This window comes from Cobetia sp. MC34 (assembly GCF_018340035.1).
In the GTDB taxonomy this organism is placed as follows: Bacteria; Pseudomonadota; Gammaproteobacteria; order Pseudomonadales; family Halomonadaceae; genus Cobetia; species Cobetia amphilecti.
Map to the genome: position 1 here is coordinate 1 of NZ_JADPPY010000021.1, position 57,305 is coordinate 57,305.

Here is a 57,305-nt window from a genome sequence, read left to right on the forward strand (position 1 = left end):
GATCAAGGGGTTCAACAAGCTGGAGCTGGTCGTGAACAACGTCCAGTTCAAGGACGGCGAACCCTTGGCCGATCAGTCAGACAGGGCTGCCGCCTGACCGGCCATACACAGAAATTGACAATAACTCCTGGACAGCATGCTCAACAGGCGCAGGCTGTCATGCTCAGGACCGAAACGGTCGACACAGAAGCTGATGCCGTCATTGGCCAGCGATTTCATCGCCAGCACCAATGGCTCAGGCGTCGCGGAAAAACTCTCGACACCGCTGACATCAAGGCGCAGGCAATCCCCCTTGAGCCGGTAAAGGCGCAGGACACGACGCAGGGCATCCATGTATTCGGTTTCGATCAGGCGCGACGCCGTGATGTTCAGCGACAGCGGCAACAAGGTGTCGTCGCCCTTCCTGGTCGCCAGCCAATGGCTCAGCAAGGCGCAGCTTCTGCGCAGCACCCAGATATCGAGTTCCTCATCCAGCCCCGCGTGTCTGGCGATGCGCAACATCTGATGGGGGGGATCCAGCGGTTCTTGTCCTGCCAGCGCAGCAGCACTTCCTGACCACTGAGGCCTTGGCTACCCGCAGTGACGATGGGCTGCAGGTGGATGCACAGCTCATTGTCGCGCAGCGCCTGGGCAAAGCGGTTGTTCATCTCGAGGCGCAGATTGAGGTTGTCCGTGAGATCCGCGAACTGGACGCCCTTCTCTTTTGGCGCCCATTCACTGGCACAGACAAGCTCCTCTTCCACCACCTCGACCAGTTCCGCTGCTGACATGCTGTCGCTAACAAAGGTGCCCGCTCCGATCAACAGATCAGGCCGGCTGTTGGCGGAGAGATGCAGCAACCAGGGTTGTTCCACGAAGCGATGCCAGCGCATGCCGTGCAATGCCTGGTCACGCGGCAACAGGATCATCAGGGTGTCGTGACTGACGCGCCCCTTGAGCAGGCCCTCGTCATCGAAGTTTTCATTGAGCTGGTGGGACAGTGATTGCAGCACGCCCTCGTAGAAGTCGACGCCCTGCTGCTTGCGCAGTCTTTCGGCATTCTGCAGCTTGACCAGGATGACCTGTAGCGCTCCCTGACTGGCACGTTCTTCAAGCCAAGCCGTCATTCGCTGCAGGTAGCGACGACGCAGACTGTAGCCGGTGATCGGGTCGATATTGGCTTGCAGGGTGGCACGTGCGCGTTCTGCCAGCAGCGCATCACGCTGGATGAGCTCGTTCTCGACCAGCAGTGCACAGCGCTCCAGTCTCTCCAGCTGGGCCGTATCCAGTTGACGGGGCTTGTGGTCGATCAGGCACAAAGTCCCCAGCGGCAGGCCGCTGCTGTCACGCAGCACGGCACCCGCGTAGAAGCAGACATGCGGTGGCCCCGTCACCAGGGCGTTATCAAAGAAGCGTTCATCCTGGCGCGCATCATTGATGACCAGAAAGCGCTCTTCATGCAGCGCGTGGGCGCAGAAGGCGAGATCCCTGCCCGTCTGCCGAGCATCCAGCCCACAATGGGCCTTGAACCACTGGCGGTCTTCATCCACCAGCGACACGAGGCAGATGGGCACATCAAAGATATCGGCGACCAGCCGCGTCAGATCGTCATAGCGCTTTTCATGGTCACTATCCAATACATGCAGAGAATGCAGGCTATTGAGACGCTCTTCTTCGCGCGGATGAGGTGCCGCCGGCCTGAAGCCGGGCCGGCCACCCGGCGCGAGGGTCGTCTTTGGGGTGGAATCTGCCATGGCCTACTGCCTCGTTGGAATTTCCAGGAGATATAACCGCATGTTCGTACTTGAGCATACTCGTCTCGACTGTTGACTGGCAGAGCCGGCAAGCTGCGCACCACTAACGATAATTGAGCGTGGAAACCCCTGCACGTTCTGCTGTGCGGTAACCTCACGGAGCGGTTTCTCACCACCACGACGCAGAAAGCCCCGCAGCAAGGCTACGGGGCTTTCTGGATGACGCTTGTCCCTTTGAGATCAGACGCTTCGCGCCTCACTCACGACGAGACAGGGTATCAGGCTTCGGCAGGCGCATAGGAGCCATCTTCACGATGGACTTCCTTGCCGGTCAGGCCCGGGGTGAACACACAGGCCAGGTGCATGGTCTTAGTGGCACGCAGCAGGTGATCATCGTGCTCGTTGAGGATATAGATGTCGCCCGGCTTGATCGGCCAGATCTTGCCATCAGCCAGTGTTTCGACTTCACCCTCACCTTCCATGCAATACACCACTTCATAGTGATGCTTGTAATGGATGTGGGTCTCGGTGCCTTCAAAGATGCGAGTGATGTGGAACGAACACTTGCCACCATCTTCATCAAGCAGCAGGCGCGTGCTATCCCAGTTGCCATTCTCGGCCTTGACCAGACGATCGGTGCTGCGGGCTTCTTCGAGATTGCGAACGATCATGTGTTTTCCTCACTAGGCTGCCTGACATCGACAGCTGACAGATGGCGATTACCGTAACGAAGGGGTGACCTGGATGGGCAATCGGTGGGGATGGCAAGCCAGAGGCTCACCAACGACCCGCGGGAAGACAGCGTTACTTGGACAACACTGCGGCAGCGTTTTCCTCGATGATATCGAGGGCTTCCAGCAGGTCTTCGTCGCGGATGGTCAGCGGGCACAGGCACTTGACGACCTGACCGGAGTGACCACTGGTCTCGATGATCAAGCCCTGCTCGAAGCAGCGTGAGGTGATGGCATCGGCCAGCTCACCGTCACGAACATCGATACCGCGCATCAGGCCACGGCCCTTCTCGTGCGCTTCGAAGCCGTTCTCGCGGGCCTTGGCGGCAATCTTCTGGAAGCGGTCTTCGACGATACGGCCCTTGCGCTGGATATCGCGCTCGAACTTGTCGTCGCTCCAGAAGTGGCGCAGCGCGGCGGCGCCGGTCACGAAGGCCAGGGCGTGGCCACGGAAGGTGCCGTTGTACTGGCTCGGCTTCCACTGGTCCAGCTCGGGACGCATCATCACCATCGCGAACGGCACACCGGAGGCAGACAGCGACTTCGAGTTGCAGACGATGTCCGGCACGATGTTGGCGTGTTCGAAGCTAAAGAACTTGCCGGTACGACCACAACCCGCCTGGATATCATCGACGATCAGAAGGATCTTGTGCTCCTTGCACAAGGCATCCAGACGCTGGAGCCATTCGATGGAGGCCGGGTTGATCCCGCCCTCACCCTGCACGGTCTCGACCAGCACTGCTGCCGGGCGATCCAGACCGCTGGAGGAATCCTTGAGCAGTTTGTCGAGGTAGGCAACGGTGTCGATGCCCTCACCCATGTAGCCATCATAGGGCACGAATTGCGCACCCTGCGCCGGCAGACCCGCCGCATCACGGAACTTGGCGTTACCGGTGGTGGCCAGCGCACCCATGGTCACACCATGGAAGCCGTTGGTGAACGACACGATGTTGTGGCGGCCGGAGACCTTGCGCGCCAGACGAATGGCAGCTTCGACCGCGTTGGTGCCGGTCGGCCCCGGGAAGTGGACCTTGTAGTCCAGACCACGCGGCTTGAGGATCACTTCCTCCAGCGCTTCGAGGAAATCGCGCTTGGCGGAAGTCCACATATCCAGGCCGTGGATGATGCCATCATTGCTGATGTAATCGACCAGTGCCTTCTTAAGTACCGGATGGTTATGCCCGTAGTTGAGCACACCGGCACCGGCGAGGAAATCGATGTAGCGCTTGCCGTCCTCGGTGAACAGGTGGGCATTCTGCGCCTTGGTGAAAACGGTCGGGAAAGAACGCGAATAAGTGCGTACCTCGGATTCCATCTGTTCGAGAATCTGCGTATTCATGCTGTCACCTCCCTGGTGTTGGATGGCCGCGTACTGAAATGGCCATACCAGAATGTAAAGACGATCCAACGAATGACACTGACCCTACCTCACTCACACATGGGGTCAGCAGGAGATGTCACAACCTTCCTGTCGTGAACATCTGCCGGACGGGGCGTGATTCTTCTCGACGACCGACACAAGAATCATGACGGCGTCCCGTCCGGGACTTATTGCGGTTTACTACCCGCCCTTGCTGCGCATGGGCCTTAATTGCACAAGAGCCTTGAGCGCGTCGAGCACTCAGATGTCTCTTGGCAGGAACGGGCCGATGCGTACCAGGTTTTCGGCTAGGTGCTCGCCACCCAGCTGGTCTGAAGAGAAGTACTCACGCGAGTGCAGCGGCACCTGCCAGCGCTCGGCGAGGCGAGTGAACAATGCCCAGGACGCCTCATTGTCCGGCGTGATGGTGGTCTCGAGATGACGCACGTGCGCCATTTCGGGACGCTTCATCACGGCTTCGATCAAGCGACGTGCCAGGCCAGTCCCACGCGCCTTCTCACCGACGGCGATCTGCCACAGGAAGAAGGTCTGCGGGGCGTCGTTGCGGGTGTAACCGGAAACGAAGCCGACGACCTCACCTTCCTCATCAGTTGCTATGGCGCAGCTGTCACGGAACTGCGTGGCCAGCAAAACGTACGAATACCCTGAATTGAGGTCCAGCGGCGGGCAGGCCTTGACCAGCTCGTAGATGCCCCAGCCATCATCGGTAGTCGGCTGACGGATGAACAACGGCGCACTGGGGCGGTTGATCACGGCATCGTGGGTGTGGTGGGCCAAGCCCTGAATCGTGGAAGTCATTGTCATGGTTTTCATAAAATATTTCGCAGTTGGCGAATTCGCTATAAACCATAACAAACCGTTATGGGCATCGCAAACCATAAATTATTCTCGTGAAGCGTATGGATAACGCAGAATTATCACAAAGCCCCGTATCGGTGAGCGGGCAAGCTGGGGCTTAAACCGGGCAACAATCGCCCTTGTCTACCACCCGTTGGGGGTTTTCCCCCACTAGACGCAAGACGGCGCCCCGAGGGGCGCCGTTTGATTGCCTGCTCATCCGGCATCTGGCCTTGTTTTCGTTGCCACTGCCGCTGAGTCGGGTTCTGCACTAGTGCTTGAACCCCAGGGCTTCCGTCACTGCTGTTTCTGCACCTCACGCTGCTTGCTGGCGATCGCGACAATCTGGCCCAGCTCATCATGGCGGCTGAACTGCACCGCGCAATTGCGCCCCTCATGTTTGGCGGCGTAGAGCGCCATGTCTGCATTGTGTGATAGCTGTTCACGGTCGCTGCCATGCTGAGGGGCGATGGCAATCCCGATACTGCAGCCCACTTCCAGCTTGTGCTCTTCATACAGGAATGGCTTGCCCAGACTGTCGATGATGCGCTGGGCCAGCTGGGCGAGTTCGCCGGGGCGCCCCAGATTCGCCTGGATGTCAGCATTGTGGACCATCACCACGAACTCATCGCCTCCCAGACGCGCGACGAAATCGCCCTTGCGCACCACCTGATTGAGTCGCTCCGCGATCACCTTGAGCGCCACATCCCCGGCGGCATGGCCATGGGTATCATTGATGGGCTTGAACTTGTCGATGTCCAGCATGAGACACGCCAGCTGCCCGCCTTCGTCACTGACGCTTTCGAGCCAATGCTCGACCCGCTCATAGAAATGCTGTCGATTGGGCAGTCCCGTCAGAGAATCATGCATCGCCAGTTGCGTGATGCGCTTCTTGTAGTTGTTGCTCTCGATGATGTTGTACTTGAACTTCTGCAACGCCCGCGCCATCTGGCCCACTTCATTGGTGTGCTGGGTGCTGTCGATCACCACGCTGACATCGTCATTGGCCAGGGTATTCATGGTCTGGGTCAGACGACGGATCGGTACCAGCACATAACGCCCGAACAGCCACATCGAGATGCCGATCAGCACCACGATCATCGCCAGCGCCAGGCCATTGACCACCGGGGCCACCCTGGCCAGCAGCTTGAGCGTCTTGCCAACCGCGGCAGAGGTGGCCGCGATCCGCATGCGGCTTTCATGATCCAGCACCGCCAGTGCGTCAAGCGCCGGGGCATCATTGACCTTGACCAGCTGATCGATCTCACGCGGTGAAAGGTCTGCCTGCTCGTCATGCAGCTGGTTGACCTTGTTCAAGCGGTCACCGTAGGACTGGATGACATCGGCGATATCGCGGATGGCACGTTGCTCGGCGGTGTTCATGCCCAGCGCACGATAAGCCGCCAGGGTAGCGCGCAGCGACTCGATGTCCTGCGCCGCCTGCTGACCGTAGATGGCGTCACTGCGCAGCACGTAATTCTTGAAGTGGTGGATCATCTCGCCATAGCCGAGGTCACGGCGCAGGTTGGCCACCAGGCGAGCCTTGCCCATACCGTTCTCGAGCGGATTGTCATTGTCACGCAGCTCCGCGATGGAGATACGCCGCAGGGTATCCAGCCCCGAGACGGCCTGGAAATCATCGATCTGAACCAGCTTGTCGATATCGGCAGTCGAGCGCCCCTGCTCGATCATCGTGCGTATTCTGGGCACCATCAGCTCATAGCGGCTGATGGTGGCACGCAGGCCCGCCACCGCATTTTCCTCCCCCTGGGTCAGCCCAAGGTTCTGATAACGGCTCAGAGCGCTGCGAGCGGCACCGATCTCGTTCTGCACCTCGCCGATCAGCTCGAGGTCCTGACGCAGCACGAGATTCTTGAAGTCATGCACCATGCCGCCATAGCCCAGAGCCTTGGTCAGCTGACCTTCCAGGCGCGGCTTGTCGGAGCGTGCCTGCTGATATTCCTGCCAGTCGCGCTGCAGGTCGGACACGTTGCGGGTAATGAATGCCAACACGACCAGCAACACCAGTCCCGCCAAGGCGGAAAGCGCACAGATGATGATGTTGATGGTGCGAAAGCGCAGGTTGGCCAGACTCATGAAGGCTATCTCTTGACGATGGAAGGAAACGTTCGACGAAAAACGCGTCACGCCGGCCAGCCGATGGGCGCTGCCAGCATGAGAAAGATACTGCCACGATACCAGATAAATCTAATACTTTACGCAGCAACTTCCCCGAACCTCCCTTCATACGCTGTATGCCCTGGCCTGGATGTCCCAGGCTCGCGTCAGATTGCCTCAGACCCTGACAGGCTGACGTCGCGCCCATAAAAAATCTCCCACCGAAAATCGATGGGAGATTGCGTTTCTCGCCTGTGCTTGGCTTCGACCCTTTCCTCGGGCCCGAAGCCAGACCCGACATCAGCTGTAGTAGGCGTTGGTCGTGTCGGTGTGATCGGTGACGTCACGCACACCGGTCAGCTCCGGGATACGCTCCATCAGCGTCTTCTCGACACCATCCTTCAGCGTCAGATCGACGGCGGAGCAGCCCTGGCAGCCGCCACCGAACTGCAGTACGGCGACCTGCTCTTCGGTCAGTTGCACCAGCTTGATCTCGCCACCGTGAGCCGCCAGGCCCGGGTTGATCTCGCTGTAGAGCAGATAGTTGATGCGGTCTTCCAGCGGGCTGTCGGCGTTGACCTTGGGCATCTTGGCGTTCGGCGCCTTGATGGTCAGCTGCCCCCCCATGCGATCGGCATTGAAGTCGACGGTCGCTTCTTCCAGGAACGGCACGCTGTGCGTGTCGAGATAGACCTTCAGCTTCGGCAGATCCAGGATCTCATCCGTCGGCTCTTCCTCGCCAGGACGGCAGTAGGCGAGACAGGTCTCGGCATACGGCGTGCCCGGCTGGGTGATGAAGATGCGCACGCCGATGCCTTCGACGTTCTGCTTCTCGAGCAGCTCGGCAAGATACTCCTGGGCGCTATCGGTAATCTGGATGCTCTCACTCATGGCGCAGAGACTCTCTTGATGTCAGGTGACTAATGGCTCCATGTTAAGGAAAACCTGCTGCACTCGCAATCCTGAGCAAATCACTCGGGTTTGGTGCCCTGCATGCAGCCACTCCCTTGCCGGCACTCCTGACTGACTCATGTTGCGCATGAATCATGCTCATCGTGACGACTCTGCAGTCTGATACGATATCCCAAACTGGCCAGGCGGGGATTTCGTGAACGGATCCCTCGCCAGCGCCTCTCAATAGCAATGAGTTCGCGCCTGTGGCGTGTGACTTTCTCGGCAAGGTACTGGCTCAGAAGGTACTGGCTTGGCAAAGTACTGGCCTGGTAATGAGAGTTACACGTTCGGGAGACAACGCGACAGGTCACGCACGCTGGAGTCCGTCATGGCGCAAGCCCTATCCCCTGTTCCCTATTCTCTGCCCCTGCCCGACGCGCTGAGCCAGGCGCTGCAGGAACGTATCCTGATCCTCGATGGCGGCATGGGCACCATGTTGCAGAGCTACGGGCTGGAGGAGGAAGACTTCCGTGGCGAGCGCTTCGCCGACTGGCCCAGCGACATCAAGGGCAACAACGACCTGCTGGCGCTGACCCGGCCAGACATCGTCGAGGCGATCCACCGCGCCTACTTCGAGGCCGGCGCCGACATCGTCGAGACCAACACCTTCAATGCCACTCAGCTGTCGCAGTCCGATTACGGCATGCAGAGGCTGGTCCACGAGATCAATCTCGAATCGGCACGCCTGGCGCGCAAGACGGCGGATGCCGTGGCCGCCGAGACTGGTATCCCGCGCTTCGTCGCTGGGGTGCTCGGCCCGACCAGCCGCACCTGCTCCATCTCGCCGGACGTGAATGACCCCGCCAAGCGCAATGTCACCTTCGATATTCTGCGCGATAACTACCGCGAGGCCGCATTGGCGCTCTTCGAGGGTGGCGCGGACCTGATCCTGATCGAGACCATCTTCGACACCCTGAATGCCAAGGCGGCGATCTACGCCCTCGAGGAGCTGTTCGACGAAGGCCATCCGCGCCTGCCGGTGATGATCTCCGGCACCATCACCGATGCCTCAGGACGTACGCTGTCCGGCCAGACCACCGAAGCCTTCTGGAACTCGGTGCGTCACGCGCGCCCGCTGAGCATCGGCCTCAACTGCGCGCTGGGCGCCGAGGAGCTACGCCCCTATCTGCGTGAGCTGTCCGAGAAGGCCGATACCTTTGTCTCCGCGCACCCCAACGCCGGCCTGCCCAACGAGTTCGGCGAGTACGACCAGACCCCAGACGAGATGGCCGAGATCATCGGCTCCTTCGCCGCCGCGGGCCTGCTCAACATCATCGGTGGCTGCTGTGGCTCCACCCCGCAGCACATCCAGGCGGTCAAGCGCGTGGTGGCCCAGTACCCGCCGCGCAAGGTGCCGGAGATCGCGCCGGCCTGCCGCCTGTCGGGGCTTGAGCCCTTCAACATCCAGCCGGACTCGCTGTTCGTCAATGTCGGTGAGCGTACCAACGTCACCGGCTCTGCGCGCTTTCGTCGCCTGATCAAGGAGGAGGACTACACCACCGCGCTGGAAGTCGCCCTCGAACAGGTTGAGAACGGCGCCCAGGTCATCGACGTCAACATGGATGAGGGCATGCTGGAGTCACAGGAGGCCATGGTGCGCTTCCTGAACCTGATCGCCTCGGAGCCGGACATCTCGCGCGTGCCGATCATGGTCGACTCCTCGAAGTGGGACATCATCGAGACGGGCCTGAAATGCATCCAGGGCAAGGCGGTGGTCAATTCCATCTCGCTCAAGGAAGGCGAGGAAAGCTTCCGGCAGCAGGCGCAGATCTGTCGCCGTCACGGCGCCGCCGTGGTGGTCATGGCCTTTGATGATGTCGGCCAGGCCGATACCTATCAGCGCAAGATCGAGATCTGCGAGCGCGCCTACCGGATGCTGGTCGATGACATCGGCTTCCCGGCCGAGGACATCATCTTCGACCCCAACATCTTCGCCATCGCCACCGGCATTGAAGAGCACAACAACTACGGTGTCGATTTCATCGAGGCCACGCGCTGGATTCATGACAACCTGCCCCACGCGATGATTTCGGGTGGCGTCTCCAACGTGTCCTTCTCGTTCCGTGGCAACAATCCGGTCCGCGAAGCGATCCATTCGGTATTCCTCTATCACGCCATCCAGGCGGGCCTGAGCATGGGTATCGTCAACGCCGGCCAGCTGGCGCTCTACGATGACCTGCCCCGCGAGCTGCGCGACGCCGTCGAGGACGTGGTACTCAACCGCCGCGATGACAGCACCGAGCGTCTGCTCGACATCGCCGACAAGTACAAGGGCGATGGCAGCAGCGGTGAGAAGAAGGAAGACCTCGAATGGCGCAGCTGGTCAGTCAACAAGCGCATCGAGCACGCGCTGGTCAAGGGCATCACCGTCCATATCGAGGAAGATACCGAAGAGGCGCGCCTGCAGGCAGCCCGGCCCATCGAGGTCATCGAAGGGCCGTTGATGGACGGCATGAATGTGGTCGGCGACCTGTTCGGCGCGGGCAAGATGTTCCTGCCCCAGGTGGTGAAGTCGGCGCGCGTCATGAAGCAGGCGGTCGCCCACCTGATCCCCTTCATCGAGGCCGAGAAGAGCGGCGAGACCCAGGCCAAGGGCAAGATCGTCATGGCCACCGTCAAGGGCGATGTCCACGACATCGGCAAGAACATCGTCGGCGTGGTGCTTCAGTGCAACAACTATGAGGTGATCGACCTGGGCGTGATGGTGCCGGCGGAGAAGATCCTGCAGACCGCCATCGACGAGAAGGCCGACATCATCGGGCTTTCCGGGCTGATCACGCCGTCGCTGGACGAGATGGTCAATGTCGCCAGGGAGATGCAGCGCCGTGGGTTCGAGTTGCCGCTGCTGATCGGTGGCGCGACCACATCCAAGGCACATACCGCAGTCAAGATCGAACCGCAGTATGATCAGCCGGTCATCTATGTCACCGATGCCTCGCGCGCGGTGGGCGTGGCCTCGCGCCTGCTGTCGCCGGAACTCAAGGCAGCCTATGTTGATCAGATTCGCACCGAGTACGCCGTGGTGCGCGAGCGCAATGCCAAGCGCCGCCCCAAGGCCGCGGACCTCGACTACCACGAGGCGCGCAAGCGCCGTTTCCAGCCCGATTGGGAGCATTACACCCCGCCGGCCCCCAGCTTCACCGGCCTCAAGGTCTTCGATGACTACGATCTGAATGAACTGGTCGAGCGCATCGACTGGACGCCCTTCTTCATGAGCTGGCAGCTGGCGGGCAAGTACCCGAAGATTCTGCAGGATGAGACGGTCGGGGAAGCGGCGCGTTCGCTGTTTGCCGATGCCAGGGTGATGCTGCGCAAGCTGATCGATGACAAGGTGCTGTTGGCACGTGGCGTGATCGGCTTCTGGCCGGCCAACTGTGTCGACGACGACACCCTGGAAGTCTACGCCGATGAATCACGCACCCAGGTGGTAGAGCGCCTGCATCACATCCGTCAGCAGATGACCAAGAACCGTGATGGCGTCTGTCACAGTCTTGCCGACTTCATCGCCCCGCGTGACAGCGGCAAGCCGGACTGGATCGGTGGCTTCGCCGTGACCACCGGACATGGCGCGGATGAACTGGCCAGGGAGTACGAGGCGGCGGGCGATGATTACAATGCCATCATGGTCAAGGCGCTGGCGGACCGTCTCGCCGAAGCCTTTGCCGAGCGCCTGCACGAGCGCGTGCGCAAGGAGTTCTGGGGCTACGATAGCCAGGAAGTGCTCGACAACGAGGCATTGATCGCCGAGAAGTATCGCGGCATTCGTCCGGCGCCCGGCTATCCGGCCTGTCCGGATCACACCGAGAAGGCCACGCTGTTCCGCATGCTCGAACCGGAGACGCATGCCGGCATGGTGTTGACCGAGAGCTTCGCCATGTGGCCGGCGGCCGCCGTCTCTGGCTGGTACTTCGCGCACCCGGAGTCGAAGTACTTCTCCACCGGCAAGATCACCCGCGATCAGGTGCAGTCCCTGGCGAGCCGCAAGGCAATGGAGCTTTCCGAGATGGAACGCTGGCTGTCGCCGGTGCTGAGCTACGATCCCGACGCCGATTGATCCCCTCCATCAGCCGCCCCGCCGGTTGATGGAGCCAACGTCAGCTCCACGCGCCTCACCTCTCAGGAGATGGGGCGCGCTGTCATCTGAGAGGCGATGTCTTCAGTTTGCCGAGCACGCTATCATGGCGCTCTTCCTTGTCTGCTGTCGTGAGTCGCCCGTGCTGCCGTTGTCACTGCTTTGTTTATCACTGCTCTGTTTATCACTGCTCTGTTTGTCACTGCTCTGTTTGTCACTGCCCTATCTATCACTGCTCGGTTTCTCGCTGCTCAGTTCATCGCAGCCCAGTTCTCTGGTTTCCCGCTTGTCAGCCGCATTCGAGGCTTTTGACCCCTCCTGCTCCTATCACCTTTCCGACTCCCCGCGTGGGAGCGTCTGATGCTGGGGGATCTTGCGCGCAACACACGAATTCTGAAGCTGGCGCTGCCGATCATCGGGGCGATGCTGTCGCAGAGTCTGCTCAACCTGATCGACGCGGCACTGGTCGGCAGTCTGGGCGAGACGGCGCTGGCCGGTGTGGGGATCGGTGGCTATGCCATGTTCATGGTCACGGCGCTGATCTTCGGGCTGTCCTCCGCCGTCCAGGCACAGACTTCGCGGCGCCTGGGCGAGGAAGCACCTGAGCGTTGCGGCGAAGGCCTGAATGCAGGTCTCGTGCTGGCGTTGTCGATCGGCATCCCCGTCACCCTCGCCTGCCATCACTGGGCTGGGCCGCTGCTGTCCTTGATCAATGACCAGCCCGGCGTGCATGAAACCGCCGCCTCGTATTTCCAATGGCGGGTGCTGGGGCTGGTCGCGGTCGCCATGGCGTTCTGCTTCCGAGGTTTCTGGAATGGCCTGCAGCGCACCGGCATCTATCTGCGCATCATGCTGATCACCCAGGCGGTCAATGTCGTGCTCAGCATCATCCTGATCCACGGTCTGTTCGGCGCCCCGCAGATGGGCGCGGATGGTGCCGGGGCCGGTACGACGCTGTCCCTGCTGGTCGCATTGGCGCTGTGGATCAAGGCGACGCTGGGCGAGCGCAGTCTGCACGGTGTCCTGCACGCCTGGCCGCCGATGACGCATTACCTGACGCTGCTCAAGCTGGCGGTGCCCCACTCCTTTCAGCAGCTATGGTTCGCGGCGGGCTACGCGATGCTGTTCTGGATACTCGGTCAGATCGATGCGGCCAGTGTCGCGGTCGGCCATGTGCTGGTGAATCTCTCCCTGCTGCTGATATTGCCCGGGGTCGGACTTGGACTGGCCGCCATGAGTCTGGTGGGTCAGGCCCTGGGCAGCGGCGAGCATGAAGAGGCCCATCGCTGGGGGTGGGACACCGTGCGCGTGGCACTGCCGTGTCTGCTGTTGCTGGGTTTGCCGCTGTGGGTCGCGCCCCAGAGCGTGCTCGGGCTGTTCCTGCATCGCCCGCCATTGATCGAACTGGGCCTGCTGCCGCTGCAGATGACGGCCGCCATGATCGTGCTCGACTGCACCGCCATCGTGCTGGCCCAGGCACTACTGGGCGCCGGCGCCCATCGCACCGTGATGCTTGCCACCTTGAGCCTGCAGTGGCTGATCTTTCTGCCCGCGGCCTGGTGGTGGGGCGTCCACCAGGAAGGTGGCCTTGTCGCCATCTGGGGGATACAGCTCGCCTATCGCCTGCTCAACTCGCTCGTCTTCGGGCTTATCTGGCAACGCAGAGCGTGGCAAGCCTTGCGCCTTTGAAGGTGTTCTCTGGTGCAGCTAGCCAGCAGCCTTTGCTGCCACTCGCGCCTATAGCCCATGGAAGACATCAAGTAATAATGATATATGTCGTTCAATCGTTGAAGCTTGGTAATTGGCAGTCTTGTTGAAGTCCATACCCAGCTTGCCCAGTCGCGTACCCTGATAGAAACAAAAGTCAATGCACTAGGGAGAACGCCATGTCCGCTGCCACCATCAGGACAGGACGAGCACAACTTGGCTTGCCAAGGCTGATCGTCCTGTGTGGTTGCCTTGCCCTCAGCGGGCTGGTGAATGCCTTATCCTCTGGCTCTTCCTCCTCCGACCTCACGTCTCGAGCCTCCGAAAACACTCAAGCCCCTGCCTACCCTTCAGGCCAATCGAGAGCGCGTGGTGCACAGGAGGCGATGCCAGGACGCCCGCTGACCGCCACCTTCGTAAACCCGGGACTGCGTGGCGAACGCTTCTGGGACATGGTGACCGACACCATGCAAGCAGCCGCCCTGAACCTGAATATCTCACTGGAAGTCGTCTACGCCGAGCGCAATCCCTACCTGCTCAAGAAACTCGCGATTCAGGCTTTGGAAAGCCCTGCCGCTCCGGATTACCTCCTGCTGGTCAATGAAGAGCAGGCGGCATCCGAGTTGTTGACGATTGCGGATAGCCACGACACCCATGTCGTGATGCTGTTGAACGGACTGAGCCGCGAAGAGGCGCTGACCCATGGCACCCCGGGGTCCCTCCACCCCTCCTGGATCGGCAGCATCATCCCGGACAACCACACTGCGGGCAAACGCATGGCGACCCAGCTGATCAAGGTGGCGAGAGAAGGCTCACCCACCGGCCAACTGCATGGACTCGCCTTGATCGGCGATACCCGAACCCCTGCCTCGATTGCCCGTAATACCGGCATGGTGGTCGGCTTTTCCCAGGACCAGGACGTCCAGATAGACCGCATACTCGAGGCGCGCTGGAATACTCAGGATGCCGAACATCTTACTGCGCAATATCTCAAGTGGGTCAGCCGCTCGAGCGGTCAGAATGATCTGATCTGGGCGGCGAATGATGCCATGGCCGAGGGGGCCATTCTTGCGCTCGAGTCAGCGGGCCTCACGCCCGGCGTGGATGTGCTGGTGGCAGGGCTCAACTGGTCACCGGAGGGTATCAGCATGGTCAAGGACCAACGCATGCTGTTGACGGACGGCGGGCATTTCATGGCGGGAGCCTGGGCGATGGTGATGGCAAGAGACCATGCCGATATCGAGGACTGGTCCCCCAGAACCGTCAACTTTCCGATGAGCGCCATCACGCATGACAATGTGGCGCGATACGGCCCGCTTCTGGAAAACCCTGACTGGGAAGCTGCAGATTTCGCCGCCTTCGGATTGAAGGCATCGCGGGATGACTATGGGTTTGATCCGATGAGGGTATTGACGCAGATGCTTGGTCACCAGGCCGCGGCGTCTGGGTTGCCCCCTCAGGCTCCTGCTACCCAGAAGAAGACTGCACGTTCCAGCGCGCTCATGGACACCCTCCAATAAGGAGGCGCAAGGAGAGCTCGCAGGGCGACGTCCATCGCCACCGAGGGAGAACAGCGTGATCAATGATGGTCAGAAACTCGCCAAGGCCCCCAGTACGGCGCCCGAGAGTGATGGCGAGCATGCATCACCGCTCAGATGGCGAATACTGCGGATACTTGCACCGCTGGTATTCACCATCTGTGCCATCAGTGGAGCCGTGAGTTATTACCTGTATGCCAGCGAGGCCGTCGAGCACATGCATGATGACCATCAGGAAATGATGGATATCGTGGCGCTGTCGATGCCGGACGCCATATGGAACTTCGACGATGAGAGAATCCATGCCTACCTCGAGACTCTCAGTCACCACGCTAGTGTTCATGCCGTGCGCTACTTCAATCATGAGGGTGAGCTAGTCGAGGAGATTGCCAAGAGCGGCACAGCCTTGGACCCCGTTACGCACTCGAAGCCACTTGTCTATCAGAACTCACTGGTCAAGCAGGCCGTCGGCAGGCTTGAACTGGAGAGCACCAACGCACCGTTGCTGGCCGCCCGTTACCAAGGTGGAGCAGTGCTGCTCGCGATTGCCCTGACCATCATCCTGTCGATCCTGCTGATGCTTTCCTGGCAGTTGAAGCGCTATGTGATGAACCCCTTGAGCAAGGCTGTGAGGCGCATGAGGCAGCTGGAGGGCCAGCATGCCACCTTCCAACGCATTCCCCCCGTTCACTCGCGTGAGATCAACAAGGTCATCGTGGAGCTGAACAAGCTGGGGGAGCGAATATTCAACATGATGGAAGCGCTGCGTAACAACGAAGAGCGCTATCAACACTTCTACCGTGATACCCCCGCATTGCTGCTGGTGATCGACGACAAGGGCACCGTGCAGGATGCCAGCGAGCAAATGCTGGAGGTGACCGGATGGGCACGTGAACATCTTGTCGGCATGCCCTTCGATACTCTCATCAGCAGTCATAATAGCAAGCATATCCATCGCATCAGTACGGCCTTGAAGCTGGGCAATGCCTGCAATGACCTAGTAATGACATTGGACTGCCGACATCAGGAAGACCGTCAGGTCCAGGTGGTCATTCCGGCCGCCAATGGCAGCCAATCCCGGGGCACGATGATGCTGCTGACGGACATCACCGAACTGACCAGGACCCAGCAGCGGCTGTTGGAGCATGAGCTGATTGACCCCTTGACTCAATTGCCCAACCGGCTGTCTCTCAATCAGCACGTACAACAGTTGATCGCGCGTGACGCTGTCTTTGGTTTGCTGCTGGTCAATATCGATCGATTCCATAGCATCAATCACCACCTGGGGCCGATAGACGGTGATCTGCTGTTGAAAGAGGTTGGCGCACGGCTCAAGGAGTGTGACCCCGCCTGGATCGGTCGTACTGGTGGTGATGAATTCGTCATGACTTGTGATATCAATGACTTGCGACCACTTGTCCACCGAATTCAAATCGCCTTCTCCCATCCGCTGCTCAAGGCTGGCGAACCCATCCATCTCAGTCTGAGCATGGCGGGCCTGCAGGCGCAGGCAGATGACGAGAGCCCCAGCCGCCTGATGCGTCTACTGGAACTTACCGTGGTGGACATCAAGCACAAGGGGGGCAATCAATACCGCACCTGCGTCCGCGATAGCGCGCTGGAAGACGGTGAGCCGTTGTTCCTGAAGGAGCGCATGATTCGCGAAGCCTTGACCATGGGCTGGTTCCGCCTTTATCTACAGCCCATCTTCCGGGCGGCCAGCGCGGACCTGGAAGCTCCGGAACTGCTCGGCGCGGAGGCACTGATCCGCCTTGAGCACCCTGAGCTCGGCCTGGTGCCCCCCGATCAGTTCATTGCGGCGGCAGAAAAGACCGGACAGATCGTCGAGATCGGCAACTGGGTATTGGAAGAGGCTGCCGTCATTCTGTGCGAATGGCGAAGACTCGGGATCGAGAAGCGCTATCTGTCCGTCAATGCCTCCGTCATCCAGTTCAGAGATCAAGGTATTCTGCACCAGCTCGAGTCACTGCTCGAGCGCTACCCGATTCATCCCTCGCAGCTGGTGGTCGAGGTCACCGAGAACCTGATGCTCGACAGCAAAGACAGCCTGCGTTATCAACTGCAGGCCATACGCAGACTGGGCGTCAACCTCTCGCTGGATGATTTCGGGACAGGCTTCTCATGCCTCTCCTATCTGCATGATCTGCCTTTCGGCATTCTGAAGGTCGATCGCTCCTTCGTCATGAATGTCGAGACCAGTCGCCGGGATAGGGAGCTGGCACGGGTCATCGTCGCGATGGGCCAATCACTCGGCATGCAGGTCGTTGTCGAGGGGGTCGAGGAGCGGGGGCAAGCCGAAATCTTCCAGGCCATGGGCGTCCACGCCTTCCAGGGCTATCTCTTCGGACGCCCGATGCCGCAGCAGGCCTTCGAGACGCGCTTTCACGCCAACGCGGATGCGCGTGTCAGTCTGTTGAAACCTGTCAGGAGCGCACCAGGCACAGGCAATGACCCGGGCTGATGGCGTCTGACTAATGCCCTCCGTTCTGCGCAAGCCCGGCCAGCGGCAGACCTTGCTTGTCGTCAGACCCCGGGCAACATGGCCAGACGCCTACCCTCCGGCGGCTGGTCTTTTCTTTTTCGCTGCTGGTAGGCAAACTCAACGCGCCTTCTTAATAACGTCATCGTCGAAAACTATGAGGATTTATTCTTTTAAAGAATAAAGAATAGAGGGTATGGTGGCTTCAGCATCAACAAGATTCGCATCAGTGGACGATCATCTGATGCCCGACCGCAGGACACCCCTGACATGTATCGCTATGACACCTACGACCAGACACTGGTCGACGAGCGGGTAGCTCAGTTCAAGGACCAGATGGATCGCTATCTGGCGGGCCGTCTGGGAGATGAAGAATTCCGCCCTCTGCGCCTGCAGAACGGCCTCTACATCCAGCGTCATGCCCCGATGCTGCGTATCGCCATCCCCTACGGCATGTTGAGCGCTGTCCAGCTGCGCGCCATGGCGGCCATCAGCCGTCGTTATGACCGTTCCTATGGACACTTCACGACTCGCCAGAATCTGCAGCTCAACTGGCCGAAGCTGGAAGATGTCCCGGCGATTCTCGCCGAACTGGCTCAGGTCGAGATGCATGCGATCCAGACCAGCGGCAACTGCATCCGCAATACCACCACTGACCAGTTCGCCGGTATCGCGGAAGACGAGACCGTCGATCCGCGTCCGTGGTGTGAGCTGATCCGTCAGTGGTCCACGCTTCACCCGGAATTTGCCTATCTGCCGCGCAAGTTCAAGATTGCCGTCACCGGTGCCAGCGCCGACCGTGCTGCCATCCAGGTCCACGATATCGGCATTCGACTCAACCGCGCCGACGATGGCAGCGTCAAGGCCACCATCCTGGCGGGTGGCGGTCTCGGTCGTACGCCGATGGTCGGCGACATCGTGCGCGAAGACCTCGACTGGCAGCACCTGCTGACCTATCTGGACGCCATCGTGCGTGTCTACAACCAGTGGGGCCGTCGCGACAACAAGTACAAGGCGCGCATCAAGATCCTGGTCAAGGCACTGGGAGTCGAGGAATTCCGTCGTCGCGTCGAGGAAGAATGGGCCCATCTCAAGGATGGCCCGGAAACCCTCACCGACTCCGCCGTCACCAAGGCGACCAGCTACTTCCCCGAGCCTGTACGCCGTGAAGTCAGCGCCGAGGCCATCGAGGCCTATGAGACCCTGCGCCGCGAGAACCGTGTCTTCGCGCGTTTCGTGACCAACAATGTCGTCGGCCACAAGGTGCCGGGCTACAAGGCCGTCACCCTGTCGCTCAAGCGTCGTGAACTGGCCCCGGGTGACGTCACTGCTGACCAGATGGACGCCGTGGCTGACCTCGCGGAGCAATATGGCTTCGGTGAACTGCGTGTGACACACGAGCAGAACCTGGTGCTGTCAGACGTGCCTGTCGATGAGCTCGAGACACTCTGGAAGGCGCTGGAAGAACTCGGCATGGCCAACCCGACCGTCGGCACGCTGGCGGACATGATCTGCTGCCCGGGTGGCGATTTCTGCGCGCTGGCCAATGCCAAGTCGATTCCCATCGCTCAGGCACTGCAGGACCGCTTCGAAGACCTCGACTTCCTGTACGACCTCGGCCCGCTGGACCTGAACATCTCGGGCTGCATGAACGCCTGTGGCCATCACCACGTCGGTAACATCGGCATCCTGGGTGTCGACAAGAAAGGCCAGGAGTTCTACCAGGTCTCGCTGGGCGGACGCAGCGACGACAACGCCACGCTCGGCAAGATTCTCGGCCCGTCCTTCAATGCCGAAGACATGCCGAACGTCATCGACAAGGTGCTGCAGGTCTACGTCGAGCAGCGTCTGGAAGATGAAGTCTTCGTCGATACCTACCACCGCATCGGCATGAAGCCGTTCAAGGAGCGGGTCTATGCCTGAGGTGACTGCACAAATGACATCAGCACGTGAATTGACCGATCAGCGCCAAGGCGGCGTCATCCGTCAGAATCAGCTGGTGAGCGAAGATGCCTGGCAGGTCGTGCGTCGGGATGAAGACAGCAATCTACCGAGCTATCGGCAACCCGCCCTGCTGCCGCTGGCAGAATGGCAGTCGCTGGTCGCCGCCGGTGAAGGCTCTGATCATCTGGCGCCCTGGCTTGCCAGTGACACCGAGCTCACGCCCGAGCTGGGCGAGGCACTGGCGGACGCACCACTGCTGGGGGTCGACTTCCCGAACTTCAATGATGGCCGCGGTTACACCATCGCCCGCCTGATGCGTGAGCGCTTCGGCTATCAGGGTGAGATTCGCGCCATCGGTGACGTGCTGGTGGATCAACTCCACTACATGAGCCGTTGTGGCATCAGTGCTTTCGCCCTGCGTGATGATCAGTACGTGGAAGATGCCTTGCATGCACTGAGCTCGTTCAGCGTCAGCTACCAGACCAGTGTCGACCAGAAGACGCCGCTGTTCGCGCGTCGTTGATCGCCCGCTCTTGATCACTCACTGTTACTGCCTGCGGATAGACACGGGATAGAAGGCAATCGCAGCTGAGTAAACCAAGCAAAAGCCCCCGTCCAGGATGGTCTCCCGGGCGGGGGCTTTTTTCGTGCCGGATGGTTAGTCTCTGCAGTGTCTTGCCTGACGTTTCGTCTCAGTCGCCTGAGCGGCTCTTCAGCCGGCGACGACCGTGGACAGCAGTGCCATCCCTCCCACCAGCAGTGCAGCCATCACCAGTCCCACCACCAGAAAGTCCAGCGCATGGCCGTGCTCGAAATCACGCTTGCGATTGGCCTCCTTCTGGACACCAAAGAATGCTGCCAGTACGGATTTGACTTCATTGATCATGATCGCCTCCTGGTCGGTGACCTCACGCAATTCATCATCAGGGCACAGGGTTGCCTGAGGACAAGGGTGTCCGGGATAGAGTTGACTGGAGACAGCACAGGATGCTCGCGCGCATTCCAGCAGAGGGAGCTATGCTCAACTCAGGCTCAGGTTGCGAAGCCTGTGCCACTAGACACCAGCCACTATCACTATTGGTCACTATAACGCCAAACACCAGCCGCCCCGCCGATATTTCCCCAAGGTCTGCACTCATCAGCTATCAGATACCATGAGACAGGAGTCCGGAATGCCAGTCGCCAATCAACCGATGCAGCCTTTCGCTGCCATGTTCAGCACCCCACTGCCCTGGATGAATCGACCCGATGACCTCGTGCATCCCCTCGCCCCCTTGATGCGTTGTCAGCAGGTGTGGTGGAGCCTGAGCCTCGAGGCATATGAGCAGGAGATCGAGTTTATTCGCATGTGGCAGACCAAGAGCATGGAAATGGGCCAGTGCCTGCTATCCACCGGGTTCGTTGACCCTCACGAGTCGAAGGAGTGCCTGACGGAGATCGTCAGTGATGTACAGGAACATACCGTCAAGCGCCTGCAACGCCTGCAAGGCCTGACAGACGAATTGAAGGAAGCCATCTGGGAAGAGATCTAGGGCGCAGCTCTGGGCCTGGGGCTGGTGGGAGCGTTGCCCAAAGGCGCTTGTCGACAACAGGCTAGCGGTGTCGTCGCCAGGTCAGCAAGCCGCCAAGCCAATAAGAAGACGTCAGAAGATCTATCGGGCTAGATGATCCATCGGATCCATGTGAGCCAAGCGAGAAACGCACAACGCCCAGCCTTCAGGGAGAAGTGCTGGGCGTTGTGCGTTTCTCGCTTGAAGGCCTTATAAAGCCATCGCGACGCGCGAGCCACCGCATGACTCAGGTGATAGCTCATGGCTTGCTCAGAGCGTAGTGCAGGATAAGTCAGGCAAGATGAGAGCTTACTCTGAATCCGCGTTCCCCTTGAATGCCTCAAGCTCTCGCAGCCATGTCTGGGCGGTCTCGCGATCGAGATCGAATTCCGCGATCAGGCTTTCGAGTCGCGCCACGAACTCCTCATCACGCTTCTGGGCGCGCGCCTCGTCAGCGTCATGGTTCGACTCGGCGGCGGGGACAGGCTGAGAAGAGCGATCCAACGCATTCAGCTCTTCTGCCAACGCCTTTTCGAGCTCATCAAAGAGAGCACGCTGCTTGCGAGCACTGGCAATGATCTTTTCATCATGTCGGTTCATGCACGATTTTCCACTTTTGATCTTGTCGACAACAAGAAGACAACGCTATGAGTTCACTGCAGGACGATGAGCGACAATTTGACTTGCAGCTTATGCACGACACCTTCAACACTCGATCGGCGCGCCTCAAATCAAGATGTTAGCGAGCCTCTTCTGGACAGCCATCGATAAATGACAGATATCTTCTTGAAAGCCATACAGAAAACTAGCTTCATCATGCCCCTTTCAACGTCTGCTAGCAAGACATCGCGCGACAGGAAAAACGCGCAAGAGCCCTGAACTGGGGCTTCGCGGAGTGTTGAGTGCCCTCACTTGGCATTGGGGCGGTAACATCGTAGCGTTGGCTAGATGACATAGAGGACTGAAACGATATCCTCTGGGTCTTGCGCTGCCGCTATGCTCGAAACAGTGCCATCATCACCCTCCCCGGCGCCACCGCATCACTCATGGATGACGTGACTCGATGATCAAGGATAGTGATCTCTCTCGACATGGGCCAGATACCGGCCCGCCCGATCTTCGCTCCCCGGTCAGACAGCGTCCGTTCGGCAAGCCCTTGCGCCTATGGCTGGGGTTGACCGCACTCTCCTGTCTCTCACTTGGCGCCCTGCTGGTATTTCAGGAATCGCAGAGTCGCGAGCAGGACATTCTGCAGGCCCAGGCGACACAGATGCTGGTCGCCAAGGAGCGGCGCCAACAGGCCAGGTTAATGGTGGAGCAGACGCTCGGCATGATCGCCTCGCGACATCGCGACATCGCGATTACGAGCATCGTCTGCAACGTCTTCTCATCACCACCATGCGTTCCCCATCGCTGGGCATCAGCCATCTGAGTGGACGCGATCGCTCCTTCATCAGCACCGAACTGTTGCGCCAGTTCCCGTACCTGCGCATCAACCCGGACTGGATCGACATCGTGCAGCTCCCTACCACGCTCCACCCTGACTGGTGGAATCAGGAGCTGAATCAGCGCCTCAATGCGGGCATGCGCAAGGCACAATTCCTGCGCGGCACGGATGCCGGGCTGGTGTTTGCTGTGCCTCTGGGGCAGGAGGAAGGCAGCCCCGGCGCCGTGCGCCTTGATCGTCGACAGCAGCCTGCCCCCTGGGCGCTGGTGCATATCGACCCGAAGATGGTGGCCTTTCTGGTCGCCAATGAGCTGAGACAGTCTCTGCACGCGAGTATCGAGCGCGAGGAAAGCCGCTATGTCTGGATCAACGAGATACTGGACCCGGCCGGCGGTGAGGGCTATGCACGCCGCTTAATCCATCCTCTGCTGCCCGACACCGAAGGCAAGCTGCTGTCGACCGAGTACCAGGACAGCAGTGGCCGCTTCCCGTATCGCACCGAGCTCGAGGGTGTCTTGAACGGCAGTGGTATCTACTTCGATTACCGCTTCCCCAAGCGCCCGGGCGCCGAGCAGGTCGACAAGACCGCCTACGCCGCCCTGTACCCCCCTTCCAGTGGATCATCGCCAGCGGCGTCTATCTCGATGACATCAGTGAAGCCGCCTTCAAGGCGCACGCAGACCTGATGAAGAAGAAGCACGCGCTGGAGCGTTGGCACTTCCTGATCACGCTGCTGGTGACCTTGATGCTCTGCCTGGCCTTTGGTTACGCATTCCTGCGCCAGTATCGTGAGCGACAGCTGCAGATGCGCCAGCGCATGAATCAGCTGGAGCATGAGCTTGAGCAGCGCGGCGAAGACAGGCTCGGGTCGGTGATGCGCATGATCCGCGAGGAACGCTGTCCCGAGCTCTCGGGTGAAGACTGGCTGGCCGCCAATCTTGTCAGCGCCATCGCGACACGACTCAAGATGGACCGCCAGGAAATCGCCACGCTGGAACGCGTCGCCATGCTGCACGATATCGGCAAGCTGGCGCTACCCGACTCACTGCTGCGGCCGCGCGATGAACTTCATTTCGATCAGTATCACTTGCTGCGTCGCCATGTCGAGATCGGTGCACGCATGATGGAAGACGCCCTGATGGCGCCCGCCGAAGCTGACCTGTTGCGTGCCAGCCAGCAATTCATGCTGGGGGCCTGCAGCAGGTTGGCGCCGCATGCAAACGGCAACGCTGACGCGCCCTCCCACCTCTCGCAAACCTCTGCAACACCTCCTGCTGCGTCTCCGTCCGGGTCTCCTTCTGCGCCTTCTAATGCAGACATCCCACAAGTGGAGCAGGGCTCTACCGATATTGCTGCAACGTCGCTTGGCGAGACGTCCCTCGCTGCCAGCACTCTGTCGCTGGTCGTGCAGGTCATCGAGCTGATGCGTCATACCGGTGTCAGTAAGGCCCAGGCGCTGTGCGATATCGAGCACCGTCATGGCCATCTACCGCCAGAGTTGCTGCAGGCGGCGCGTGAAGTGCTGACGGAGCAACCGATACCGCCGGCGCCCACCCTGCATCGACTCTGCCCGCAGCAGGTAGAACGTGACCCGAACCGGTGGCGCGACAGCCACAGTGGCTGCTTCACCCGTGCGCTGCTGGATGCCGCTCTCGAAGCACTGGCCCGTGAGTGTCAGGACGCCATGGGACAGCACATCACGCTGTGCCATCTTCGTCTGAGCCGGAAGGGAGGCGCGCGACGCGACACTGCCGACAAACAACTTGCGCCACTCGATGCCCAGCTTGGCCCGCACCTGAATGCCTGCTTCTATCCGTTGCGTGTCTTCCGCGTCAATGAGGGCAACTTCATCGTGATGAGCCATCAATGTCGGGATATCTCGCCTGCGCAGGAAGTGACTCGCCACCCCGAAGGCGATGAACCACTGTTCGAGGCGCCAGCCAATGGCACTGCCTCGCCGCCCACCGCCGATTCCCTAGCATCGCTGCTGTCATCACTGGAGGACACCGCGACGCTGGAGATCACGCTGCTCGATCTCTCCTGTGCCCAGACTCTCAAGGAATGGCAATTGACCCTCAATGGCCACCTGGCTCGCTACCCGCCATCGGCTTGACCTGGTCATGGCGCTTTGCATGTGACCCGCCTTCCCAAGGCCACATGGCGTGACAGGGGCCAGACATCGCGTCTGGCCCCTGTCGTTCTGGCCGCACTCCTTGTTACTCCCCCCTTTGTTACCCGCCTTCTTGTTAGCTGCGCCCTTGTTAGCTGTGTCGGGCGGGCTTCTCGCGCGACCAAAGTTGAAGTGTTTGCGCCTTGTTGAAATGTCCGACATTTATTAATGTGTGTTCAGACATTTATTCTGATGCTCGGAACCTCATGCGTCAGCGCCGCACTCGCAGGCGACGCGATGCAGTGACTCACCTGACCATCTCCTCACGACAGGCACCTCAATGACCGACTCTCTGGCGACAGCCGCGCTCGCCACTGACAGCGCCTCGGCGGACGACGCGACCCCGCGCAGCATGGAGGCCATCGCCACCTGCATGGCGCGGGAAATCCTCGCGGGCAGCTTCGGCCCCGGTGACAGCTTTCCGCGTGAACTGGACCTCTGCCAGCGCTTCGACGCCAGCCGCAACCGTGTTCGCAACGCCCTGGCTCAGCTGGTGAGCGCCGGGCTGCTGGAGCGCACCGCCGGGCGCGGCACCATCGTGCGCGAGATGAGCGAATGGCAGCTGCTGGACCCGCTGATGAGCCATTGGGTCAGCGGCCTCGACGGTATCAATCCGGATCTGATGCGCGAGATCTACGCCTTCCGCCTCTCCGTCGAGCCCTATGTCAGTGCGCTGGCCGCGATGAAAGCCAATGCCCAGGACCTCGCGCGCCTGGAGCGCGCCTTCGAAGGCATGGTCAATACCGCCAATGACAGCTCGCACGAGGCGCATGCCGAACACGATGTCGCCTTCCACGAGGCCATCTACCACGCCACCCACAATCTGGTATGGACACAGCTTGGCAGCCTGCTGCGCCCTTCCATCAGCCAACTGATCCACAGTACCCAGCAGTCCGCGCAGCAGCATGATCACAGCCATCATCGCGCCAGCCTCGATCGTCATCGCGCGGTGATGGAGGCCATTCGCCTGCGCCAGCCCGAGATGGCACGCACCTGTGCCGAGCGGGTACTGGAGACCGCAGCGCGCGACCTCGGCTTCTCACCGGACCACCCGCAGCTGGGGCACCGCCGCTTCTGATGCTGATCGGGCGTCAGCTGATGACGGCCGATCCCACCACTCGCTTCGCCTGGCGCTGACCCTCGTTCAAACGCCCATTCTCAACAAGGATGCATCCGTGAAAATCACCCGACTCAAGACCTGGCAAGTTCCGCCGCGCTGGCTTTTTCTCAAGATCGAGACCGATGAAGGCTGCTATGGCTGGGGCGAACCGGTCATCGAAGGCCGCGCCGCGACGGTCGAGGCCGCCGTGCACGAGCTGTCCGATTATCTGGTCGGTCAGGACCCGCGCAATATCGAGCACCTGTGGAACGTGATGTACCGCGCGGGCTTCTACCGTGGCGGCCCGATCCTGATGTCAGCCATCGCCGGCATCGATCAGGCGCTGTGGGACCTGAAGGGCCGTGATCTGGGAGTGCCCGTGCACCAGCTGCTCGGCGGCCCGATGCGCGACAAGATGCGCATGTACGCCTGGACCGGCGGCGACCGCCCGTCAGATGTCGGCGCAGGCGCCAAGGCGCTGGTCGACCAGGGCTTCACCGCCTTCAAGATGAATGGCACGCCGGAGATGCAGATCGTCGATTCGCACAAGAAGATCGATGACGCCGTGGCACGTGTCGCCGAGGCCCGTGATGCGGTCGGCCCGGATGTCGGCATCGGCATCGACTTCCATGGTCGCGTGCATCGCCCGATGGCCAAGGCGTTGCTGCGTGAGCTGGAGCAGTTCCACCCGATGTTCATCGAGGAGCCGGTCGCACCTGAACACCTGCCGTCGCTCAAGCATATCGCCGAAGGCATCGCGACGCCCATCGCCACCGGCGAGCGCCTGCACACCCGCTTCCAGTTCCGCGATCTGCTAGCGGACGGCATGGTCGACATCATCCAGCCGGATCTTTCCCACTGTGGCGGCATCAGCGAAGGCCTGAAGATCGCCACCCTGGCCTCGGCCTACGATGTGGCGCTGGCCCCGCACTGCCCGCTCGGCCCGCTGACGCTGGCGGCCTCACTGCAACTGGATGCGGTGTGTCACAACGCCTTCATCCAGGAACAGAGCATGGGAATCCACTACAACAAGGACAACGACGTACTGGATTACCTGGTCGACAAGGATGCGCTGGCGATCAAGGACGGCTTCTGCGCCATTCCGCAGGGCCCGGGGCTGGGCGTCGAGATCGACGAGGCCTTCGTCGAAGAGCGTGCCAAGGTCGGCCATCGTTGGCGCAACCCGCTGTGGACCCACGAAGACGGCTCCGTCGCCGAGTGGTAATGCCGAGCCAGCCGCAACGCACACACTGACAACACAGATGCCATGCCAGGACAGGCCTTCCGCCGAAGGCCTGTCACGCTCTAGGAAGGATTCGACATGACTCGTACCGCATCATCCGAACGCCCCGCCTTCGCCGACTTTCGCTACCCGGACCTCGAAGGCGCCAGCGTCTTCATCACCGGCGGTGGCTCCGGTATCGGCGCCGCGCTGACCGAAGGCTTCCTCGCCCAGGGCGCCAAGGTCGCCTTCGTCGGCCTGTCCGATGCCAGCGAATTCTGTGACGCCATGGAAGCTCGCTACGCCAATCGTCCGCTGTTCATCCCCTGCAACATCCAGGATATCGAGGCGCTGCAGGCCGCCGTCGCTCAGGCGCGTGAGGCCCACGGCCTGATCAACGTGCTGATCAACAACGCCGCGCGTGACACCCGTCATAGGCTGGATGAGTGGACGGTGGAACAGTGGGATGAATCCATCGCTACCAACCTGCGCCCGCAATTCTTCACCGCCCAGGCCGTCGCCCCCGACATGCGCGCGCTGGGTGGCGGCGCCATCATCAATCTGTCCTCCAACAGCTACATGCTGGGGCTGGGCGGCTACCCGACCTACGTCACCGCCAAGGCCGGCATCATGGGCATGACCAAGGCACTGGCGCGCGAGCTGGGCCCGGACGCCATTCGCGTCAATTGTCTGATTCCGGGCTGGGTGATGACGGAGCGTCAGCGCGAGCTGTGGGTCAACGACAAGGACTTGAACGAGTGCATTGACCAGCAGTGCCTGAAAGAGGCCATTCCGGTCGAGGACATGATCAATCCGTGTCTGTTCCTGGCCTCCAGCGCCTCGCGCATGATGACTGGCCAGCCGATGGTGGTAGACGGAGGCCGAGTGTGAGCGGCGTCAGCGTCACGCCGGCCTGGATCGCCGTCGACTGGGGTTCCAGCAATCTGCGCGCCTGGGCCGTCAATGGCGACGACGCAGTCATCGCCCAAGCCAGCAGTGCCCGCGGCATGCTGGGACTGGCGGCGGATGAGTTCGAGGATGTGCTGCGCGTGCTGATCAATGACTGGCTGCCCGACGATGCGACCTCTCCCATGCCGGTGCTGATCTGTGGCATGGCCGGCGCGCGTCAGGGCTGGCAGGAGGCGGCTTACCTGCCATTGCCTACGGAGAAGGCGCCTTCCCGTGATGTACTGGGGGCACTCTCCGAGCAGCTGACCCATGTTGCGACCCGCGACAGCCGCCTTGCCGTTGCCATCGTGCCGGGCCTCTGTCAGCAGCAGCCGAGCTACGATGTCATGCGTGGCGAGGAGACCCAGCTGGCGGGCCTGGTCGCCGCCCAACCCGACTACAGCGGTGCGGTGTGTCTGCCCGGCACCCACGCCAAGTGGGCGCATCTCGTCGGTGGCGCCATCACCGGCTTCAGTACCTTCATGAGCGGCGAGCTCTACAAGCTGCTCAGTCAGGATTCGGTGCTCAAGCACTCAGTCGCCGCGGGAGATCTCAGCGACCCCGCCCAGCGCGATGCCTATCTGGAGGGCATCGATACGGCGCTTGCCGCCCCGGAGCGCACCACCGCGCAACTGTTCGGCATTCGTGCCCGTGATCTGCTCGATACGGCTCTGCCTCAGGGTGACGCTCGCAAGGCGGTACTCGGCGCACGCCTGTCAGGCCTGGTGCTGGGGCTTGAGCTGGCGGGAGCCACTGCGGAGCTGCCTGATCACGCCACCATCACCCTGATCGGTGACGCCGTGCTGTGCCAGCGCTATCAGGTCGCGCTGGAGCATCTGGGCTATCAGGTCACCACCGCGGCCAACGCCGACATGATTCTGGCAGGCCTCGGACGCATCCAGCGTGCACGATCATCCGCGCAGGCATCGTCATCAGACCGTGCGTCGTCATCGGATCGCGCCTCTGTGAGCCATTGATTCAGCGTTGCTGACATTGCTAGCCGGTGAGCCACGTCATTACTCACTTCACACAGCCCTTATTCAAAGAGCTCCTCTTCAAACAGCCCCATTTCTGGAGATCGCCATGAGCCTGCCTCTAGTCGCCATACTGCGCGGTGTGACACCGCAAGACATCATCGTCATCGCCGACGAGATCATCGCCGCCGGCATCACCCGCATCGAAGTCCCGCTCAACTCCCCTCAACCGCTGGAGAGCATCGCCGCGCTGGTCGAGCACTGCGAGCGCGCGCATGGCGGCAAGATCCTGATCGGCGCCGGCACCGTGCTGACCCCGCAGCAGGTGCGCGACGTGCACGCCGCCGGCGGTCGTCTGATCGTCTCACCCAATGCCGATGTCGATGTCATCCGCGAAAGCCGCCGCCTGGAGATGGTCTCGCTACCCGGAATCGTCACGCCGACGGAAGCCTTCGCGGCTCTCGCTGCCGGCGCCTCGGGCCTCAAGCTGTTCCCGGCGACTCAGGTCGGCATCGTCAACATGAAAGCCATGCTGGCAGTGCTGCCCAAGGACACCGAGCTTTATGCCGTCGGCGGCATCGGCAGTGACAACTTCGCCGAATGGCGCGCGGCGGGTGTCCACGGCGCTGGCCTCGGCACGGCCATCTACACACCGAGCCTGAGCGCCGCCGAAGTGGGCGAGCGCGCCCGCACGCTGGTCGCGGCATGGCAGGCGGCCGACTGACAGCCACACACGGATGGCGACAAGCCACGTCGCTGTAAGAGCGACGAGAGCGCGCCAATAGCCCATGGGTATAAGCGACCATGGCTAAAAAAGACCATGGTTATCGCAAAGGAGCAGCAGATGACGTCATCACCATGCATTGGCACTGCCAGGCGCCTCGTCGCCAGTGGCTGCGAGCTGGGCGAAGGACCGGGCTGGACGCCCGCGACCAAGGCCCTGCCTGCGCGGGTGCGCTGGCTAAACATCCTCGCCGGCGAGCTGCATCACGCCGCCGCTGACGGCAGTGATCACGTCATCACTCAGCTCGCGCGCCGCACCTCCTACGCAGCCGTTACCCAAGACGGCGATTACCTGCTGGTCGCAGAGGGGATGCTCTCGCGCTTCACCCCCGAGACCGGCGCCGTGGAGGACGTCATGCCCTTCGAGGCGGACATGACGCCGGCCACGCGCAGCAATGACGCGCGGGTCGATCGTCACGGCAGTCTGTGGCTGTCGAGCATGGGCTGCAACGCCGAGTCCGGCGCTGGCAGCCTCTATCGACTGCATCGCGGTGAGCTGACCCGCGTGCTCGAGGGGCTGAGCATTCCCAATGCGCTGTGCTTCTCGCCGGATGGCCGCTTCGCCTATTTCACCGACACCGTCACCGGTCAGGTGATGCGCTGGCAGCTGGACGCCGATGGCTGGCCACTCACCTCAGCAGGTGAATACAACGCCCCTGAGGTCTGGGCCGATCTGCGCGATGCCGGTGGTGGCCCGGATGGCGCCGTGATCGATGCCGACGGCCACATGTGGATCGCGCTCTGGGGAGCCGGCCGCGTGGCCAGGCTGGACCACGACGGCAAGGAAATCGCCCATGTGACGCTGCCGGTCAGCCAGCCTTCGTGCCCGCTGTTGGGTGGCGAGGGGCTGAGCACGCTGTATATCACTACGGCGCATGAAGGCTTGGCTTCGCCGGATCATGCGGCGGGGGATGGCGACCTCTTCGCGCTGGACCTGTCAGCACACGGCTTCACGGGACTGGCAGAGCCACCGCTGGTGCTGGGCTGACAACTGCCATTCCGTCTCTGATCTTTCTTTATTTCTGGACCTCTCATGATGACCGCAGACGCCCCATCTTCCCGACCTTCGGCTGCGCCTGACGCGACCTGGTCAAGCGATCAACAGTGGTTGAGCTTGAGTGCCGATAGCATCCAGCTGCAGCTGGATCTCGCCGATGACCTGCTCAAACTGGCCCATTTCGGGCGCATTGCGCCCATCAATCCGGCTCAGCACCGCCTGATATGATGACCGCAGACGCCCCATCTCCCCGACCTTCGGCTGCGCCTGACGCGACCTGGTCAAGCGATCAACAGTGGTTGAGCTTGAGTGCCGATGGCATCCAGCTGCAGCTGGATCTCGCCGATGACCTGCTCAAACTGGCCCATTTCGGGCGCATTGCGCCCATCAATCCGGCTCAGCACCGCCTGATGAGCGCTGCCGCCACGCCCCAGGCGAGCCTGGATCAGCTGCCGCCCAATACCCTGTTCAATGATGCCGGGCTCGGCTTTGCCGGCTATCCGGCGCTGATCGGTGATCGCGAAGGCCGCGACTGGCTGACGGCGATGCGTCTGTGCGAGGTGGCCTGCTTGACGGATGCCACCGGCGCCCACGCTCGCCTGACGCTTCGTGACAGCCTGAGCGAGCTGGAAGTGCTGCTGGCGCTGACCGTCACTCGCGAGGGCGTATTGCGTCAGCAGACGACTCTGACCAATCAGTCATCAGCGCCCTACCGGCTCGAATGGCTGGCGGCTGCCTGCCTGCCGCTGCCGGTCCGCTTCGAGGAATGCCTGAGTTTCGGTGGCCGCTGGGTGCAGGAGTTCACCGAGACGCGTCATCGTCTCAGCGAAGGCACCTTCACGCTCGAGAACCGTCGCGGGCGCAGCTCGCATCAACGCGTGCCGACGCTGATCACCGGCACGCCAGGCTTCAGCGAGCAGCGTGGCGAAGTCATCACCGCGCATCTGGCGTGGAGCGGCAACCATCGCGCCCTGATCGAGCGGCAGTTCGATGGCAGCACCCAACTGCAGATGGGCGCCCTGCTGCTGCCAGGCGAGCAGATGCTGGCCGCCGGCGACAGCGTGACCACCCCGGAAGTGGTGATGGCCTGGTCGGATACGGGCATCAATGGTGCCAACCAGCGCATGCATCGCACCCTGCGCGCGCGCCTTGACTGGCCGGTGGCTGACAAGCCGCGCCCGGTACACGTCAATACCTGGGAAGCGCTCTACTTCGATCACGATGCGACGCGGCTCGATGAGTTGGTCGTTGCCGCCGGTGAGGTGGGTGCCGAACGTTTCGTGCTCGATGATGGCTGGTTCGTCGGCCGGGATGGCGAGCGCGCCGCCCTGGGCGACTGGTATCTGGATGCCGGCAAGTACCCGCAGGGGCTGGGGCCGCTGATCGAGTCAGTACAGGCGCACGGCATGGAATTCGGCCTGTGGGTCGAGCCCGAGATGGTCAATCCCGACAGTGAACTCTTCCGCACCCATCCGGACTGGATCCTCGGGCTGGAGGGGCGTGAGCAGCCGCTGGGACGTTATCAATGCGTACTGGATCTGACCCGCCGCGAGGTCTGTGACTACCTGTTTGCGCGCCTCGATGCGCTGCTCAGCGAATACCCGATCAAGTATCTGAAATGGGACATGAATCGCGACCTGACCCACGCGGGCGGTCAATCGGAGGAAGGACGCGGCAAGCCTGCCGCCCATGCCCAGGTCAGCGCGCTCTACTCGCTGCTGGCCCGCCTGCGAAAGGCGCATCCCGGCGTCGAGATCGAGAGCTGCGCCTCGGGTGGCGCGCGCACCGATCACGGCATACTCCGGCACACCCATCGCGTCTGGACGTCCGACTGCAATGACCCCCACGAGCGCACGCATATCCAGCGCGGGGCCAGTCGCGTACTGCCGCCGGAGCTTCTGGGCGCGCATATCGGGCCGCAACACGCTCACACTACCTCGCGACGCACGCCGCTCGCCTTCCGCGCCTCCACGGCACTGTTCGGTCATCTGGGGCTGGAGCTGGATGTCAGCCAGCTCGATCAGGCGGAGCGCAGTGAGCTGCGCGGCTGGATAGCGCGCTACAAGTCGCTGCGTGGCCTGCTGCACAACGGTGTCAGCTGGCGTCTGGATTGCCTGGATGACAATCAGCATGCCCATGGCGTGGTCAGTCAGGATGGCCAGCAGGCCCTTTTCAGCATCAGCCAGCTGGCCATGCCACGTCACGCCGTGCCCGCCGCCCAGCCGCTGACCGGCCTGCAAGCCGACACGGCCTACCGGCTCGAGCTGCTGGAACTGCCGGAGCACCCGGAGCGACGCATGAAGCAGCTGCCCGCCTGGATCAGCCGACAACAGGCCGGCGAGCCGGTCGTCGTCTCCGGTGAGTACCTGATGCGTGAAGGCCTTGCCCTGCCGGTGCTGGACCCTGACCAGGCGCTCCTGATTCACCTTCAGGCGGTTGCGGCATGACCCGTGCCGCGCAGGCCGTGATGGCCTGCGCCGCGCTCGCTCCCCATTTTCAGCTTCAAGGATGAACCCATGCAGCTCGGTGTCTGTTACTACCCGGAACACTGGCCACGTGATCGCTGGCCACAGGATGCTCGCGACATGATGGAAGCCGGCATTTGTGTCGTGCGTATCGGTGAATTCGCCTGGAGTCGCCTGGAACCCAGCTCTGGTGACCTGCGCTTCGAATGGCTGGATGAGGCCGTCGAGGTTCTGGCCGCGGCCGGTCTCAAGATCGTGATGGGCACGCCCACGGCGACACCGCCCAAGTGGCTGGTGGATGCCCACCCGGAAATTCTGGCCGTCGATGAGAATGGCGACACGCGTGGCTATGGCTCGCGTCGTCATTACTGCTTCTCTTCACCGACGTTTCGTACCTTGAGCGAGCGCATCGTGCGCCTGATGGGCGAGCGCTACACGCATCATCCCGCGATCATCGCCTGGCAGACCGACAACGAGTACGGCTGTCATGACACCATCCTCAGCTACTCCGCGGCCGCCCGCGCCCGCTTTCCCGAATGGCTCGAGGCGCGCTATGGCACGGTCGAGGCGCTCAATGAGGCCTGGGGCACGGTGTTCTGGAGCATGGAAGTCAGCGAGTTCTCCCAGGTCGAGGCGCCCGTCGGCACCGTGACCGAGCCGCATCCGGCCATCGTGCTCGACTATCGACGCTTCTGCTCCGATATGGTGGTCGAATACAACCGTCTGCAGGTCGACACCCTGCGTGCCGCGGGCGTCAGCGGCGATATCGTGCACAACTTCATGGGCCTGTTCACCGAATTCGATCACTTCGATGTCGCTCGTGATCTGGATATCGCCAGCTGGGACAGCTACCCGCTGGGCTTTCTGGAGCGCGGTGCCCACGACGATGCCACCAAGGCCCATTATCGCCAGCAAGGCCATCCGGACTTTGCCGGCTTCCATCACGACCTCTGCCGCGCCATGTGCAAGGGCCGCTGGTGGGTGATGGAGCAGCAGCCGGGCCCGGTCAACTGGGCGATCAGCAACGCCGCGCCCTTGCCCGGCATGGTGCGACTGTGGAGCCACGAAGCCTTCGCGCATGGCGCCGAACTCGTCTCCTACTTCCGCTGGCGTCAGGCGCCCTTCGCCCAGGAGCAGATGCACGCTGGCCTGCTGCGCCCGGACGGCTCCCCCGCCTCGGCCTGGCCGGAGCTTTTGCAGGTGCGCGATGAGCTGGCGACACTCGCGGAACATGACACGACGACTGCCCAGCAGGCGCCCGTCGCCCTGATGTTCGATTACGCCTCCATCTGGGCCTGTCAGATCCAGCCCCACGCCGAGAACTTCAACCCGCTCGAGCTGTACCTGAGCTGGTACAGCGCGCTGCGGCGTCTCGGGCTTGATGTCGATATCGTCTCTCCGCGCGATGCGCTCAGTGGCTATCCGCTGATCGTGCTGCCCTGCCAAGTGATCGCCGGTGAGGCACTGGCGGCGCGTCTGAGCGCGGCGCGCGATTCAGGCACTCGCGTGGTGATCGGCGCACGCTCCGGCTCGCGTACGCCGGAGTTTCAGATACCCGCGCAGCTGGCGCCCGGTGCACTCAGCGAGCTGACGGGCGTCACGGTCGATCGAGTCGATGGCCTGCGGCCAGGCGCCGAGCCGGCCATCACCCTGAGCAACGGCGCACGTGGTCACGCCCTGCGCTGGCGCGATCTGCTCGATCATCAGCGCACCTGCGCACAGGTGGTAACGCGCTTCGAGGATGGCGAGCCGGCCATCCTGCATCATCGTGGCGTCAGCTATCTGACCGCCTGGCTGAGTGAAGACAGTCTGGTGGCGATGCTGCAGGCGGAGTGTCAGGCCTGCGGCATCGCCACCCATGCTCTGCCCGAGGGTGTGCGCCTGCGGCGGCGCGGGCCGCTCTGCTTCGTCTTCAACTATGCGCCCGAGCCGCGCTGGCTGCCGGAAGACCTCGTCAATGACAGCGGGCTGCTGGCCGGTAGCCGGGTGCTGGCCCCCGCTGACGCCTGTATCTGGTTCAGTGACGAAAAGCGCCCCTGAGTGAGGCGGCTCCTGCCCACTCATTCAACGCGAAAATCGACTTTGCTTGAAAGCAGGACATCTCTCGGATTTCGCGACCGACAGACTGTTCGATCACTTGTCGCGGCGCCTTCGGGTGCCGCTTTTTTGTACAGCTATTCTGGGCATCCATGTCACCTGGGCAAGCTTCATGAGTGACTACAACACGTGCTGACACAACTCCCCCGCTTACCGGATGACTCAGGGTCGCACGTTGCTAAGATAAAGAGAAAGAAGATAACGGTATATTGTTTCATTGTAAAACGACCCCTCTTTTCGCTGCGCAAGGCCAGAGGGAGTTTGCCCTTGAGTGCTCGCTGACCGCACAGCGCTGCCACTTAAGGCGCATTGTTCTCATGTCAGACAATCTCTAGTGTGCTGGATGTCTCTGTATATAAGCCAATAAATAGCAAAAACAACAAGCCACGCACCTGTAAACAGGACAACCGTCGTCAATGGCAGACGACCCACGACTACGATAACGCCAACCACGAGATACCCCCATGAGTATTCTTGCCATTCTGATATCGCTCGGGCTGCTGATGTTCCTTGCCTACCGCGGTATCACCGTTCTCTTGCTTGCCCCTCTGACGGCCGCCCTCGCCGTCGTCCTGTCAGGAGATGCAGCCGCCCTGCTGCCCAGCTACACCGTGACCTTCATGAGTCAGCTGGGCGGCTATCTGGCCAAGTTCTTCCCACTGTTCATCCTCGGCGCCCTGTTCGGCCAGCTGATGGCCGATTCCGGGGCCGCGCATGCCATCTCCGAAGGCTTGGTCAAACGCCTGGGCACGCGCCATGTGATCCTGACCGTGGTGCTGGCCTGCGCACTGCTTACCTATGGGGGCGTCTCGCTGTTCGTGGTCGCCTTCGCCGTCTACCCGATTGGCGCCCAGCTCTTCCAGCGCACCGGCACGCCCAAGCGACTACTGCCCGCGGCCATCGCCCTCGGCTCATTTACCTTCACCATGACGGCACTCCCGGGCACGCCGGCCATCCAGAACGCCATCCCGATCCCCTACTTCCAGACCAACAGCTTTGCAGCGCCGGGCCTGGGCATCATCGCGGGCCTGATCATGCTGGGGCTGGGTACCTGGTGGCTGAAGGGACGAGCCAGCAAGGCTCAGGCACAGGGGGAAGGCTACGGGGTCCACAAGGACGAAGCGCTTGAGGAATCCCCCGCGCCCGCCGCACGGATGGGCATGATCACGGCGCTTATTCCGCTGGTGATGGTCATCGGACTGAATGCTCTGCTGACCTATCTCGTCTTCCCGCGCATCGATTTCTCCTACCTGAGCGAGGCCTTCCCGGAGCTTGACCCTGCGGGTGCCACCGGCATGTGGTCGATCCTGATCGCACTGGCCTTCGCCTCCACCTGGCTGGTCATCTCACGCTGGAAGCAGTGGGCCGACCTGAAGACCACCGTCAACAATGGCTGCTTCGGCGCCATGCTGCCGGTCTTCAATACCGCCTCAGAGGTGGGGTATGGCGCGGTGATCGCCAGCCTGGCCGGTTTCGCGATGGTTAAGGAGGCGGTGCTCGGCCTATATCCGGCCAACCCGCTGATCTCGGAAGCGGTGGCGGTCAACGTGCTGGCCGGCATCACCGGCTCGTCATCCGGCGGCATGAGTATCGCGCTATCGACTCTGGGCGAGACCTACCGCGAGATGGCCATCAATGCCGGCATCGACCTGGAACTGATGCACCGCGTGGCGTCGCTGGCGGCGGGCAGCATGGACACCTTGCCGCATTCCGGCGCGGTCATCACCCTGCTGGCGATCTGCAAGCTGACTCACCGCCAGTCCTACGGCCAGATGTTCATGATGACGGTCGCCTTCCCGATGCTGGCCCTGATTGCCGTCGTGACCCTGGGCAGCCTGGTCGGCAGCTTCTGAGCCCTAAAGCCCCACAACAGTGGGAAGTTTTCGAACATGAGTGGAGCAAAATGACGCCAGGCCAATGACGCCAGGCCAATGACAAGAAGGCCAATGACAAGAAGGCCACCCATTCGGGTGGCCTTCTTGTTGAGAAATCACGCTGGCCAGCAACATGCTGACATCTCAATAGACGTGATGAGCCCGCTTCGGGTCCAGCGTCTCGTGGCGTGCCCGCGTCTTGATCCACAGCGTCAGGTCATCGCGGTCGGTGCCGGGATTCTCGGCGACCCACTCGACGATACGCGAGGCAATGAATTCGGCATGAAACTCATCGTCGAACTGCAGCAGCATGAGGCCCTCGCCCGCCTGGGAGATGCGTAACAATACCTCGCTTGCCGGCAATACATAGAGATTCAACTCATGCAGATATTGCGTCGTGAAGGTCACGCGCCGAAAACGCTCGGGAACAGTGCGCCCACTGTTGCTGATATCGTTCATGAACGCCATGGCTCTCTCCTACAGTAAGGCGCTAATACATTTCGCTCATTTTTTAGCTGACCTCCTTATCATAGCCCAGAAGATATGCTTTCGAGCGGTTTATAAGAATATTTTGTTGGAACCTAAAAAATGACGCTCACTGACGCAATATCAGCTGCGTTGTTGGCGCAGTGCATCACTTTGCAAGGTTAGCTGAACGCGTGTCAGCCAGCCCGCCAGCAGCGCCTGTTTATGTCGACTCATGGTGTGATGTTGCTCGATCAGTTCGCATAATCGGTTGCCGGCCGCACGCATCCTGGTGGGGCTCTCTCCTCGGGCACAGCGCTGATAGTCATCCGCCAGCGCATGGATCAATTCGCGCAAGGCGTGCTGTACCGGGCGTGGTACATCGTTGCCCAATTCCCGCCGCACGAAGCCTATGCCGCGTCCGATATCCATCCCTGTCAGCCCCAGCGTCAGTAGCGGCATGCCGAGCACTTGCTGCTGTGCATCATCGGGCTGACCGCTTGCATTCTCGCCACTGCGGCGCGCTTCCTGTTCACGACTGCGAGTCTGTTCATGCCGGGCCAGGCGCAGCAGCCTGTCTCCCATGCGCCCGCCGAACCAGCTGTCCAGGCGCTCGGTGGAGCGTTCCGCCAGCTCACGAATATCACTCGCCGTAGCGCGAATCAGCTGGCGCTTGTCCCAGCCTGCCCCCGGCACGGGAATCAGGCGGAAACCGATGATGGTCACGATCAGACCGATCCCGGCCGCCAGACTCCGATTGAGGGTGTAGGCGACATCGAAGGTCATGCCGTTGTCCGGCATCACCAGCAGAATGTTGAACACCACGAAGGGCAAGGCGATCCCCGCCAGCGCAGGCACGACAGAGCCCATCAAGCCGAGGAACAGGGGAATACTGAAGATGATCACGAAGGGCACGAAGTGCTGGGCGTGACTGAGCATGACATTGCCGAACAGCAATACGCTCGGCACCGCCAGCAGCAAGCCCTTGAGCACCATCGGAATGATCGGTGCCGGATCACCGCGACTGACGAAGATGCCCGAGAACAGCGTGCCCAGCAGCATGGCCACCGCGCCGTTGTCCCACGCCGTCGCAAGCCAGAAGATCGCCGTGGCACTGAAGATGGCCATCGCACGCAGCGCATCGATGGCGGCGCGTCCGTGATCGCGGTGCCAACTCATGCTCGGCTGACGCAGCTGGTGACGCCCGGGATGATTGATGACCTCGCGTGCCTGCAGGATGACCAGCGCATGCCCCAGCACCTCACGCAGACTGAACAGCAATCTGGCTTCCAGCGCGGTGATGCTGCGCTGACCGCGAGACAGGCGCAAACATTCCCCACGCAGCTCCTTGAGCGTCTTGCGCGCCTGGGCCGTGCCTTGATTGTCGGCCATGCTTTGAAAGGCCGCGCCCAGGCGTTGCATCAGGTCCTGCGTCGGCTGACTGAAGCGTTCGGCTTCCTGACCCTGGGTCTGATTCAGCTCACTGGGGTGTGCGCTCGCCTCACCGTCATCGCGCTGTGAAGACACAAAGAACTCAGGATGACGCAGCTGGTGCAGGGCCTTGAGGGTGGCGTAGAGACGCATGCTTCGCCGCGTCAGCAGGTGTACGCCGCGAATGCGCCCCTTGCCCTGGGGGCCTTCATAACGCGCCGAGTGGGCATCAATCTCGAGATTGTTGAGCGCATCCAGCCCGGTCATCATCTGCTCGAGCATCGCCATGCGTTCGCGTTGCTGACCTTTTAACTGGGCTTGTGAATGGCCTTGTGACTGACCGGCAGTATCTCGGTTCACGGCCCTATCCGCCTCGAGCGGCATCGAGAAGGCCAGCGCCATATAACGGAAGGTGGCATTCACCGCCGTGTCCGAAAGCTGGCCGAGATGATCACGTACACGAATCGGCCAGACCAGCGCACTCACGACGACAGCACACAGCGCGCCGAGACTCAGCTCGCTGAGACGTGCCAGTGCCACCGAGAAGAAGTCATCCGGCGCCGAGGACGTCAGCACCACGATGATCATGCAGGCCACCGCCGCCATCACACAGCCATAGGACAGATTGTTGTGCGTCAGCGAGGCACCATAGATGCATAGCCCGATCCACAGCGTGACCGAGCCCAGCGCCAGTTCGGGCACCTGGGCAAAGCAGCCCATGATCACCACGGCCACACAGGTACCGACGAAGGTACCCGTGACCTGACAGATGCCCTTCTCGACCACCATGCCCGACATCGGACGTGTCTGCAGAAACGCCGCCGAGATCAGCGCCCAATAGGGTCGATCGAGGTCGAAGAAGAAGGCGGCGTAGAGGGCCAGCGCCATTGCCAGCACACCCTTGGTGGCGAACTTCAGGGCGAACGGCGAAGGCCTGAGGAAGGCGGCCAGAGCGGGAGACATGGATCAGTGCTTCCCGTCTGCGTCTTGGACGGCCTGATCTGTCTCGTCAGGTTCCGCCTTGGCATGACTGGTCTCATCCTTGCCATCCTCAGCAGTGATCAGCCGGACACTCGCCGTCATGCCGGCGGCAAGATTGACACCTGAGGCACGTACCGCCTCAATATCATCGAATTCCACCCGTACCGGAATGCGCTGCGCCAGACGCACCCAACTGAAGGTGGCGCTGACCTGAGGCAGCTGCTGGGCATTGGTCGCGGTATTGTCATCGGCGATGCCCTGACCGATCCCCACGACCCGCCCCTTGAAGTCTTCATTGCCGCTCATCAGCGTGATCTGGACCGGATCGCCCGGACGCACATGCTGCAGCTTGGTCTCCTGGAAGTAGGCGCTCAGGTAGAAGGAGTCTTCCTTGATCAGCGCCATCACCGCCGTGCCTGCCGTGACGTAATTGCCCTGACTGAGGTGCATGTTGAGAATGCTACCGTCGGCGGGTGCCACAAGACGCGTACGATCGAGATCCAGCTGCGCGGATTGCACCGCGGCTTCGGCCTGTTGCACGTCGGCGCGGGCGACTTCGGCTTCAAGACGCGCACTGTCGCGCTCTTCCTCACTAATGGCACGATTGGTCAAGCGACCACGACGATTGGCTTCATGCTCCTTGAGGCTCAGGGTCGCCCTGGCACTGGCGAGACTGGCCTTGGCCTTGGCGAGCGCGGCCTCATAACGCGCACGGTCGACCTGAAGGATGACGTCCCCTTCCTTGACGCGCGTGGTATCCGCCACGTTCAGCTCACGCACCCAGCCGGAGACATCCGGGCTCAACGTGATCACCTCGGCGCGCACCCGGGCGTCGCGCGTCCAGGGACTGTACATGTAGGTATTCCACAGCCACACCGCACACCAGGCTGCAGCCGCCACCAGACAGAGAGTGATGATCCATTTGACGGCTTTGTGTCGCAGGTTGCGCATGCGGTTTCCTTGGAGAATAGAGGGGCTGGGGAAAATGGGTGCCACGAAACGGGGCGCGGAAAGATCGGGATCACGAATGGCGTAACGCTGAAGGAATGACGCACGTCACGTCACGAGGGCGACCACCGCCGCCAGACAGATGACAAACAGCGAAATATCGAACCAGGCCTCGAACCAGAGCTCGTGATTGGCCAATAGACGATGCAGCAGCGTGCGAATTATACCCGCCGCCAGCAAGGCGACCAGCGCATAGACCAGCATCGGGCTGATCAGGAATTCCCCGACCACCATTTCATGCAGCGCATTGAAGCCAGGCGCAACATCATTGCCTGCAGCGATTTCCTTCATCGAGATGTCCTAATCCTGTGTTATGCGAGATCTGGCTTGCGTCATGCGAGAGCTTGGTCCCACCTGACAGAATCCCGACTGACATGCGTACAATCAGCGTTCAACGATGGTGGCAGCCTCGTGCGCATTCAAGGTCCGCGAGTGGACTGTTCCACCCTGCGGATCTTGAGGGCAGCGTCGTCGCTGAGAATATATGCAGGCTAACATTTTTTGTCGTCGCGCACCGTTGCGTCAGAAGAATCACCCCATTCCTCGCACAGCGGGCGACCAGAATCCGCTCTCCATTTGGCTGAGCGCTAATTGGAACAACCAGCCTGGACGCCAAGTATTCAGGTAGTAGCAGAGTACAAGGTGCCCCGAAACGCAAGACGGCTTACCCAGAAGGCAAGCCGTCTTGTTTTTTCCACTTCCTGCTTTCTGAGGATTACTACACCGCGTAGCCGAGCACGCGTGGCAGCCACAGGGCGAGCTCAGGGAACAACATCACCACCGCCAGCGCTGCCAGCATCGCCACCACGAAGACCATCGCCCAACCCACCGTCTTCTCCAGCCGTACCCCGGCCACGCTGCTAGTCACCATCAGATTGACCGCCACTGGCGGGGTGAACTGCCCGATCGCGATATTCATCGCCAGCAGGATACCGAACCACACCGGATGCCAGCCGAAGTGCTGCATCACCGGAATCAGCACCGGCATCAGGATCAGGTAGATGGAGACCGCATCCAGCAGCATCCCGGCGATCAGCACTGCCACCATCACCAGAATCAGCAGCGTCGTTCCGCTATCCGACAGCGTGATCAGCCATTCGGCCAGATGCCGGAAGGTACCCAGCATGGTGCCCGCCCAGGCGAATATGCCCGCCAGCGCGATGATCAGCATCACCACACCGGAGATGACGGCCGCCTCTCTGAGCAGTTCCCACACCTGGGAGAGCTTGAGTTCGAGGGTGATGAAGAGGCCGACACACAGCCCATAAGCGGCGGCCACTACCGCCGCTTCCGTGGGCGTGAAGAGGCCTGAGCGCAGTCCGCCGAGGATGATCACCGGCGCGAGCAGCGCCGGGATCGCTGCGCGGAACGCCGGACCCAGCGCGATACGCTCGACCTGAGTCGGGTCTTCCCAGCGATAGCGTCGCGAGAGGAACCAGGCCGGCAGCAGCAAGGCCACGCCCACCAGCAAGCCCGGAATCAGGCCCGCGGCAAACAGCGCACGTAGATCCACCCCGGGCACCACGATGGAATAGAGGATCAGCGCGATGGACGGCGGGATCAGGATCGCCGTGGAGGCCGAGGCCGCAATCAGCGTCGCCGAGAACGCCCTGGGGTAGCCCGCCCGAGTCATGCTGGGGATCATCACCATCGCCACCGCGGCCGCATCCGCCGGGCCGGAGCCACTCATGCCGCCCATGATCAGACATACCAGCACCGCCACCAGTGCGAGCCCCCCGTGACGCGGGCCGATCAGCGCCTGGGCAAAGCGCACCAGCCGCGCCGCCACACCGGCACGCTCGAACACCAACCCCGTCAGGATGAACAGCGGAATGGCGATCAGCGGATACTTGGCGATGCTGTTGTAGGTATTGGTCCCGAGGGTGGCCAGCATGCTGACCGGCAGCCCCGCGACGATACCCACCGCACCCGAGAGCCCCAGCGCGAAGGCCACCGGCACGCCGAGTATCAACAAGGCGGCAAAACTGGCGAGCAACCAGAGATCAGGACTCATGATCTGACTCCTTGTGCTCTGACGACGCATTCTGACCGGGCCCCTGCGAAAGACACTCGACACACTGCTGCAACTGACGCCAGGCCATCGCCAGCGCCAATATCGGCAGCCAGATCACGTACCACCAGTTGGGCAGACCCAGCCCCGGTGACAGCGAGTCCCACTGATACTCCTCCAGCGCGAAGGTCCCCCCGAACCACACCACCAGCCCCAGCACGACCAGCACCGCCAGGGTCTGCACGATCACGACCAGTCGCCAGAGCGGCAACGGCAGCACGTCTTCCAGCAATGCGATACGAATATGCGCCTGACGGCGAATCGCCACCGAGGCGCCCGCCAGAGTCAACAACACCAGCAGGAAGACCGAGAATTCCTCGGTAAAGGCAAAGGAGGCATCGGTGGCATAACGCACCACCACATTGGCCAGACTGATGATACCGATCAGTCCCAGCGCCAACGCCGCCAGCCAGGACTCCGGCCGCACGCGTGGCGGTGGCCTGTCCGTGGGGGCAGGCGCTCCATTGGCGCCGTCTTGCAGAGCTCGTTGCGACGTTTGAGGTGATGCTTGTTGAGAGGATTGTTGCGACTTTTGCGACATGACACGCGATCCACACGAACGCCGAGGCTGTCAGGCCCCGGCGTGGTTCTTCACTCAATAACGCGCATAGACCGCATTATTCCCGATGTCATCTGCTCTGTGAGCAGCGGCGATCATGGCCAGGCTCAGCGCGAGGCCTCGACCTCGGCACGTGCCGTCTCGACCAGCGCCTCACCGATCTTCGGTGTCCAGCTTTCGTAGACCGACTGGGTAGCATCCCGGAAGGCCTGCATCGCATCCTCATCCAGCTTGACGACATTCACGCCGCGCGCCTCGATGTCCGCCAGCCGCTGGGCATTACCTTCACGACTCATGGCGATCTCCCAGGCACCCGCTTCCCTGGCGGTCTCGGTCAGCAGCGTGCGCTCCTGTTCACTGAGCGACTTCCACACGCGCTGGTTGGCGGCGAAGATCAGCGGGTCCGCCATGTAGTGCCAGAGCGTCAAGTGACTCTGACCGACCTGATCGATGCGCGCGACATCGAACACCGACAGCGGGTTCTCCTGGCCATCCACCGCGCCGGTGGTCAGTGCCGGCTTGGCATCCGCCCAGCTCATCTGGGTCGGGTTGGCACCCAGCGCCGTGAAGGTGTCCTGGAACAGCGGCGAGCCCACCACACGAATCTTCAGGCCCTTCAAGTCGTCCGGCGAGGTGATCGATTTCGACGAATTGGACACCTCACGGAAGCCGTTCTCGCCCCACGCCAGCGGCTTGATGCCCTTGGACTCGATGGCGGCGAAGACCTGCTTGCCCGACTCGCCCTGGGTCAGGGCATCGATGGCGGCGTGGTCCGGCATCAGGAACGGCAGCGAGAACAGGTTGAGCTCCGGCACCTGGGGCGACCAGTTGATGGTCGAGCCCACCGCGAGATCGATCAGCCCCTGACGCATGGCCGAGAACTCCTTGGTCTGGTCCCCCGCCACCAGCTGAGCATTCGGATAAACGCGCAGGGTGAGGTCGCCACCGGAGCGCTCCTCTACCAGTTCCGCCCACTTCTCGGCCGCCTGGCCCCACGGGAAGGCATCCGACAGCACGGTGGAGACGGACAGCTCGCGCGCCTCGGCATCACTCGCCATCAGCGGTGACAGCAAAGCCAGGCCAAGCACGCCAGCCATCAAGGCGGAGCGACTCGTGGCAGTGACACGCGGGCGCGCGGTCTGGCTTTGAGAAAGGGCTGGAGAATGATCCGAAGTGCAGTGACGCAGATGACGAGGGGCGGGGCCAGCGTTGGCGTGTACAGCGGTCAGGGTCATGAATAACCTCTTGATTATGATGTTGTTGAGTGTGTCCAGAGGCAGATTCGCATCTACTTTGGTCGCTGACCATTCGACCATGCGACAGATCGGTGCTTTTTCGACGCTCACATGCTGACTCGCTGCATTACCGATTACTGTATATCTATCCACCCCACGGATTTTCCGAGACCTCTTGCGTACAAAACGCTCGACCATGTGGTGTCATCAGCGTGTGTCGCCAAGGAGTCTATCCAGCGATGCAAGAGGGCCAACCCTCGCGCAGACCCCGCCAGCAGGGAGTTTGACGATATTCCCCTTTGCATGATGCCGTGCCTTTTACATCGCCAGCGTGTCACGACTCGTGTCGGGTCATGATTTCATGAGGGACTGTATATTCATCCACCCTATTACATCCTTGAGACAAATTTCACGATATGTCGCCTTTCATCCACGCAATGGCGCGCCACGGGTCGCAGACTCCGGATTCGGTCGGTAGACTGAGCGCCGTTCCCGCAAGGATCAACCACGACTGACCAACATCACGCACGCAAGTGTCGTACCTGACATCTCGTCGGCACCGCTCCCACGGTCCCGACCCCGACCGATGAGGCCCCTTCCATGCCGCACCCCCAGCAGGAAGCCGTACCCACTCCCACCTTCGAGACCGAGCCTCTCGACACCACGCGCAAACGACTGCAGCCGACCAGCAGTCTCGGCGCAGCGGTCGTTCTGTGGTCGCTGCTGCTGGGAATGGGAATGCTGATGCTGGCCAACGGGCTGCAGGGCAGTCTGTTGGGGATTCGCGCCTCCTCGGAAGGCTTCAGCAACACCATGACGGGCATCATCATGTCTGCGTACTTCGCCGGCTTCCTGCTCGGCTCGACGCTTGCACCACGCAAGCTGCGCCGGGTCGGCCATGTGCGCACCTTCGCGGCGCTGGCCTCCATCACCTCTGTGTGCATCCTGATCCATGCGCTCTATGTGGTGCCCGAGGTGTGGATCGCGATGCGCTTCATCACCGGATTCGCCTTCGCCGGCCTCTACGTGGTGGCGGAGAGCTGGCTCAACAGCCAGGCGACCAACCAGATGCGTGGCCGTCTGCTGGCCATCTACATGGTGATCACCTATCTGGGCATGGGCGGCGGCCAGTTGCTGCTCAACGTCGCCAACCCGGATACCTATCTGCTGTTCATCCTGGTGTCGGTGATCATGTCGCTGGCGCTGGTGCCGATGCTGCTGTCCGCCTCACCGCAACCGGAAGGCGCCCAGCCGGAGGCCATGGGGCTGGTACGTCTGCTGCGCCTGGCACCGCTGGGCACCCTGGGCGGCTTTGCCACCGGTATCGCCAACGGCACCGTCTTCGGCATGGGCGCAGTGTACGCCGACCGCGCCGGCTTGCCGGTGCAGGAGGTCTCCTGGTTCATGGGCGCCTTCATTCTGGGGGCCGCCCTGCTGCAATGGCCGCTGGGCAAGCTTTCCGACAAGCTGTCGGCCAAGAAGGTGATTTTGGGCTGCAGTCTCGGGGCGATCGCGCTGTCCATCGGTGGCGTGCCGTTCAGTGGCGGTAGCATGATGACCATGGCGCTGCTGGGTGCAGGCCTCGGCGGGCTGATTCTGACTCAGTACTCGCTGTTCCTGGCTGCAGCCAACAATCTGCTGACGACGGCCCAGATCATCTCCGCCAGCGGCACGCTGGTGCTGATGCATGGTGCCGGCGCCATTCTTGGCCCGCTCACCGCGGGGCTACTGATGGAGCGCTTCGGAGCCGTCGGCTTCCTCTATACCTTGACTGCCATTCACGTGCTGATCGTGATCCTCGCCGCCAGTGTCACCAGCAAGCCGCGTCAGGAGCTTGAGGCCGAGGAAGGCGATCACCCCGGCCACTATGTGGTGGCGCCCTCCACCACCAGTCCGCTGAGCGCCGCCTGGGTCGAGGAAGCCATCACCGAGCCGGAAACCGGTCAGCTGGAATTCGACTTCGATGCCGAACCTGAGCCGGAGTTGAGCGAGGAAGAGCTCGCTACCCAGCAACAGGAAGCGGCCCCCGAAGCAGAAGGAGGCGTCGTGCAGCAGGTCGACAATGAGGAAGGCGTGATGAACGACCGCGTCACCGGTATGGAAGACGACTGGCATCTGGATGGCCACATCGATGAGCAGGCCCAGCACCTCAGCGAAGAGGAGCGCCGCGTCAGGTCGGAGCCGGAGCGCGAGAGCTACTGATCACGTCTGACGGCATGCCGAAATTGACGAGATAAAAAAGAGATAACCAAGAACACCGCCTCTCAGGGCGGTGTTCTTGGTTGGAGCGGGCGAAATAGCGGCGGGCGGAACAAGGAGAGGATAACGTTCGGGGGAACCAAGAAGGCTCAAAACGATAGAGACTCAGCGACGACGATTTCCAAGCCACTTACCCAGTGTTTGTCTCATTCTCAGCGGCTAGACCCTAATAAATAATTACCATTGCACACCCCGCACTAGACCTCAGACTACAGAAAGGTAGTCACCCTACAGCACCTACGACGTATCGCTTACCGCACCGCAAACGTTTGCGGTTCATAATTGGCGCCATTGTGAACCAGCGGATTCAGATACTGGATCGACTCATTCCTGCTTTACCCAAGGACTGCGACGTGAAACGACACGGCATCTTGAACGGACCTCTCAGTGGCCACCTCGCCCGTCTCGGCCATACCCACACCGTGGTGATCGCCGACGCAGGCCTGCCGATTCCCGAGGGCGTGCCCTGTGTCGACCTCGCGGTAGTTCCCGGCCTGCCCGCCATGCTGCCAGTACTGGACGCCCTGCTGGCCGAGCTGTGCATCGAGGCCACGACCCTGGCCGAGGAACTGCCGGTCAAGAGCCCCTCCTTCCATGACGCCATCGTCGAACGTCTGGATACACTGGATCGTCTGTCACTCACGCCGATCACTCGCCAGCAACTCGGTCATGAAGCCTTCAAGGCGGCGCTACCCGAGGCGAGCGTCATCGTGCGCACGGGCGAGTGCACACCATACGCCAACGTGATCCTGCACTGTGGGGTGCCTTTCTGATGCAGAGCCATGCACAACCGAGAGTGCTGATGGCACTCAAGGGCATCGACAAGGGCTTCTCAGGGGTCAGCGTGCTCAAAGGTGTCGATCTGACCCTGCGCGCGGGGCGCGTACATGCGCTGGCCGGTGAGAATGGCGCGGGCAAATCGACGCTGATGAAGATTCTCTCCGGCGTCTATCGCTATGACGCCGGCACGCTGTGGCTGCGTGACGAGGAAGTGGTCTTCACCACTCCACGTCAGGCGATGGACAGCCGCATCGCCATCATCCACCAGGAACTCAATCTGGTGCCGGGCCTGTCCGCCGGCGAGAACATCTTCCTCGGCCGTGAGCCACGTACCGCGCTGGGCACCGTCGACTGGAAGCGTCTTCACCGCGATGCCCGCCAGCTGCTCGACCGCCTGCGCCAATCGCTGGATTCCCGCACCGCCGTCAGCGAACTGAGCATCGGTCAGCAGCAGATGGTCGAGATCGCGCGTGCGCTGTCGCTGGACGCCGAGATCATCATCATGGACGAGCCCACCGATGCGCTGACCGACATCGAGACCGAGATTCTCGCCGAGGTCGTGGCGGAGCTGCGCGCCGAAGGCCGCTCGCTGGTCCTGATCACCCACCGCCTGAACGAGATCTTCAGCATGTGCGATGAAGTCGCCGTGCTGCGCGATGGCCAGATGATCCACCAAGGGCCGACGGCGGAGCTGGATGAGGACGGCCTGATTCGCCTGATGGTCGGTCGCGAGCTGGCAGAACGCTACCCTTACACGCCCGCCAGCCCTGATGGCGAGGTGATGCTCGAGGTGAAGGACCTCGAGGCGCCGGGCGTCAAGGGCATCAGCTTCTCTGCCCGCCGCGGAGAAGTGCTCGGCTTTGGCGGCCTGATGGGCGCCGGGCGCACCGAACTGGCCCGCGCCCTGTGCGGCGATACCCGTATCAGCGCCGGCAGCGTGCAGCTGCATGGTCAGCCGATGCGTTTCGCCTCGCCGGCCGAGGCATTGGCCTCGGGCCTGGTGTACGTGCCGGAAGACCGCAAGCAGGCGGGCCTGATTCTGGCCCATTCGGTGGCCAGCAACATGTCATTGAGCGCCCTGCCGAGTTTCTGTGGCGCGTTCGGGCGCATTCGTCATGGCGAGGAAGCCGCCGCCGTCGAAAGCTTCGTCAAAAGCATGCAGATCAAGGTCAGCAATACCGATCAGCCGGTCGATACGCTGTCCGGCGGCAACCAGCAGAAGGTGTCGCTGGCCAAGGCACTGATGCCGGCGCCGGAGCTGGTGATTCTCGATGAACCGACCCGTGGCGTGGATGTCGGCGCCAAGCGCGAGATCTACCTGCTGATCAATGAGCTAAAGCGCCAGGGCAAGTGCGTGCTGCTGATCTCCTCCGAAATGCCTGAACTGCTCGGCCTGGCCGATCGCATTCTGGTGGTCGCCGATGGGCGCATCTCCGGCGAGTTCAGCCGTGAGAACGCGACTCAGGAAGCGATCATGACCGCGGCCTCGGGCCTCGAGAGCCCGCTCAGCGGCGACAGCACTTCGAAAACCAGCACTTCATCGACAAACGCTGCATCACGCTCTACCGCACGCCCGTCTTCTCCCCCCGATTCCCGCCACGAGATGCCGAACTGATGTCTACTCCTTCTTCCTCTGCCGCCAGCGGCCGCCGCCTCGACGTCATGCGCCTGCTGGTCGACAACAAGGCGCTAATCGCGCTGGCTCTGCTGATCGCCGTAAGCGCCGGCCTGTCCGACAACTTCCTGTCGTCCGACAACCTGCTCAACGTGCTCCGCCAGACCAGCATCAATGCCATCATCGCCATGGGCGTGACCTTCGTCATCCTCACCGCGGGCATCGATCTGTCCGTTGGCGCGGTACTGGCGCTGACCGGCGCCTTTGCGGCCTCGATGACCGCCGCCGGCCTTTCCCCCTGGCTGAGCGTGCCGGGCACCATCATCGCCGGTGCCGGCCTGGGCGCCATTTCCGGTCTGTTCGTCGCCTTCGGTCGCATCCAGGCCTTCATCGTCACGCTGGTGGCAATGACGGTGTTGCGCGGTGCTACGCTCGTCTACACCGATGGCCGTCCGGTCTCCATCGGCGTCAGCGAAGCCGCCGACAGCTTCTGGAATCTGGGCGGCGGTTACTGGCTCGGCGTGCCGATCCCGATCTACATGATGTTCTTCGTCTACGTGCTGTGCTGGGGCGTGCTGCATCACACCCGCTTCGGGCGTCACGTCTATGCGGTCGGCGGTGGTGAGAAGGTCGCGCGTCTGTCCGGCATCAACGTCAATCGCATCAAGATCAGCGTCTATGCCATCGCGGGTGCCTTCGCGGCACTAGCCGGTGCCATCCTCGCCGCGCGCCTGGGCTCGGCACAACCGAATGCCGGCACCGGTTACGAGCTGGACGCCATCGCGGCAGTCGTCATCGGCGGCACTAGCCTGATGGGTGGCCGTGGGCGCATCTTCGGCACCTTGATCGGTGCGCTGGTGATCGGCGTACTCAACAATGCGCTGAACATCATGGGCGTCTCCAGCTACTACCAGATGATCGCCAAGGGCGCCGTCATACTGCTCGCGGTACTGATCGACAGCCGCGCGCAGAAATAGCCTGCGAGTACCAGGCAGCAAACAACAGTAAGCCCGTAAAACACAGCACGATTTCATTCCCGGCAGTATCGAAGACCCTCGCCCCCGTGCGCCAACCATGGGGGCCCTACAGCGGGTCGCCGACAACAACGAAAGGACCATCGCCATGAAGAAGAACGGAAAACTGCTCACCTCCACGCTGACCACCGCCATCACTGCCGCAGGCCTGAGCTTGATGCCGGTGCAATCCGCCATGGCCGACAAGATCGCGCTGGTGGTCTCGACGCTGAACAACCCATTCTTCGTCAGCCTCCAGCAGGGCGCCAAGGACAAGGCCGAGGAACTGGGCCACGAGCTGATCGTGCTGGATTCCGGTGATGACGCCGCGCGTGAGCTGTCCAACGTCGAGGACGCCCTGTCCCGCGGCGTCGATCTTCTGCTGATCAACCCGACCGATTCCGATGCCGTGGTCTCAAGCGTGCGCACCGCCAATGGCCGTGATGTGCCGGTGGTGACACTGGATCGCAGCGCCAACGGCGGTCGGGTCGCGGCGCACGTCGCCTCCGACAACGTCGCCGGGGGTGAACTGGCGGGCAATTTCATCGCCGAGAAACTCGCAGGCAAGGGTGAGATCGTGCAGCTGGAAGGTGTCGCCGGCGCCTCGGCCACGCGCGATCGCGGTGAAGGCTTCATGAAGGCCATCGACGGCCAGTCAGGCCTCAGCCTGGTGGCCACCCAGCCGGCCAACTTCAACCGCACCCAAGGGCTGAACGTGATGGAGAACCTGCTTCAGGCGCATCCGGGCGTGAATGCCGTCTTTGCCCAGAACGATGAAATGGCGCTCGGCGCACAGCGTGCCCTGCAGGCCGCCGGCAAGGACATTCTGCTGGTCGGCTTCGATGGTACCGATGAAGGCATCAAGGCCGTGCAGACCGGCAAGATGGACGCCACCGTCGCCCAGCAACCCGCACTGATCGGTAGCCTCGGCGTCGATACCGCCGACAAGCTGCTCAAGGACGAAGACATCGAGAAGACCATTTCCGTGCCGCTCAAGCTGATCACCGAATAAGCGACCGCAGGCTCGCACCCTCTTCATCGCAAGACAGGACGCCGGCCAGTGGCCGGCGTTTTTCCGTCTTTCCTTCAATGGCGTGCCTTTCTCGCCTCGCAGGGACAGTGACGCCCACTCGACTTTCACCACCAGGGACAGAGATGTGATTCGACTCAAGGATGTGGCGGCACACGCCGGAGTTTCCGTGACCACGGTGTCGCATGTCGTGAATGCCACCCGCCCGGTGGCCAGTGCGACCGAGGCCCGAGTACGCGAATCGATCGCCGCACTCGGCTATCGACCGGACAGCGTCGCCCGCGCGCTGAAATCCAACCGTAGCCACACCCTCGGGATGATCGTCACCAATGCGCACAACCCCTTCTTCGCCGAGGTGATCCGCGGCGTCGAGGACCGCTGCTACCAGGCAGGCTACAGCTTGATTCTGTGCAACAGCGACGATATCGATGCCAAGCAGCTCTGCTATCTCGAGACACTACGGGACCGACGCATCGATGGACTGGTGGTGATGACCGCCGAGAACGGTGCCGGCTTTCTCGAGGCGCTCAGCGCCCTGCCACTGCCCACGGTGATGATGGACGCCGAGCCCCAGCCTGGCTGGGACATGACGGTGGTCAATGATGATTCACGCCTGGGGGGCAGGCTCGCCATCGAACACCTGCTGGCGCAGGGGATCGAACGCATCGCCCTGCTGACCGGGCCTCGCGATCATGCCCGTTCCCGCGAGCGCCTGAGCGGAGCACTGGACGCTCTGCACGCCGCCGGCCTGGGGCTTGCCGAGGACTGGCAGATCGAGACCCAGCTGATGCTGGCCGACGGTCATCGCGCGGCCCATCTGCTGCTGGCCGATCCGGCCGACAGACCCGATGCCATCTTTGCCTTCAATGATCTGCTGGCACTGGGCTGTCTGCGCGCCGCTCGGGACCTGGGCCTTGAGGTACCCACGCAGCTCTCGATCATCGGCTACGACGATATCGAGATCAGTGCCTATCTCTCACCCGCCCTGACCACCATCCGCCAGCCGATCTACGCGCTGGGCACCACGGCCGTCGATCAGCTGATCGCGCGCCTGGAAGGCACCCCCTTTCCGGGCCAGACCCAACTGGCCCCGAGGTTGGTGGAACGCGACAGTGTCGCGCGGCCAGACCAGCGCCTTCAGGGCCAGGCTTGAGCGCAGCCACGTTTGAGCACAGTAAGTATTGAGCGCCTCCAGGATAGATCACAGATCTATACCGGTTGAGCATCAAACATATCAAACACCAACATTTCTCTTATAGGTGAACACTGCCTACCCTGCCCCTCATGTGCGTGCTGCCACGGCTGGCAGCACGCACATGAGGACACCCAGGTGACAGGCACTCCCCCTTCCAGCACTTCCCGATCGGACACAGCCCGATCAGATACTGTCCAGTCAGGCACAGCCTCGCCGACATCGACATCGGACACCGACAGCACGCCCGCCATTGGCCGTGGTCTGCTGTTGCTGATGGCGATCGCGGTCGCTGCAACTGCCGCCAATCTGTACTACAACCAGCCGCTGCTGGCAGAGATGGCCCGCTCACTGGGCGTGAGCCAGGGCATGATCGGCCTGATTCCCTCCGCGACCCAATTCGGCTACGCCGCCGCCATCCTGCTGATCTCGCCGCTGGGCGACACCATGGACAGGCGCCAGCTTATCCGCAATCTGTCCATCACCCTGGCACTGGCCTCACTGGGCATCTTCCTGGCCCCCAGCTTCTGGCCGCTGTTGCTGGCAAGCTTCGTGGCCGGGCTGGGCGCCAACATCACCCAGCAGCTGATTCCGCTGACCGCCTCGCTGTCCACCCCCGAGGCGCGCGGCAAGAACATCGCCACCCTGATGACGGGGTTGACCATCGGCATACTGCTGTCACGCACTCTGAGCGGCAGCATCGGCGAATACTGGGGCTGGCGCAGCGTCTTCCTGGTCGCGGCCATCCTCGCCGTCATCATCGGTGTGCTGCTGCATCGTCACCTGCCCAGTCGCGCGCCTGCCGTGCAGATGGCCTACCCCAGACTGATCCTCTCGATGGGCACGCTGTTCAAGCAACATGCCCTGCTGCGGGAATCCGCACTGACCGGCGCACTGTGGTTCGCGGCCTTCAATGCCATGTGGGCGACGCTGGCCATTCACGTCACCGATGCGCCGTTTGACTACAGCGTCCAGCAGGCAGGGCTGTTCGGTATCATCGGGCTGGCCGGCATCTTCGGGGCCAAGGCGGCGGGCCGTCTGGTCAATCGTGTCGGCGCAGGGCACCTGATCAGCTTCGCCCTGGTGATGGTGCTGGCGTCCTTCGCGGTGCTCGGCCTCTGGGGAAACAGCCTGGCAGGGCTGATCGTCGGCATCATCCTGCTGGACCTGAGCGTCTTCGCGGCTCAGATCCCCAACCAGGTGCGCGTATTCTCGATCGACCCCAAGGCCCAGAGCCGCATGAACGCCGTCTACATGCTGTGCTACTACCTCGGTGCGGCAGCCGGTTCCGCCATCGGCGTCAAGATGATGAGCGTGCATGGCTGGCAGGGCATGTCGCTGTTCGGGCTGGTACTGGCAGCGGTGGCACTGGTGCATCATGGTGTAAAGCAGCGTCGCTCGGCCTCTTCAACACAGTGAGACCAGGACAGTGAGACGAGAGCGCAAGCGAGGCGCGAAAGAGAGAAAACGCGAAAGTTATAAAAACGAAGCGATGAACGGCTGAGAGCCTGAGATGGCGTCTGGTCAGCACGTCGAGTCATGGGCATTCACACCCCATGCCACGGCAGCTGGCCAGGCGCCTGAAATGGTGGCGCAATTCAGGTAAACTCTGCGCGCCATTTCGGTGCGTCGCCGAGGTGGTACGCGATTCACGACCCGTTATCGGGGCAAGAACCCGTCAAACCCTCGAGATCCACATGAAGCTCATCGTCAAACTTATCCTCGGCATCATTGCCGGCCTGCTGATCGGCCTGATGGCCCCGGATGCCCTCGTACGTGCCGCGCTGACCGCCAAGGTCATCATCGGCCAGCTGATCAACTTCACCATCCCGTTGATCATCCTGTTCTACGTCATGAGCGGCATCGCGTCGCTGCCGAAGAATTCCGGCGCCATGCTGGGTCGCACCGTCGGCATGGCCTACGGGTCGACGATTCTGGCCGGCATCTTCGCCTTCCTGGTGGCCAGCAACCTGCTGCCCGGCATGCTGTCCGGCATGGCGCCGGTCACTGAAGGCCGCGATGCCCTGACTCCCTTTCTCGATCTCGAAATCCCCGCGGCACTGCCGGTGATGACGGCATTGGTGCTGGCCTTCGTCTTCGGCGTGGTCATCAGCCGCCGCGAACTGCCGACCCTGAAAAGCGCCGTCTTCGAATCGCGTGAAGTGGTCGAGGTGTTCCTCAATCGCGTCATCATCCCGCTGCTGCCACTGTTCATCGCCGGCACCTTTGCCGAGATGGCCTACGAGGGCAAGGCGCTGTCGACACTGGATACCTTCTGGAAGGTGCTGGTGCTGGCGATCGTGATGCACTGGATCTGGCTCAGCACGGCCTACCTGATCACCGGTCTGATCCAGCGTCGTTCCCCGCTGGGCCTGTTGCGCAACATGCTGCCGGCCTACCTGACGGCGCTGGGCACCATGTCGTCGGCGGCGACCATTCCGGTCAGCCTGCGTCAGACCAAGGCCAACGGCGTCAGCGATGAAGTGGCCAACTTCAGCGTGCCGCTGTGCGCCACCATCCACCTGTCAGGTTCCACCATCACCATCGTCACCTGTGCTACTGCCGTGATGATGATGAGCCCAAATCTGGCGCTGGCAAGCCTCGGCGAAGTGATTCCGTTCTTGATCATGCTGGGCCTGACCATGATCGCTGCGCCCGGGGCGCCGGGTGGTGCGGTGATGGCGGCACTTGGCGTGCTGGGCAGCATGCTCGGCTTTGGCGAGGCGGAACTCGGCCTGATGATCGCGCTATATCTGGCCCAGGACAGCTTCGGCACCGCCACCAACGTCACCGGCGATGGCGTGATCGCGCTGTGGGTCGATCACTTCGCGCGCCGCGATGGTGTGGTGGCTACGCCGGGGCCGGCTGCCGCGACCGGCGAAGCACCGGTGGCACGCTCACAGCCGTGAGCTTCCATATGTGCTGAGCCGTGAGCTGCCGCATGTGCTCAGCCGTGCGCTGAAGTGGTCTGAGCCACCTGCGCTGACAGTCGTCAAAAGCCCCTTCTCCTCTCGGAGACGGGGCTTTTTCATGCCCGCAGTCAACCTTACGATCATCTCCACGGTCTTCCTCACGGTCGTGATCGCGATCATCCCCTCGGCCACCCCACAGGACGGCGTGCCTGGCAGCGAGGTGAGACATGACGCCGCGCCGTGCCTGACACCCACAGGCCAAAGGGCTACCATTGGCGCCCACGCGCGGGCGCTGTCATTGCTGCCGTACGCCATCACCCTGTTACCGTTGCCGGAGTGCCAGATGTCCCTGCTTTCCCCTGCGCTGTCCTGTCTTACAATATCGCTACCGATATCTCGCCCGCGTCTGGCGCGCATGTTCGCCACCCTGTCGCTCACCACTGCCAGCCTGACCCTTGCCCAGCACGCCAGCGCGCTGGAGATCGGCATGCCTGCCGATGGCGGCGTCAGCGTCAGTCCCGCCGTGATGCTCGAGGCCGAGAGCACCCTCGACGACCAACTGAGCAGCCCGCTGATGCTCAAGCAGTTCTCAAGCCACGAGGCCGTGGAGCAAGGGCTGAGCGATGGCAGCCTCGACGCCGCCTACCTGACACCGCAGATGCTCAAGGCACTGGCCGATAGCGGCATGTCCCTGCGAGTGCTGGACGGCGCGGATCTCGACGATGTCAGCCTGGTCGCGCGTGACGAGCTGATCCGCTACACCGAATTGTTCGAGCCCCAAGAGCTACTGATCCGCTTCCTCAATGACACCACGCGTGCGGTGCGAGTGGTGATGCGCGATGACGATGCACGCTCGCATCTGGCGCTGAAGCAGTGGGTCGAGGTCAAGGTCGGCTCCAGCATGCAGCTGGTCAGCCCACGCTCGCTGGAAGAGCTCGAAGGCGATGAATATGTCGGGGATGCGCCTCAGGCACTGATCAACAGCCGCAAGATGCACGCCGCCTTCCTCAACGGCGATGACGCGACGCGTCTGGTGGCGCTGCATCCGCTGTCCAAGGACTGGCTGCCGCGCGCCGACATGCTCGACCTGCCGCGCATGCTGCTGGTCAGCCGCGCCGATATCGAAGATGCGAGCCTTGAGGCCGAGCTAGAGTCACTGGCCGTTGAGCACGCCCGTATGCAGCAGAGCCTGCACGGCGAAGAGCCGATGAAGCTCGCCTTCACGCTCAAGCAGGCCTGGCCGGCGGATGCCGGTGAGGCGCCGAGTCTGCCCAAGGTGGTGCATGCGCTGAACGGGCGCGCTATCCCGACCGCCGACATGCGCACCGCCCTCAAGGACTGGCTGGGCGAGCAGCAGTCAGCGGTCAGCTGGCCTGAGCTATAGCAGCAAACCCAGCAGTAGCCCCAGGTCTAGACCCGGCCGTAGGCCCAACAGTCATGCCCGCCACAGGGCAAATGACAGACACAAAAAAACCCGCCGATTGGCTAATGCCAGTCAGTTAAGCCTATTCTCCATAAGCTGATCATGAGACCTTCCTGTGCCAGGTACACTTATTATGGGAAGGTCTCATGCATTTCAGCGACGCCATTGATGCCATTGCCAAGGCGGCACC

At 61.9% G+C, this 57,305-nt stretch carries 45 protein-coding genes; 29 read left to right on the forward strand and 16 right to left on the reverse strand.

Features of this window, described 5'->3' with window-relative positions; all coding sequences use genetic code 11:
* Positions 1–72: 72 nt before the first annotated feature.
* From IZU87_RS11780 to nfuA, 7 genes are all read right to left on the reverse strand, one after another.
* Positions 73–501, reverse strand: coding sequence for an EAL domain-containing protein (locus IZU87_RS11780; protein ID WP_213114614.1), 429 nt, complete (start codon positions 499–501; stop codon positions 73–75).
* Positions 423–1,733: a GAF domain-containing protein gene (locus IZU87_RS11785; protein ID WP_213114615.1), complete on the reverse strand. Its 1,311-nt coding sequence runs from the start codon at positions 1,731–1,733 to the stop codon at positions 423–425. Before IZU87_RS11785 ends, IZU87_RS11780 begins: the two co-directional genes overlap by 79 nt.
* A gap of 278 nt (positions 1,734–2,011) precedes the next feature.
* Positions 2,012–2,404, reverse strand: coding sequence for an ectoine synthase (locus IZU87_RS11790; protein ID WP_043334232.1), 393 nt, complete (start codon positions 2,402–2,404; stop codon positions 2,012–2,014).
* Positions 2,405–2,537: 133 nt separating this feature from the next.
* Complete coding sequence (gene ectB / locus IZU87_RS11795) at positions 2,538–3,803, reverse strand: diaminobutyrate--2-oxoglutarate transaminase (protein ID WP_043334231.1); 1,266 nt, start codon at positions 3,801–3,803, stop codon at positions 2,538–2,540.
* A 282-nt stretch (positions 3,804–4,085) separates the two neighbouring features.
* On the reverse strand, positions 4,086–4,643 hold the full coding sequence (gene ectA / locus IZU87_RS11800) for a diaminobutyrate acetyltransferase (protein WP_441303524.1): 558 nt from the start codon (positions 4,641–4,643) through the stop codon (positions 4,086–4,088).
* A 336-nt stretch (positions 4,644–4,979) separates the two neighbouring features.
* Positions 4,980–6,779, reverse strand: a complete 1,800-nt coding sequence (locus IZU87_RS11805; protein ID WP_153635782.1) for a sensor domain-containing diguanylate cyclase — start codon at positions 6,777–6,779, stop codon at positions 4,980–4,982.
* Between the two features lie 321 nt (positions 6,780–7,100).
* Entirely contained in the window at positions 7,101–7,691 is a 591-nt protein-coding gene (gene nfuA, locus IZU87_RS11810) for a Fe-S biogenesis protein NfuA (RefSeq protein WP_054556652.1), read from the reverse strand.
* 391 nt (positions 7,692–8,082) lie between these two features.
* Between nfuA and metH the strand changes: the two genes are divergently transcribed.
* The 6 genes from metH to IZU87_RS11840 all read left to right on the forward strand — a co-directional run bounded on the left by metH (position 8,083) and on the right by IZU87_RS11840 (position 20,038).
* Positions 8,083–11,808, forward strand: a complete 3,726-nt coding sequence (metH, locus tag IZU87_RS11815) for a methionine synthase (protein WP_213114616.1) — start codon at positions 8,083–8,085, stop codon at positions 11,806–11,808.
* Between the two features lie 378 nt (positions 11,809–12,186).
* Positions 12,187–13,515 carry an MATE family efflux transporter gene (locus tag IZU87_RS11820; RefSeq protein ID WP_153635784.1) on the forward strand — a complete coding sequence of 443 codons (1,329 nt, stop codon included), beginning with the start codon at positions 12,187–12,189 and terminating at the stop codon, positions 13,513–13,515.
* 197 nt (positions 13,516–13,712) lie between these two features.
* Positions 13,713–15,053, forward strand: a complete 1,341-nt coding sequence (locus tag IZU87_RS11825; protein ID WP_213114617.1) for an ABC transporter substrate-binding protein — start codon at positions 13,713–13,715, stop codon at positions 15,051–15,053.
* A 55-nt stretch (positions 15,054–15,108) separates the two neighbouring features.
* Entirely contained in the window at positions 15,109–17,553 is a 2,445-nt protein-coding gene (locus IZU87_RS11830; protein WP_213114618.1) for a putative bifunctional diguanylate cyclase/phosphodiesterase, read from the forward strand.
* A 288-nt stretch (positions 17,554–17,841) separates the two neighbouring features.
* Positions 17,842–19,494 (forward strand): nitrite/sulfite reductase, encoded by a 1,653-nt coding sequence (locus IZU87_RS11835; protein ID WP_213114619.1) that lies wholly within the window; start codon positions 17,842–17,844, stop codon positions 19,492–19,494.
* Positions 19,487–20,038: a DUF934 domain-containing protein gene (locus IZU87_RS11840; protein ID WP_249330564.1), complete on the forward strand. Its 552-nt coding sequence runs from the start codon at positions 19,487–19,489 to the stop codon at positions 20,036–20,038. The genes IZU87_RS11835 and IZU87_RS11840 overlap by 8 nt, the downstream gene beginning before the upstream one ends.
* Positions 20,039–20,227: 189 nt before the next feature.
* Here IZU87_RS11840 and IZU87_RS11845 read toward each other — a convergent pair whose 3' ends face one another.
* Entirely contained in the window at positions 20,228–20,401 is a 174-nt protein-coding gene (locus tag IZU87_RS11845) for a DUF2970 domain-containing protein (protein ID WP_082388754.1), read from the reverse strand.
* A 286-nt stretch (positions 20,402–20,687) separates the two neighbouring features.
* On the opposite strand from IZU87_RS11845, the gene IZU87_RS11850 reads away from it, so the two are divergent.
* Positions 20,688–21,047: a hypothetical protein gene (locus IZU87_RS11850; RefSeq protein WP_213114620.1), complete on the forward strand. Its 360-nt coding sequence runs from the start codon at positions 20,688–20,690 to the stop codon at positions 21,045–21,047.
* Positions 21,048–21,374: 327 nt separating this feature from the next.
* Here the strand turns inward: IZU87_RS11850 and IZU87_RS11855 are convergent, their stop codons facing one another.
* Positions 21,375–21,665, reverse strand: coding sequence for a hypothetical protein (locus tag IZU87_RS11855; protein ID WP_213114621.1), 291 nt, complete (start codon positions 21,663–21,665; stop codon positions 21,375–21,377).
* A 463-nt stretch (positions 21,666–22,128) separates the two neighbouring features.
* Between IZU87_RS11855 and IZU87_RS11860 the strand changes: the two genes are divergently transcribed.
* The 13 genes from IZU87_RS11860 (at position 22,129) to IZU87_RS11920 (ending at position 37,120) form a co-directional block, all read left to right on the forward strand.
* Positions 22,129–22,497 carry a hypothetical protein gene (locus tag IZU87_RS11860; RefSeq protein ID WP_213114622.1) on the forward strand — a complete coding sequence of 123 codons (369 nt, stop codon included), beginning with the start codon at positions 22,129–22,131 and terminating at the stop codon, positions 22,495–22,497.
* On the forward strand, positions 22,464–23,198 hold the full coding sequence (locus IZU87_RS11865; RefSeq protein ID WP_213114623.1) for a cache domain-containing protein: 735 nt from the start codon (positions 22,464–22,466) through the stop codon (positions 23,196–23,198). Before IZU87_RS11860 ends, IZU87_RS11865 begins: the two co-directional genes overlap by 34 nt.
* A complete protein-coding gene (locus IZU87_RS11870; protein ID WP_213114624.1) occupies positions 23,198–24,625 on the forward strand; it encodes an HD-GYP domain-containing protein in 1,428 nt (475 codons plus the stop codon). The genes IZU87_RS11865 and IZU87_RS11870 overlap by 1 nt, the downstream gene beginning before the upstream one ends.
* A 337-nt stretch (positions 24,626–24,962) precedes the next feature.
* On the forward strand, positions 24,963–25,760 hold the full coding sequence (locus IZU87_RS11875; RefSeq protein ID WP_249330565.1) for a FadR/GntR family transcriptional regulator: 798 nt from the start codon (positions 24,963–24,965) through the stop codon (positions 25,758–25,760).
* A 97-nt stretch (positions 25,761–25,857) separates the two neighbouring features.
* Positions 25,858–27,006, forward strand: a complete 1,149-nt coding sequence (gene dgoD, locus IZU87_RS11880) for a galactonate dehydratase (protein ID WP_213114625.1) — start codon at positions 25,858–25,860, stop codon at positions 27,004–27,006.
* Between the two features lie 96 nt (positions 27,007–27,102).
* Positions 27,103–27,894, forward strand: coding sequence for an SDR family NAD(P)-dependent oxidoreductase (locus IZU87_RS11885; RefSeq protein ID WP_213114626.1), 792 nt, complete (start codon positions 27,103–27,105; stop codon positions 27,892–27,894).
* On the forward strand, positions 27,891–28,928 hold the full coding sequence (locus tag IZU87_RS11890; protein ID WP_213114627.1) for a 2-dehydro-3-deoxygalactonokinase: 1,038 nt from the start codon (positions 27,891–27,893) through the stop codon (positions 28,926–28,928). The genes IZU87_RS11885 and IZU87_RS11890 overlap by 4 nt, the downstream gene beginning before the upstream one ends.
* Positions 28,929–29,034: 106 nt before the next feature.
* On the forward strand, positions 29,035–29,649 hold the full coding sequence (locus IZU87_RS11895) for a 2-dehydro-3-deoxy-6-phosphogalactonate aldolase (RefSeq protein ID WP_213114628.1): 615 nt from the start codon (positions 29,035–29,037) through the stop codon (positions 29,647–29,649).
* A gap of 120 nt (positions 29,650–29,769) precedes the next feature.
* Complete coding sequence (locus IZU87_RS11900; RefSeq protein WP_213114629.1) at positions 29,770–30,696, forward strand: SMP-30/gluconolactonase/LRE family protein; 927 nt, start codon at positions 29,770–29,772, stop codon at positions 30,694–30,696.
* A gap of 45 nt (positions 30,697–30,741) precedes the next feature.
* Positions 30,742–30,933 (forward strand): hypothetical protein, encoded by a 192-nt coding sequence (locus tag IZU87_RS11905; protein WP_213114630.1) that lies wholly within the window; start codon positions 30,742–30,744, stop codon positions 30,931–30,933.
* Between the two features lie 77 nt (positions 30,934–31,010).
* Positions 31,011–33,152, forward strand: coding sequence for an alpha-galactosidase (locus tag IZU87_RS11910; protein ID WP_213114631.1), 2,142 nt, complete (start codon positions 31,011–31,013; stop codon positions 33,150–33,152).
* Positions 33,153–33,221: 69 nt separating this feature from the next.
* Positions 33,222–35,210, forward strand: coding sequence for a beta-galactosidase (locus IZU87_RS11915; RefSeq protein WP_213114632.1), 1,989 nt, complete (start codon positions 33,222–33,224; stop codon positions 35,208–35,210).
* 521 nt (positions 35,211–35,731) lie between these two features.
* A complete protein-coding gene (locus IZU87_RS11920; RefSeq protein WP_213114633.1) occupies positions 35,732–37,120 on the forward strand; it encodes a GntP family permease in 1,389 nt (462 codons plus the stop codon).
* 165 nt (positions 37,121–37,285) lie between these two features.
* On the opposite strand, the gene IZU87_RS11925 is transcribed toward IZU87_RS11920, so the two are convergent.
* From IZU87_RS11925 to IZU87_RS11955, 7 genes are all read right to left on the reverse strand, one after another.
* Positions 37,286–37,609: a hypothetical protein gene (locus IZU87_RS11925; RefSeq protein ID WP_213114634.1), complete on the reverse strand. Its 324-nt coding sequence runs from the start codon at positions 37,607–37,609 to the stop codon at positions 37,286–37,288.
* A 141-nt stretch (positions 37,610–37,750) separates the two neighbouring features.
* Complete coding sequence (locus tag IZU87_RS11930) at positions 37,751–40,000, reverse strand: FUSC family protein (protein WP_213114635.1); 2,250 nt, start codon at positions 39,998–40,000, stop codon at positions 37,751–37,753.
* 3 nt (positions 40,001–40,003) lie between these two features.
* Positions 40,004–40,969 (reverse strand): efflux RND transporter periplasmic adaptor subunit, encoded by a 966-nt coding sequence (locus tag IZU87_RS11935; RefSeq protein WP_213114636.1) that lies wholly within the window; start codon positions 40,967–40,969, stop codon positions 40,004–40,006.
* 105 nt (positions 40,970–41,074) lie between these two features.
* Positions 41,075–41,317, reverse strand: coding sequence for a DUF1656 domain-containing protein (locus IZU87_RS11940; protein ID WP_225346692.1), 243 nt, complete (start codon positions 41,315–41,317; stop codon positions 41,075–41,077).
* Between the two features lie 427 nt (positions 41,318–41,744).
* Entirely contained in the window at positions 41,745–43,040 is a 1,296-nt protein-coding gene (locus IZU87_RS11945) for a TRAP transporter large permease (protein WP_213114637.1), read from the reverse strand.
* Positions 43,030–43,524 carry a TRAP transporter small permease gene (locus IZU87_RS11950; RefSeq protein WP_349305185.1) on the reverse strand — a complete coding sequence of 165 codons (495 nt, stop codon included), beginning with the start codon at positions 43,522–43,524 and terminating at the stop codon, positions 43,030–43,032. The genes IZU87_RS11945 and IZU87_RS11950 overlap by 11 nt, the downstream gene beginning before the upstream one ends.
* Before the next feature lie 239 nt (positions 43,525–43,763).
* Positions 43,764–44,753 carry a DctP family TRAP transporter solute-binding subunit gene (locus IZU87_RS11955; protein ID WP_213114649.1) on the reverse strand — a complete coding sequence of 330 codons (990 nt, stop codon included), beginning with the start codon at positions 44,751–44,753 and terminating at the stop codon, positions 43,764–43,766.
* A gap of 738 nt (positions 44,754–45,491) precedes the next feature.
* Between IZU87_RS11955 and IZU87_RS11960 the strand changes: the two genes are divergently transcribed.
* The 9 genes from IZU87_RS11960 to IZU87_RS12000 all read left to right on the forward strand — a co-directional run bounded on the left by IZU87_RS11960 (position 45,492) and on the right by IZU87_RS12000 (position 57,076).
* Entirely contained in the window at positions 45,492–47,093 is a 1,602-nt protein-coding gene (locus IZU87_RS11960; protein WP_213114639.1) for an MFS transporter, read from the forward strand.
* Positions 47,094–47,503: 410 nt separating this feature from the next.
* Positions 47,504–47,923 (forward strand): D-ribose pyranase, encoded by a 420-nt coding sequence (gene rbsD, locus IZU87_RS11965; RefSeq protein ID WP_213114640.1) that lies wholly within the window; start codon positions 47,504–47,506, stop codon positions 47,921–47,923.
* Between the two features lie 29 nt (positions 47,924–47,952).
* On the forward strand, positions 47,953–49,545 hold the full coding sequence (locus tag IZU87_RS11970) for a sugar ABC transporter ATP-binding protein (RefSeq protein ID WP_249330567.1): 1,593 nt from the start codon (positions 47,953–47,955) through the stop codon (positions 49,543–49,545).
* On the forward strand, positions 49,545–50,522 hold the full coding sequence (gene rbsC, locus IZU87_RS11975; protein ID WP_107334720.1) for a ribose ABC transporter permease: 978 nt from the start codon (positions 49,545–49,547) through the stop codon (positions 50,520–50,522). Before IZU87_RS11970 ends, rbsC begins: the two co-directional genes overlap by 1 nt.
* A gap of 145 nt (positions 50,523–50,667) precedes the next feature.
* On the forward strand, positions 50,668–51,570 hold the full coding sequence (gene rbsB, locus IZU87_RS11980) for a ribose ABC transporter substrate-binding protein RbsB (protein WP_213114642.1): 903 nt from the start codon (positions 50,668–50,670) through the stop codon (positions 51,568–51,570).
* 145 nt (positions 51,571–51,715) lie between these two features.
* Positions 51,716–52,741, forward strand: coding sequence for a LacI family DNA-binding transcriptional regulator (locus tag IZU87_RS11985; protein WP_213114643.1), 1,026 nt, complete (start codon positions 51,716–51,718; stop codon positions 52,739–52,741).
* A 315-nt stretch (positions 52,742–53,056) separates the two neighbouring features.
* Positions 53,057–54,199, forward strand: coding sequence for an MFS transporter (locus tag IZU87_RS11990; protein WP_213114644.1), 1,143 nt, complete (start codon positions 53,057–53,059; stop codon positions 54,197–54,199).
* Between the two features lie 278 nt (positions 54,200–54,477).
* Positions 54,478–55,689 carry a dicarboxylate/amino acid:cation symporter gene (locus tag IZU87_RS11995; RefSeq protein ID WP_213114645.1) on the forward strand — a complete coding sequence of 404 codons (1,212 nt, stop codon included), beginning with the start codon at positions 54,478–54,480 and terminating at the stop codon, positions 55,687–55,689.
* Positions 55,690–56,035: 346 nt separating this feature from the next.
* Entirely contained in the window at positions 56,036–57,076 is a 1,041-nt protein-coding gene (locus IZU87_RS12000) for a hypothetical protein (RefSeq protein WP_213114646.1), read from the forward strand.
* Positions 57,077–57,305 lie beyond the last annotated feature (229 nt).

What these genes read in the sequence shown, in the direction of transcription:
- IZU87_RS11885 (WP_213114626.1), top strand. Translation starts at nt 27,103, where the DNA reads ATGACTCGTACCGCATCATCCGAACGCCCCGCCTTCGCCGACTTTCGC.
- IZU87_RS11820 (WP_153635784.1), top strand. Translation starts at nt 12,187, where the DNA reads ATGCTGGGGGATCTTGCGCGCAACACACGAATTCTGAAGCTGGCGCTG.
- IZU87_RS11865 (WP_213114623.1), top strand. Translation starts at nt 22,464, where the DNA reads ATGCGTTCCCCATCGCTGGGCATCAGCCATCTGAGTGGACGCGATCGC.
- ectB (WP_043334231.1), bottom strand. Translation starts at nt 3,803, where the DNA reads ATGAATACGCAGATTCTCGAACAGATGGAATCCGAGGTACGCACTTAT.
- IZU87_RS11840 (WP_249330564.1), top strand. Translation starts at nt 19,487, where the DNA reads ATGCCTGAGGTGACTGCACAAATGACATCAGCACGTGAATTGACCGAT.
- ectA (WP_441303524.1), bottom strand. Translation starts at nt 4,643, where the DNA reads ATGACTTCCACGATTCAGGGCTTGGCCCACCACACCCACGATGCCGTG.
- IZU87_RS11835 (WP_213114619.1), top strand. Translation starts at nt 17,842, where the DNA reads ATGTATCGCTATGACACCTACGACCAGACACTGGTCGACGAGCGGGTA.
- IZU87_RS11825 (WP_213114617.1), top strand. Translation starts at nt 13,713, where the DNA reads ATGTCCGCTGCCACCATCAGGACAGGACGAGCACAACTTGGCTTGCCA.
- IZU87_RS11940 (WP_225346692.1), bottom strand. Translation starts at nt 41,317, where the DNA reads ATGAAGGAAATCGCTGCAGGCAATGATGTTGCGCCTGGCTTCAATGCG.
- IZU87_RS11845 (WP_082388754.1), bottom strand. Translation starts at nt 20,401, where the DNA reads ATGATCAATGAAGTCAAATCCGTACTGGCAGCATTCTTTGGTGTCCAG.
- IZU87_RS11935 (WP_213114636.1), bottom strand. Translation starts at nt 40,969, where the DNA reads ATGCGCAACCTGCGACACAAAGCCGTCAAATGGATCATCACTCTCTGT.
- IZU87_RS11855 (WP_213114621.1), bottom strand. Translation starts at nt 21,665, where the DNA reads ATGAACCGACATGATGAAAAGATCATTGCCAGTGCTCGCAAGCAGCGT.
- IZU87_RS11895 (WP_213114628.1), top strand. Translation starts at nt 29,035, where the DNA reads ATGAGCCTGCCTCTAGTCGCCATACTGCGCGGTGTGACACCGCAAGAC.
- IZU87_RS11960 (WP_213114639.1), top strand. Translation starts at nt 45,492, where the DNA reads ATGCCGCACCCCCAGCAGGAAGCCGTACCCACTCCCACCTTCGAGACC.
- IZU87_RS11915 (WP_213114632.1), top strand. Translation starts at nt 33,222, where the DNA reads ATGCAGCTCGGTGTCTGTTACTACCCGGAACACTGGCCACGTGATCGC.
- IZU87_RS11970 (WP_249330567.1), top strand. Translation starts at nt 47,953, where the DNA reads ATGGCACTCAAGGGCATCGACAAGGGCTTCTCAGGGGTCAGCGTGCTC.
- IZU87_RS11860 (WP_213114622.1), top strand. Translation starts at nt 22,129, where the DNA reads ATGATCAAGGATAGTGATCTCTCTCGACATGGGCCAGATACCGGCCCG.
- rbsB (WP_213114642.1), top strand. Translation starts at nt 50,668, where the DNA reads ATGAAGAAGAACGGAAAACTGCTCACCTCCACGCTGACCACCGCCATC.
- IZU87_RS11925 (WP_213114634.1), bottom strand. Translation starts at nt 37,609, where the DNA reads ATGGCGTTCATGAACGATATCAGCAACAGTGGGCGCACTGTTCCCGAG.
- IZU87_RS11870 (WP_213114624.1), top strand. Translation starts at nt 23,198, where the DNA reads ATGAAGAAGAAGCACGCGCTGGAGCGTTGGCACTTCCTGATCACGCTG.
- IZU87_RS11900 (WP_213114629.1), top strand. Translation starts at nt 29,770, where the DNA reads ATGACGTCATCACCATGCATTGGCACTGCCAGGCGCCTCGTCGCCAGT.
- IZU87_RS11955 (WP_213114649.1), bottom strand. Translation starts at nt 44,753, where the DNA reads ATGGCTGGCGTGCTTGGCCTGGCTTTGCTGTCACCGCTGATGGCGAGT.
- IZU87_RS12000 (WP_213114646.1), top strand. Translation starts at nt 56,036, where the DNA reads ATGTCCCTGCTTTCCCCTGCGCTGTCCTGTCTTACAATATCGCTACCG.
- IZU87_RS11875 (WP_249330565.1), top strand. Translation starts at nt 24,963, where the DNA reads ATGACCGACTCTCTGGCGACAGCCGCGCTCGCCACTGACAGCGCCTCG.
- metH (WP_213114616.1), top strand. Translation starts at nt 8,083, where the DNA reads ATGGCGCAAGCCCTATCCCCTGTTCCCTATTCTCTGCCCCTGCCCGAC.
- IZU87_RS11905 (WP_213114630.1), top strand. Translation starts at nt 30,742, where the DNA reads ATGATGACCGCAGACGCCCCATCTTCCCGACCTTCGGCTGCGCCTGAC.
- IZU87_RS11930 (WP_213114635.1), bottom strand. Translation starts at nt 40,000, where the DNA reads ATGTCTCCCGCTCTGGCCGCCTTCCTCAGGCCTTCGCCGTTCGCCCTG.
- IZU87_RS11995 (WP_213114645.1), top strand. Translation starts at nt 54,478, where the DNA reads ATGAAGCTCATCGTCAAACTTATCCTCGGCATCATTGCCGGCCTGCTG.
- nfuA (WP_054556652.1), bottom strand. Translation starts at nt 7,691, where the DNA reads ATGAGTGAGAGCATCCAGATTACCGATAGCGCCCAGGAGTATCTTGCC.
- IZU87_RS11945 (WP_213114637.1), bottom strand. Translation starts at nt 43,040, where the DNA reads ATGAGTCCTGATCTCTGGTTGCTCGCCAGTTTTGCCGCCTTGTTGATA.
- IZU87_RS11785 (WP_213114615.1), bottom strand. Translation starts at nt 1,733, where the DNA reads ATGGCAGATTCCACCCCAAAGACGACCCTCGCGCCGGGTGGCCGGCCC.
- IZU87_RS11780 (WP_213114614.1), bottom strand. Translation starts at nt 501, where the DNA reads ATGTTGCGCATCGCCAGACACGCGGGGCTGGATGAGGAACTCGATATC.
- IZU87_RS11990 (WP_213114644.1), top strand. Translation starts at nt 53,057, where the DNA reads ATGGCGATCGCGGTCGCTGCAACTGCCGCCAATCTGTACTACAACCAG.
- rbsC (WP_107334720.1), top strand. Translation starts at nt 49,545, where the DNA reads ATGTCTACTCCTTCTTCCTCTGCCGCCAGCGGCCGCCGCCTCGACGTC.
- IZU87_RS11920 (WP_213114633.1), top strand. Translation starts at nt 35,732, where the DNA reads ATGAGTATTCTTGCCATTCTGATATCGCTCGGGCTGCTGATGTTCCTT.
- IZU87_RS11805 (WP_153635782.1), bottom strand. Translation starts at nt 6,779, where the DNA reads ATGAGTCTGGCCAACCTGCGCTTTCGCACCATCAACATCATCATCTGT.
- IZU87_RS11850 (WP_213114620.1), top strand. Translation starts at nt 20,688, where the DNA reads ATGCCAGTCGCCAATCAACCGATGCAGCCTTTCGCTGCCATGTTCAGC.
- IZU87_RS11790 (WP_043334232.1), bottom strand. Translation starts at nt 2,404, where the DNA reads ATGATCGTTCGCAATCTCGAAGAAGCCCGCAGCACCGATCGTCTGGTC.